This window comes from Pseudomonas sp. 24 E 13 (genome assembly GCF_900004715.1).
Taxonomy (GTDB): domain Bacteria; phylum Pseudomonadota; class Gammaproteobacteria; order Pseudomonadales; family Pseudomonadaceae; genus Aquipseudomonas; species Aquipseudomonas orientalis_A.
Genome location: NZ_CVTO01000112.1, coordinates 1 through 49,959, shown reverse-complemented (window position 1 = coordinate 49,959; position 49,959 = coordinate 1). Strand labels below are relative to the sequence as shown.

Annotated in this window: 39 protein-coding genes and 1 riboswitch; of the genes, 10 read left to right on the top strand and 29 right to left on the bottom strand. The window is 62.0% G+C overall.

All coding sequences use genetic code 11. The features are described 5' to 3' along the window. Positions 1-251: 251 nt before the first annotated feature. From BFP90_RS11390 to BFP90_RS11355, 8 genes are all read right to left on the bottom strand, one after another. On the bottom strand, positions 252-962 hold the full coding sequence (locus BFP90_RS11390; protein WP_065894482.1) for a PqiC family protein: 711 nt from the start codon (positions 960-962) through the stop codon (positions 252-254). A 173-nt stretch (positions 963-1,135) separates the two neighbouring features. After that, positions 1,136-3,400, bottom strand: a complete 2,265-nt coding sequence (parC, locus tag BFP90_RS11385; RefSeq protein ID WP_065886541.1) for a DNA topoisomerase IV subunit A — start codon at positions 3,398-3,400, stop codon at positions 1,136-1,138. Positions 3,401-3,470: 70 nt separating this feature from the next. Then, positions 3,471-4,466, bottom strand: a complete 996-nt coding sequence (locus BFP90_RS11380) for an esterase-like activity of phytase family protein (RefSeq protein ID WP_065886542.1) — start codon at positions 4,464-4,466, stop codon at positions 3,471-3,473. Beyond that, positions 4,466-6,370 (bottom strand): DNA topoisomerase IV subunit B, encoded by a 1,905-nt coding sequence (gene parE / locus BFP90_RS11375; RefSeq protein WP_065886543.1) that lies wholly within the window; start codon positions 6,368-6,370, stop codon positions 4,466-4,468. Before parE ends, BFP90_RS11380 begins: the two co-directional genes overlap by 1 nt. A 45-nt stretch (positions 6,371-6,415) precedes the next feature. Then, positions 6,416-7,024, bottom strand: a complete 609-nt coding sequence (locus BFP90_RS11370) for a YqiA/YcfP family alpha/beta fold hydrolase (protein ID WP_065894478.1) — start codon at positions 7,022-7,024, stop codon at positions 6,416-6,418. 180 nt (positions 7,025-7,204) lie between these two features. Further along, positions 7,205-8,017 carry a 3',5'-cyclic-AMP phosphodiesterase gene (gene cpdA / locus BFP90_RS11365; RefSeq protein ID WP_065896719.1) on the bottom strand — a complete coding sequence of 271 codons (813 nt, stop codon included), beginning with the start codon at positions 8,015-8,017 and terminating at the stop codon, positions 7,205-7,207. A 98-nt stretch (positions 8,018-8,115) separates the two neighbouring features. Then, a complete protein-coding gene (locus BFP90_RS11360; RefSeq protein ID WP_065886546.1) occupies positions 8,116-8,565 on the bottom strand; it encodes a DUF1249 domain-containing protein in 450 nt (149 codons plus the stop codon). Then, the gene (locus BFP90_RS11355; RefSeq protein ID WP_065886547.1) at positions 8,556-9,173 is read right to left on the bottom strand and encodes an NUDIX domain-containing protein; all 618 of its coding nucleotides are present in this window, start codon (positions 9,171-9,173) and stop codon (positions 8,556-8,558) included. The genes BFP90_RS11360 and BFP90_RS11355 overlap by 10 nt, the downstream gene beginning before the upstream one ends. A 194-nt stretch (positions 9,174-9,367) precedes the next feature. On the opposite strand from BFP90_RS11355, the gene BFP90_RS11350 reads away from it, so the two are divergent. Next, positions 9,368-10,114 (top strand): RsiV family protein, encoded by a 747-nt coding sequence (locus BFP90_RS11350; RefSeq protein ID WP_065894476.1) that lies wholly within the window; start codon positions 9,368-9,370, stop codon positions 10,112-10,114. Here BFP90_RS11350 and cytX read toward each other — a convergent pair. Together cytX and thiC are read right to left on the bottom strand one after the other, a co-directional pair. Beyond that, positions 10,083-11,372 carry a putative hydroxymethylpyrimidine transporter CytX gene (cytX, locus tag BFP90_RS11345; protein ID WP_065896718.1) on the bottom strand — a complete coding sequence of 430 codons (1,290 nt, stop codon included), beginning with the start codon at positions 11,370-11,372 and terminating at the stop codon, positions 10,083-10,085. The two genes, BFP90_RS11350 and cytX, sit on opposite strands and share 32 nt — an antisense overlap. A 135-nt stretch (positions 11,373-11,507) precedes the next feature. Then, positions 11,508-13,412, bottom strand: coding sequence for a phosphomethylpyrimidine synthase ThiC (gene thiC / locus BFP90_RS11340; protein WP_065886550.1), 1,905 nt, complete (start codon positions 13,410-13,412; stop codon positions 11,508-11,510). Positions 13,413-13,559: 147 nt separating this feature from the next. After that, positions 13,560-13,665, bottom strand: a riboswitch (TPP riboswitch). Between the two features lie 194 nt (positions 13,666-13,859). On the opposite strand from thiC, the gene BFP90_RS11335 reads away from it, so the two are divergent. Further along, complete coding sequence (locus tag BFP90_RS11335; protein WP_065886551.1) at positions 13,860-15,299, top strand: TolC family outer membrane protein; 1,440 nt, start codon at positions 13,860-13,862, stop codon at positions 15,297-15,299. 122 nt (positions 15,300-15,421) lie between these two features. Here BFP90_RS11335 and waaA read toward each other — a convergent pair whose 3' ends face one another. Then, complete coding sequence (waaA, locus tag BFP90_RS11330; RefSeq protein ID WP_065896717.1) at positions 15,422-16,699, bottom strand: lipid IV(A) 3-deoxy-D-manno-octulosonic acid transferase; 1,278 nt, start codon at positions 16,697-16,699, stop codon at positions 15,422-15,424. A gap of 23 nt (positions 16,700-16,722) precedes the next feature. Beyond that, a complete protein-coding gene (locus BFP90_RS11325; RefSeq protein ID WP_065896716.1) occupies positions 16,723-17,613 on the bottom strand; it encodes a LysR family transcriptional regulator in 891 nt (296 codons plus the stop codon). Positions 17,614-17,715: 102 nt separating this feature from the next. On the opposite strand from BFP90_RS11325, the gene BFP90_RS11320 reads away from it, so the two are divergent. Genes BFP90_RS11320 through BFP90_RS11305 form a run of 4 tightly spaced genes read left to right on the top strand, consistent with a single transcriptional unit; the run spans position 17,716 to position 21,101 of the window. After that, the gene (locus tag BFP90_RS11320) at positions 17,716-18,051 is read left to right on the top strand and encodes a DMT family transporter (RefSeq protein ID WP_057724331.1); all 336 of its coding nucleotides are present in this window, start codon (positions 17,716-17,718) and stop codon (positions 18,049-18,051) included. 55 nt (positions 18,052-18,106) lie between these two features. Then, entirely contained in the window at positions 18,107-19,282 is a 1,176-nt protein-coding gene (locus BFP90_RS11315; protein WP_065896715.1) for an NAD(P)/FAD-dependent oxidoreductase, read from the top strand. Next, on the top strand, positions 19,279-20,091 hold the full coding sequence (locus BFP90_RS11310) for an aldo/keto reductase (RefSeq protein ID WP_065894465.1): 813 nt from the start codon (positions 19,279-19,281) through the stop codon (positions 20,089-20,091). Before BFP90_RS11315 ends, BFP90_RS11310 begins: the two co-directional genes overlap by 4 nt. 41 nt (positions 20,092-20,132) lie before the next feature. Continuing rightward, the gene (locus tag BFP90_RS11305; RefSeq protein ID WP_065886556.1) at positions 20,133-21,101 is read left to right on the top strand and encodes a metal ABC transporter ATPase; all 969 of its coding nucleotides are present in this window, start codon (positions 20,133-20,135) and stop codon (positions 21,099-21,101) included. Positions 21,102-21,132: 31 nt separating this feature from the next. Here the strand turns inward: BFP90_RS11305 and BFP90_RS11300 are convergent, their stop codons facing one another. From BFP90_RS11300 to msbA, 3 genes are all read right to left on the bottom strand, one after another. Continuing rightward, positions 21,133-22,068 carry an NAD-dependent epimerase/dehydratase family protein gene (locus tag BFP90_RS11300; protein WP_065894463.1) on the bottom strand — a complete coding sequence of 312 codons (936 nt, stop codon included), beginning with the start codon at positions 22,066-22,068 and terminating at the stop codon, positions 21,133-21,135. Continuing rightward, a complete protein-coding gene (gene hldE / locus BFP90_RS11295; RefSeq protein ID WP_065886558.1) occupies positions 22,061-23,485 on the bottom strand; it encodes a bifunctional D-glycero-beta-D-manno-heptose-7-phosphate kinase/D-glycero-beta-D-manno-heptose 1-phosphate adenylyltransferase HldE in 1,425 nt (474 codons plus the stop codon). Before hldE ends, BFP90_RS11300 begins: the two co-directional genes overlap by 8 nt. A gap of 240 nt (positions 23,486-23,725) precedes the next feature. Beyond that, complete coding sequence (msbA, locus tag BFP90_RS11290; protein WP_065886559.1) at positions 23,726-25,531, bottom strand: lipid A export permease/ATP-binding protein MsbA; 1,806 nt, start codon at positions 25,529-25,531, stop codon at positions 23,726-23,728. Between the two features lie 158 nt (positions 25,532-25,689). Between msbA and BFP90_RS11285 the strand changes: the two genes are divergently transcribed. After that, positions 25,690-27,546 carry a bifunctional O-antigen ligase/aminoglycoside phosphotransferase family protein gene (locus BFP90_RS11285; protein WP_065896714.1) on the top strand — a complete coding sequence of 619 codons (1,857 nt, stop codon included), beginning with the start codon at positions 25,690-25,692 and terminating at the stop codon, positions 27,544-27,546. Between the two features lie 54 nt (positions 27,547-27,600). Here the strand turns inward: BFP90_RS11285 and BFP90_RS11280 are convergent, their stop codons facing one another. The 6 genes from BFP90_RS11280 to BFP90_RS11255 form a co-directional block, all read right to left on the bottom strand. Continuing rightward, complete coding sequence (locus tag BFP90_RS11280) at positions 27,601-28,482, bottom strand: glycosyltransferase (RefSeq protein ID WP_065896713.1); 882 nt, start codon at positions 28,480-28,482, stop codon at positions 27,601-27,603. Then, on the bottom strand, positions 28,479-29,627 hold the full coding sequence (locus tag BFP90_RS11275; protein WP_065896712.1) for a glycosyltransferase family 4 protein: 1,149 nt from the start codon (positions 29,625-29,627) through the stop codon (positions 28,479-28,481). The genes BFP90_RS11280 and BFP90_RS11275 overlap by 4 nt, the downstream gene beginning before the upstream one ends. Before the next feature lie 54 nt (positions 29,628-29,681). Then, positions 29,682-31,082, bottom strand: coding sequence for a PIG-L deacetylase family protein (locus BFP90_RS11270; RefSeq protein WP_065896711.1), 1,401 nt, complete (start codon positions 31,080-31,082; stop codon positions 29,682-29,684). Beyond that, positions 31,079-31,975 carry an antimicrobial resistance protein Mig-14 gene (locus BFP90_RS11265; protein ID WP_065896710.1) on the bottom strand — a complete coding sequence of 299 codons (897 nt, stop codon included), beginning with the start codon at positions 31,973-31,975 and terminating at the stop codon, positions 31,079-31,081. Before BFP90_RS11265 ends, BFP90_RS11270 begins: the two co-directional genes overlap by 4 nt. Further along, complete coding sequence (locus BFP90_RS11260; protein WP_065896709.1) at positions 31,976-33,733, bottom strand: carbamoyltransferase family protein; 1,758 nt, start codon at positions 33,731-33,733, stop codon at positions 31,976-31,978. A 133-nt stretch (positions 33,734-33,866) separates the two neighbouring features. Continuing rightward, on the bottom strand, positions 33,867-34,202 hold the full coding sequence (locus BFP90_RS11255; RefSeq protein ID WP_083203224.1) for a YceK/YidQ family lipoprotein: 336 nt from the start codon (positions 34,200-34,202) through the stop codon (positions 33,867-33,869). A 205-nt stretch (positions 34,203-34,407) separates the two neighbouring features. Here BFP90_RS11255 and BFP90_RS11250 point away from each other — a divergent pair, with 205 nt between their 5' ends. Then, complete coding sequence (locus tag BFP90_RS11250; protein ID WP_065896708.1) at positions 34,408-36,489, top strand: TonB-dependent receptor family protein; 2,082 nt, start codon at positions 34,408-34,410, stop codon at positions 36,487-36,489. A gap of 170 nt (positions 36,490-36,659) precedes the next feature. Here the strand turns inward: BFP90_RS11250 and BFP90_RS11245 are convergent, their stop codons facing one another. The 8 genes from BFP90_RS11245 to glnE are packed head-to-tail and all read right to left on the bottom strand — an operon-like array spanning position 36,660 to position 46,612. Continuing rightward, positions 36,660-38,111 (bottom strand): lipopolysaccharide kinase InaA family protein, encoded by a 1,452-nt coding sequence (locus tag BFP90_RS11245; protein WP_065896707.1) that lies wholly within the window; start codon positions 38,109-38,111, stop codon positions 36,660-36,662. Then, the gene (locus BFP90_RS11240) at positions 38,111-38,863 is read right to left on the bottom strand and encodes a lipopolysaccharide kinase InaA family protein (protein WP_065896706.1); all 753 of its coding nucleotides are present in this window, start codon (positions 38,861-38,863) and stop codon (positions 38,111-38,113) included. Before BFP90_RS11240 ends, BFP90_RS11245 begins: the two co-directional genes overlap by 1 nt. Next, positions 38,860-39,594 carry a lipopolysaccharide kinase InaA family protein gene (locus tag BFP90_RS11235; RefSeq protein WP_065886570.1) on the bottom strand — a complete coding sequence of 245 codons (735 nt, stop codon included), beginning with the start codon at positions 39,592-39,594 and terminating at the stop codon, positions 38,860-38,862. Before BFP90_RS11235 ends, BFP90_RS11240 begins: the two co-directional genes overlap by 4 nt. Then, positions 39,594-40,400, bottom strand: a complete 807-nt coding sequence (rfaP, locus tag BFP90_RS11230) for a lipopolysaccharide core heptose(I) kinase RfaP (protein WP_065896705.1) — start codon at positions 40,398-40,400, stop codon at positions 39,594-39,596. Before rfaP ends, BFP90_RS11235 begins: the two co-directional genes overlap by 1 nt. Next, positions 40,397-41,521: a glycosyltransferase family 4 protein gene (locus tag BFP90_RS11225; RefSeq protein ID WP_065896704.1), complete on the bottom strand. Its 1,125-nt coding sequence runs from the start codon at positions 41,519-41,521 to the stop codon at positions 40,397-40,399. Before BFP90_RS11225 ends, rfaP begins: the two co-directional genes overlap by 4 nt. Further along, positions 41,521-42,582 (bottom strand): lipopolysaccharide heptosyltransferase I, encoded by a 1,062-nt coding sequence (gene waaC / locus BFP90_RS11220; RefSeq protein WP_065896703.1) that lies wholly within the window; start codon positions 42,580-42,582, stop codon positions 41,521-41,523. Before waaC ends, BFP90_RS11225 begins: the two co-directional genes overlap by 1 nt. A 1-nt stretch (position 42,583) precedes the next feature. Continuing rightward, positions 42,584-43,618, bottom strand: coding sequence for a lipopolysaccharide heptosyltransferase II (gene waaF / locus BFP90_RS11215; protein WP_065894438.1), 1,035 nt, complete (start codon positions 43,616-43,618; stop codon positions 42,584-42,586). Between the two features lie 54 nt (positions 43,619-43,672). Further along, the gene (gene glnE / locus BFP90_RS11210) at positions 43,673-46,612 is read right to left on the bottom strand and encodes a bifunctional [glutamate--ammonia ligase]-adenylyl-L-tyrosine phosphorylase/[glutamate--ammonia-ligase] adenylyltransferase (protein ID WP_065896702.1); all 2,940 of its coding nucleotides are present in this window, start codon (positions 46,610-46,612) and stop codon (positions 43,673-43,675) included. Between the two features lie 383 nt (positions 46,613-46,995). On the opposite strand from glnE, the gene aceE reads away from it, so the two are divergent. Both aceE and BFP90_RS11200 read left to right on the top strand, forming a co-directional pair. Continuing rightward, the gene (gene aceE, locus BFP90_RS11205) at positions 46,996-49,641 is read left to right on the top strand and encodes a pyruvate dehydrogenase (acetyl-transferring), homodimeric type (protein ID WP_065894434.1); all 2,646 of its coding nucleotides are present in this window, start codon (positions 46,996-46,998) and stop codon (positions 49,639-49,641) included. An 11-nt stretch (positions 49,642-49,652) separates the two neighbouring features. Further along, positions 49,653-49,959: biotin/lipoyl-containing protein (locus BFP90_RS11200; protein ID WP_305118398.1), on the top strand; the 307-nt coding region annotated here is incomplete at its 3' end.

Below are 49,959 nucleotides of genomic sequence, written 5' to 3'. Positions count from 1 at the left end.
AACGGGGCGCCTGAGATCAAAAGCAGATCAAGATCAAGAGCGGCTCGCTTCGCATCGTGGTTACGGTGGGGGCTACAGAGTTGTGTAGATACTTATGCCCCGATAGCGCTAGTCCAGTCAGAGATGCATTAACTGACCCACCGCCATCGGGGGCAAGCCCCCTCCCACAGTTAATCGTGGTGCAGCTTAAATTGCAGCCCAAACAAAAGGCCCGCTTACTCAGCGGGCCTTTTGTTTGTCTGGCATTCAGATCAAAACCTGAACACTTCCAGGTCCGTACGAATCGGTGTTGCCATCGGCATCTTCGGTTTTTCCGGGGTTGCGGGCTTGGCTTGTGCCGGTGCCTGCTTGCGCGGTGCCTCGGCAATCGGCGGCTGGTTGGCCAGCGGCTTGAGCGCCACCGACAGCTGCTGCGCCAGGTGCTGCAACAATACGCCCTGGGCCTGGACCTGGGACGCGGTGGTGCCGGCATGTTCTTCCTGCAGGTGCACGATACGGTTGTCCCGTACTTGCCCGCGACGGTCGATCAAGCGCCACTGTGCATCCAGGATCGCCGGTTGCGACTTGCCGGAGTCAAGCCGTGTGATGGTCAGCAACACTTGCACATCCGGGGAAAACCCCGATGGGCCTGGCGCCAGGACCACGCGCTGACTGTCCAACTGACCGGCCACCTGACGCAACATCAACTGGTTGATATCGGAAGAAAGGCTACCCGCCCAACGACCATCCGTGGAACCTTGCAGGCTTCCGTCGTTCTGACGTTGGAGCAGGGTCTCGCGTTGCAGGTAATCAGCAACGATGACCGGACCCAGCAGGACCGCCATGCCGGCGGTTTGTGCTGGCTGAGCCGGACTTCCGCTGTCCAGCTGGTACAGCGACACCGGCTGGTGCGTGCTGCAACCCGCCAGCCCTAATAGGCCAGCGAGCATCAAAAATAGAGGAAGGCGTGGAGCAGTCATCATCCCATCCAGGTGGCTGCCACAAGGCGAACCACAATGTAATACTAAAAATAACCTAAACACGCTCGGCCACGCCGGCGCTGGAAAGGCCATATCATCCGTGAATATGCGCCATGACTCCAGCGCCAAAGCGTCGATCTACGCGTTAAATCGTAGATCGAGGCCTCTAGTACGCCTTAAGCAGGCGTTTCTACCAACAAAGCATCCACTCGCTGGAAGCCTCGAGGCAGTTTGTTGCCGCGTCGACCGCGCTCGCCCTTGTAGTGCTCAAGGTCGTCAGGGCGCAGCGACAGCGTGCGCTTGCCGGCCTGAAGCACCAGCGTAGCGCCTTCGGGGATGACGGCAATGTCGGTCACGTACTCTTCGCGACTGGCCACACGCTCTCCCGGGATACCAATGATCTTGTTGCCCTTGCCCTTGCCCAGCTGCGGCAGGTCGCTGATCTTGAACACCAGCAGACGCCCTTCGGTGGTCACCGAGGCCAGCCAGTTGTGCTCACGATCCTCCACCGGTCGCGGCAGGATCACCTTGGCATTGTTCGGCAAGCTCAGCAGCGCCTTGCCCGCCTTGTTCTTGGCCTGCAGGTCTTCACCCTTGACCACGAATCCGTAACCGGCGTCGGAGGCGATGACATACAACGAATCATCGTCCGGCAGCAGCACGCACTCGAAATTCGCCCCCGGTGGCGGTGTAAGGCGCCCGGTCAGCGGCTCGCCCTGCCCCCGTGCGGAAGGCAGCGTGTGGGCCGGCACCGAATAACTGCGCCCGGTCGAGTCGATAAACACCGCAAACTGGTTGGAACGTCCGGCGGCGGCGGTTTTGAAGCCATCACCGGCCTTGTACGAAAGCCCGGTGGCGTCAATATCATGCCCTTTGGCGGAGCGAACCCAACCCTTTTCCGACAGAACGACGGTAATTTTCTCGTTAGGCAGCAGCTCGGTTTCTGTCAGAGCTTTCGCTTCCGCACGCTCGACAATCGGCGACCGGCGGTCATCGCCGTAGGTTTCGGCGTCCTTGATCAGCTCGCTGCGCACCAGCTTCTTGAGCTTGGCTTCACTGCCCAGCAGCGCCTGCAGCTTGGCTTGTTCCTTGAGCAGTGCGTCCTGCTCGTCGCGCAGCTTCATTTCTTCCAGTCGCGCCAACTGGCGCAAGCGGGTGTCGAGGATGTAGTCAGCCTGGATCTCGCTCAATTCGAAACGCGCGATCAGCTCGGCTTTCGGGTGCTCGGCGGTACGGATGATATGGATCACTTCATCCAGGTTGAGGTAGGCGATCAACAAGCCGTCCAACAGGTGCAGGCGGCGCTCGACCTTATCCAGGCGAAATTGCAGGCGCCGGCGCACGGTCTGTACGCGAAACTCCAGCCATTCCACCAGCAGGTTGCGCAGGTTCTTGAGCTGCGGCTTGCCGTCCAGGCCGATGATGTTGACGTTGACCCGATAGCTGGACTCCAGGTCGGTGCTGGCAAACAGATGCTGCATCAGCACTGCATGATCCACCCGGCTGTTGGTCGGGATGATCACGATGCGGCAAGGGTTCTCGTGGTCGGACTCATCGCGCAAGTCGGCGACCTGCGGCAGTTTCGACGGCTTGGCCTGCATCAGCGCGGCGATCTGCTCCAGCACCTTGGCGCCGGACACCTGATGCGGCAACGCGGTCACGATAATGTCGCCGTCTTCGACGTGATACACCGCGCGCATGCGCACCGAGCCCTTGCCGGTTTCGTACATTTTCAGCAGGTCGGCGCGCGGCGTGATGATTTCCGCTTCGGTCGGGTAGTCCGGGCCCTGGATATGCTCGCAGAGCTGCTCGACCGTGGCTTTTGGCTCATCCAACAGGCGAACGCAGGCGGCGGCGACTTCGCGCAGGTTGTGCGGCGGCACATCGGTGGCCATGCCGACAGCGATGCCGGTGGTGCCATTGAGCAGAATATTCGGCAAACGTGCCGGCAACACCAGGGGTTCGTCGAGGGTGCCGTCAAAGTTGGGCCCCCAGTTCGCGGTGCCCTGGCCCAGCTCGCTGAGCAATACTTCCGAATAACGCGACAGACGCGCCTCGGTGTAACGCATGGCGGCGAAGGACTTGGGATCATCCGGCGCGCCCCAGTTACCCTGGCCGTCGACCAGGGTGTAGCGGTAGCTGAACGGCTGGGCCATCAGCACCATGGCTTCGTAGCAGGCCGAATCGCCGTGGGGGTGGAACTTGCCGAGCACGTCACCGACGGTACGCGCCGACTTCTTGTGCTTGGAATCGGCGTCCAGGCCCAACTCACTCATGGCGTAGATAATGCGCCGTTGTACCGGCTTCAGGCCGTCGCCGATATGCGGCAGGGCACGGTCCATGATCACGTACATGGAGTAGTTGAGGTAGGCATTTTCGGTGAAGTCAGCCAGCGATCGGCGTTCTACGCCATCTAAGCTGTCTGCGAGGATGTCACTCATGCGGGCCTCATCGTTGGGTAAGGCGCAGCGGAACTGCCGCTGCGCTGATTCAATTCAAAAAAGTCGCGGCTCATGGCTGGGCACTCCAGCCACCGGCCGGGGCGGCAAACCGATAGACCACCGGACGCTTTTCACCGTCGGCACGCGCGCCAAAATTATTGTCGATACCAATCCAGGCGCCGTCGGCGTCCACCACCAGGGCTTCGGCCAGGCCATAAGGTTGGGGGTAACGCCGTTCGGGCGTCAGGGTTTCGTCGGCAAACGACCAGCACAGCTCAACCTTGGCCGTCACCGTATCGCGTCGGCAAATCTGGAATGCATTGCGCTCCAGGGTGAACAGCTTGTCGTTGAACAGCGCCAGGTCGGCAAAATCCTTGGACACGGCCTTGGCGTTGGTGAACTGCGCCGGCTGCACTTCCAGCCCGGCCTCGCTCAACAATACGCAAGCCCCCTCGCAATCCCACACGCTCTGCCCGCGCTTGATCGAGATCAGGCCACGGCGCTCACGCTCGGCGGCGAGCCAGATCTGATTGCCTTGCGGGTTCACCGTCAGGCCTTCGAACAACGCATTGAAGTGCAGCAACATGCCGCTGGCCCGCGCCTCGCGCACCATGCCCGGGGCGATTTTCAACCACTCGGGCGCACCGGCTGCCGGTACCTGCAACACCGCCGCATGGGCTTCGCTGACGATGTAGCGGTTGCCTGCGGCATCACAGCTGATGCCTTCGAAATCCAGGTCTCCACCGCGAATGAACGAAGCCGCCTTGGTGCGCGAGCGCAACCCCCACGGCAGGCCCGATTCGGGCACCGGGGGTACATCGATCGTCAATGCCTCGGCGTTCCAGGTCGGCTCGCGGGTGTCCAGACGATAAATCCGGTCATCATCGCGGTCCGATACCGTCCACAGGTCCTTGCCGCACAGCGCCAGGCCCGACAGGTTGCCGCCGCGCATGCCGTCTACCGGATGTTCCGACACCAACTTGAGCTCAGCCACGGGCGCGGCCACCCCATCGGTGGCTGCCAACCCGCACACCATCAGGATCGCCAGGGCGACGCCTGTGCGCATCAGCCCAATACCTCGGCCAGGTTGCCTTTGGATTCGAGCCAGGCCTTGCGATCCGGCGCACGCTTTTTCGCCAGCAGCATGTCCATCATTTCCGAAGTGCCGGCGAAGTCTTCCAGGGTCAACTGCACCAGACGCCGGGTGTTCGGGTCCATGGTGGTTTCGCGCAGTTGCGGCGGGTTCATTTCACCCAGGCCCTTGAATCGCGTGACCTGTGGCTTGCCGCGCTTCTTCTCGGCCACCAGGCGATCGAGGATGCCATCGCGCTCGGCTTCGTCCAGGGCGTAGAAAATCTCCTTGCCCAGGTCGATGCGGTACAGCGGCGGCATGGCGACGTAGACGTGACCGGCATCCACCAACGGGCGGAAGTGCTGCACGAACAACGCGCACAGCAAGGTAGCAATGTGCAGGCCGTCGGAGTCGGCATCGGCGAGGATGCAGATCTTGCCGTAGCGCAGCTGGCTCATGTCCGCTGCGCCAGGGTCGACCCCAATGGCCACGGCGATGTTGTGCACTTCCTGGCTGGCCAGCACTTCGCTGCCATCGACTTCCCAGGTGTTGAGGATCTTGCCGCGCAACGGCAGGATCGCCTGGAATTCCTTGTCCCGCGCTTGCTTGGCGGAACCGCCGGCGGAATCACCTTCCACCAGGAACAGCTCGGAGCGCATCGGGTCCTGCCCGGCGCAATCGGCCAGCTTGCCGGGCAATGCCGGCCCCTGGGTGATGCGCTTGCGCTCGACTTTCTTGCTGGCCTTGAGGCGACGACCGGCGTTGTTGATCGCCAGCTCCGCCAGGGCCAGGCCCAGTTCCGGGTGCTCGTTGAGCCACAGACTGAAGGCATCCTTGACCACACCGGAGACAAACGCCGCCGCCTCGCGGGAGGACAGGCGCTCCTTGGTCTGGCCGGAGAACTGCGGCTCCTGCATTTTCATCGACAGCACGAACGCAATGCGCTCCCACACGTCTTCCGGCGCCAGCTTCACGCCGCGCGGCAGCAGGCTGCGGTATTCGCAGAATTCGCGCATGGCGTCCAGCAAGCCTTGGCGCAAGCCGTTGACGTGGGTGCCGCCCTGGGCGGTGGGGATCAGGTTGACGTAGCTTTCCTGCACGCTGTCGCCACCTTCGGGCAACCACAACAGCGCCCAGTCGACGGCTTCCTTGTTACCGGCCAGGCTGCCGCAGAACGGCGCGTTGGGCAGGCGTTCGAAGTCGCTGACCGAATCTTCCAGGTAGGAGCGCAGGCCGTCTTCGTAGTGCCACTCGACCTTTTCGCCGGTGCCTTTGTCTTCAAAGCTCACCAACAGGCCCGGGCACAGCACGGCCTTGGCCTTGAGCACATGCTTGAGACGGCTGATGGAGAATTTCGGCGAATCGAAGTATTTCGGGTCCGGCGCGAAGTACACGCTGGTCCCGGTGTTGCGCTTGCCGACAGTGCCGACCACTTCCAGCTCGGTGGCTTTGTAGCCATCGGCGAAGGTCATCTGGTATTCGTTGCCGTCACGCTTGACCTTGACCCTGACCTGCGTGGACAAGGCGTTGACCACGGAAATCCCCACGCCGTGCAAGCCGCCGGAGAACTGGTAGTTCTTGTTGGAGAACTTGCCGCCGGCATGCAGTTTGGTGAGGATCAGTTCGACGCCCGATACACCCTCTTCCGGGTGAATGTCCACCGGCATGCCGCGACCGTCGTCGGACACTTCCAGGGAGTGGTCGGCGTGGAGAATGACCTGCACCGACTTGGCGTGCCCGGCCAAGGCTTCGTCGACACTGTTGTCGATGACTTCCTGGGCAAGGTGGTTCGGCCGACTGGTGTCGGTGTACATGCCGGGGCGTTTGCGCACCGGGTCGAGGCCCGAGAGGACTTCGATGGCGTCGGCGTTATAAGAGCTAGCGCTGGGAGTGGCCATGGGGTCTCGTCGTGAGTCGTTCGATTAAAAAATGACCTGCGATTTTTACAGTGACGAAAAATCGAAGGATTGATACTGATCAGCGCCAATGCCGGCAAAGCTCAACAATGCCGGCAATTGCTGGGCAAACCCTTGGTAACCGTGGTCGCCACCGGCCTGGATGCGCAAGGCACAGGCCCGGTAATACTGTTGGGCCAGGCGATAATCCAGAGTTTCGTCCCCGGTCTGCAACCACACCTGATAACGCGCGGCGTCCTGAGGAGCCGGTACTTCCAGCTCGGCCAACGCCGTGACGTGGTCGAGGGTCAACTCCCAGCTTTCGTCGGTGTAGAGGTTCTTCTGGGTCCCCAGGTAGCCGTCAAACATCCGATGGGGGCTGACCGCCGGGTTGACCAGCAGCGCCTTGAGGCCATGGCGTTCGGCAAGATGGGTTGCATAGTAGCCGCCCAATGAACTGCCGACCAGCAGCGGCCTGCCCAGTTCTGCGATGGCCTCCTCCAATTGAGGAATCGCCTGACGCGGATGATGATGCAGCGCCGGAACACGCAGCTGCTCGGACAGGCCAAGCTTGCCCATTACGGTGATCAACTGGCTGGCCTTGTTGGAAGCCGGCGCACTGTTGAAACCGTGAATATAGAGGATCGAAGCGGACATGCCGGGCTCTCCGTGACTCAGCCAAAGAGGCGCAGTTTACAGGGATAAGGGGCCTGTGTGAGAACCCATGTGGGAGGGGGCTTGCCCCTGATGGCTGAGTGTCAGTCAGCACATGTGGCAGCTGACACACCGCCATCGGGGGCAAGCCCCCTCCCACCTTTTGATCAGCGTTTACAGCTATTAATAGCCGTTGCTGCCGTAGTCGACGGTGAAAGCGAAATCCCTGACCCGCTCCACCCCGGTCTCCAACCGCCCGTCGGCATGCAAACGCAGCCAGCGATAGCCTGGGGCCTGGTCGCTGACCTGGAAGTCCTCACTCCCGGGCGCGAACTGGATGCAGGTGGACGGCGAAGCCAGCAGGCGCACGCCGTTGCGCTCGCTGTCGATTTCCTGGTGCACATGCCCCCACAAAACCGCTTTCACTTGGGGGAAGCGGTCAAGCACGGCAAACAGCGCATCCGGATTGCGCAGGCCGATAGGCTCCATCCAGGCGCAGCCGATCGACACCGGGTGATGATGCAGGCACACCAGGTGATGCCGGTTCGGCGCTTCACTCAAGGCCTGGACGAGCAGTTGCAGCTGCTGGTCCTGCAGGTAGCCGGGCACGGAACCGGGGACGGCGGAGTCCAGCAAGGTCACGCGCCAGTTGCCGACGTCAACCACCGGCTCCAGCAGGTCGCTGTGCACGGCAGCGTGGGCCATGATCTGCGGCTCATCGTGGTTGCCGGGCAGCCAGCGCGCGGGAGCGCCCATCGGCGCGGTCATGTCGCGAAATTGCTGGTATGACGCCAGTGTGCCGTCCTGGGACAGATCCCCCGTGGCCAGCACCAGATCGACAGGCGGCTGCTGCTCGCGCACAAGATCAATCACCCGCTGCAGGCTGTCGCGGGTATTCATGCCCAGCAGCGTGACGTCTGCATCGGCAAACAAATGGCTGTCGGACAGTTGCACCAACAGCACAGCGTCAGGGTTCATGGCGGATACGCTCGGCAAGGCGCTCTCCCTAGCGGTCACAGGAATAGACAGGTGGGGCAATTATGCTGGGGCAGGACGCAAAGAGGAAACCCAGGGAAAACAAACGCAGTTCACATCTACCGCACGACTTCGAACTCATGGCCCAGGGCCAGGCAGTGACTCAGCCATTCGCCGAGGAACACATTGAGCTGGGCTTTCTCATCGGGCTGGTGCATGAACACATTCGGGTAAGGATAGATGCTGCGAAAGCGTCGCGCATGTTCGGCGCTGATCACTTCGGCCATGCGTGCATCGTGGTACACCTGCACTTCCAGCTGCGGCACCGGCAGCCAGGGCAGGCTGTGCTCCTGGCGCACGCGCAGGGTGGTGGTGTACGGGCAATTGACGATGACTTCCAGGGTCAGCACGCCCAGCATCTGGTCGCCGTGGGTCACGGCAATGCGCCGCGCCTGGGGCGTGTGGCGCATGTCGGGGAGCAGGCGCATCAGCCGCGCATAGTTGGCCTCGCACGCGGCCTGCAGCCCGATCAGGTCAACCCGGTAACGTTCCCGTGCCTTTACTGCCATAGCCCCCTCACTTCCGCGCGATTAAGCGCAAGCCATTGCAGGGCGATAATGCTGGCTGCATTGGAAATCCTGCCGTCGCGCACAGCCTGGAAGGCATCTTCGAATGCCCAGGTGGTCACGCGGATATCTTCGGCCTCTTCTTCCAATCCATGGATACCACCGGCCTGTGAGCTGTCGCAACGGCCCAGGTACAGGTGGACGAACTCGGTACTGCCGCCAGGCGACGGGAAATACTTGGTGATCGGCCACAGCGCGGAGAACGTCAGCCCAGCTTCCTCTTCGGCTTCGCGGTGTGCAACCTCCTCGGGTTGCTCGTCCTTGTCGATCAGGCCGGCGACCATTTCCACCAGCCACGGGTTGTCGGCACGCCCCATGGCGCCGACGCGGAACTGCTCGATCAGCACCACTTCATCGCGCTGCGGATCGTAGGGCAGTACGCACACCGCATCATGGCGCACAAACACTTCACGATTGATCACGCGGCTCATGCCGCCGTCGAACTTCTCGTGGCGCAGTTGCACCCGATCGAGCTGATAGAAGCCCTTGTAAGCAGAGTCGCGCTGAACAATCTCGATATTCTTCGGCGTCGACTTCGTAAAGTCCGTCATATTCTTCCTCGTCATAAGCCGTGCAGTGGGCGCCATCCTAACGCGCCCAAGTGGCTCGGCGCAGCCCCTTTCCGGTTGCCGGGATAGACGGCGGGCGTCAAACTCACACTAATCAGTCTAGTGGCGAACTGGCGGCCCTGTTGGCAGTCCAAGCGCTACTCTTTTCGCTTTCCATCGATTTACGAAGGACACACATGTCGCTTTTAAAAATCGCCTCCATGGCTTGTATTGCCTTGACCCTGGGTGCCTGCCAGAGCCTGTTCCAGCCCGGCCAGCTCAAACCGCTGGACGTCACCACCGACAAGTCGGAGCAGATCAAGCCCGGCTGCGGCAGCCCTGATTGTCCGCTGGTGAACATCGACACCGTGCATTTCCCCGCCGACCCGCAACTGGACAAACTGGTCGAGCAGCGCCTGCTGCAGATGACCCGCACCACGCCCGGCGCCGGCGTCCCTGCGACCCTGAATGCCTACCGGGACACATTCCTGCGCGAATCCCCCGACCGCCACAGCATGTACTTGCAGGCCAAGGTACGTGAGCAGCATGACGGACTGGTGATCGTTGAAGTGTCCAGCTACCTGGACACCGGCGTGGCCCACGGTGAACCTGGCCGCGGATTCATCAACTATTCACGGGTGCTGCACAAGGAATTGGGCCTGGCCGACATGCTGTTGCCCGGCCAGGAGCAGGCCTTCTGGAATACCGCAAAAGTTGCCCACAACAGCTGGTTGATCAACACCAAGATGGACCGCGACCCGGAGTTCGTGAAGAACTGGCCGTTCCAGAAAACCCCGAACGTGGCCTTGACCAGCGGCGGCGTGGTGCTCAAGTACAACGTCACCACCATCGCCCCCTACGCCCAGGGGCTGATCGAAATCACCATCCCCTATGCGCGCCTGACCGGTGTGATCAAGCCTGAGCTGATGCCCGCGCGCCACTGACCGCCCGCCCCAGGATAAACTGCAGCAACCCTGCCAGCAGCAATGCCGGCAGGGTTGCGCCGATATCCGGATAGAGGTGCGCCAGCAGGTGGTAGGTGCCGATGCCGCCCAGCCACGCCAGCAGCGCCGGCCAATGCAGTTGGGTCACCGTGCCCTGGCGCCGACGGCGCAGGATGAAGTGATCCACCAGTACCACGCCGAACAGTGGCGCAAACACTGAGCCGATCAGCAACAGGAAGTTCTGGTATTGCGCCAGGGGCGCCAGGCAGGCAATCACGGTGCAAATCACACCGATGGCCAACGCCAGGTGCTCGACTTTCAAACGCAGCAGCATCCCGCTCGACACCGCCGCCGAGTGAATATCGGCAAAGGCATTTTCCGACTCGTCCAGCAGGATCAGCAACAGCGGAATACCCAGGCCGGCGCCGGCCAGGGCCAGCAGCAGCGCATTGACTTCAGCGCTGGGCGCAAAGGCCAGGGTGTAGGCCACCCCCAGGCTCATCAGCCAGAAGTTACCGATAAAGAACCCCAGCGCGGTGCCGCCGAACACGCTTTTCGCGCGCTTGCCAAAGCGTGAGTAGTCGGCGATCAGCGGCAGCCACGACAGCGGCATGGCGATGGCAATGTCAAAGCCCACCGCAAACGGCATCGAACCGTCACCGGCCTGGGCCCACAGCGCGACGAGGTCGGCCTTGGCAAACAGGTTCCAGGTCAGCCAAAGACAGGCCGCGAGCAGCAGCCAGATGCCCCATTTGCGCAGGATTTGCCGCACGAAGGTCAGCGGGCCACTCACCGCCAGCACGGTGGCAAGGCCACCAAACAACACGGTCCACAACAAGGGGCTCGCCAACAGGTTGCCCTCGCTGAACGCACGCGTACCCAACAAGCTGGCGGCATCGCGCATGACGATAATTTCGAACGAACCCCAGCCAATCAATTGCAGCAGGTTCAACAGCGCCGGCAGGCTCGCACCGCGGCTACCGAGGCTGAGCTTGAGCGCGGCCATGGCGGACAGCCCGGTGTCGCTGCCGATCACGCCGACGGCGGCCAGCAACAGCACGCCGACCAGGGTGCCGAGCAAGATGGCCAGCAATGAACCCGACAACCCCAGGCCCGGCGCCAGTAAGGCGCCGGTTTGCAGGACCATCAGGCCGATGCCGAGGGAGAACCACAGGGAGAACAGGTCGCGGGCGCCGAAGACGCGCTTGTCCTGGGGGACTGCAATGTCCGGCGAATAGGTGCTCGGTTGAATGCTCAAGGGTGGAATCTCTGAGGGGCTGATCGTTCCCACGCTCTGCGTGGGAATGGCGCTTTGGACGCTCTGCGTCCGCCTTTGTGACGCAGAGCGTCACGGGATGCATTCCCACGCAGAGCCTGGGAACGATCATGGGTTTCAGACTTTCTTGTAGAGCTGACTGCCTTCCTGCCTGAACCGCTCCGCCTGCTCGGCCAAGCCCTTGGCTACGTCCACATCCACCGCTTCAATGCGCTGGTTGGCCGCGTACTCACGCACTTCGTGGGTGACTTTCATCGAGCAGAATTTCGGCCCGCACATCGAACAGAAATGCGCGACCTTGGCGGACTCTTTCGGCAGGGTCTCGTCGTGAAACGCCCGCGCGGTGTCCGGGTCCAGGCCCAGGTTGAACTGGTCTTCCCAACGGAATTCGAAGCGCGCCTTGCTCAGCGCGTTGTCGCGAATCTGCGCGCCCGGATGGCCTTTGGCGAGGTCGGCGGCGTGGGCGGCGATCTTGTAAGTGATGATCCCGGTCTTCACGTCATCCTTGTTCGGCAACCCCAGGTGTTCCTTGGGCGTGACGTAGCAGAGCATGGCGCAACCGAACCAGCCGATCATCGCCGCGCCGATGCCGGAGGTGATGTGGTCATAGCCCGGCGCGATGTCGGTAGTCAGCGGGCCGAGGGTGTAGAACGGCGCCTCGTCGCAGCATTCGAGCTGCTTGTCCATGTTCTCCTTGATCAACTGCATCGGCACGTGGCCGGGGCCTTCGATCATGGTTTGCACGTCGTGCTTCCAGGCGATCTTGGTCAGCTCGCCAAGGGTTTCCAGCTCACCGAATTGCGCGGCGTCGTTGGCGTCGGCCACCGAGCCCGGACGCAAGCCGTCACCCAGCGAAAAGCTGACGTCATAGGCTTTCATGATTTCGCAGATTTCTTCGAAATGCGTGTAGGCGAAGTTTTCCTTGTGGTGCGCCAGGCACCATTTGGCCATGATCGCGCCGCCACGGCTGACGATGCCGGTGACGCGGTTGGCGGTCAGCGGCACATAGCGCAGCAATACACCGGCATGGATCGTGAAGTAGTCGACGCCCTGTTCGGCTTGCTCGATCAGGGTGTCGCGAAACAGTTCCCAGGTCAGGTCTTCCGCCACACCGTCGACTTTCTCCAGTGCCTGGTAGATGGGTACGGTGCCGATCGGCACCGGCGAGTTGCGGATGATCCACTCGCGGGTTTCGTGGATGTGCTTGCCGGTGGACAGGTCCATGATGTTATCGGAGCCCCAGCGAATGCCCCAGGTCATCTTCGCCACTTCTTCTTCGATGGACGAGCCCAGCGCACTGTTACCGATATTGCCGTTGATCTTCACCAGGAAGTTACGGCCGATAATCATCGGTTCCAGTTCAGTGTGATTGATGTTGGCCGGGATGATGGCGCGGCCACGGGCGATTTCTTCACGAACAAATTCGGGCGTGATGATCTTTGGAATGCTGGCACCAAAGCTGTGTCCCGCATGCTGCTGCTTGAGCAGGCCGGCGGCGCGGGCTTCTTCAAGCTTCATGTTTTCGCGGATGGCCACATATTCCATTTCGGGCGTGATGATGCCTTTGCGCGCATAGTGCATCTGGCTGACGTTGGCGCCGGCCTTGGCCCGTCGTGGATTTTGCAGGTGGGCAAAGCGCAGGTAGGCCAGGTCCGGGTTATCCAGGCGTTCCTGGCCGTAGCGTGAGCTCAGGCAAGCCAGTCGCTCGGTATCGCCGCGCTCTTCGATCCAGGGCGAGCGCACGTCGGCCAGGCCTTTGCGCACGTCGATGATCACGTTGGGATCGGTATACGGACCCGATGTGTCGTAGACCACCACCGGTGCATTGATTTCACCGCCGAACTCGGTGGGCGTCACATCCAGGCTGATTTCGCGCATGGGCACGCGAATATCGGGACGCGAGCCCTGTACATAGATCTTCTGTGAGCGGGTAAACGGCTGCACGGAACCGGAGTCGACCTTGGCCGATTCACTCAAGTGCACGGTGTTTTTTGATTTTTGGCTTTTTAATTCGGTGCTCATCAGGGCTCTCCAACTTATCCGGGCGGTGGATTGTTGTCGGAGCGAACCTGTGACGGACGGACGCACTGAAACCAGTGCTGTGCTTGCGCACGAGGGCTGTTCGATTGTCGAACAACTTCCCGGACGAAGCACAAGAGGACTCGCCGGGTGACGAGAAATCTTGTTCCCTACGCAGGCGCTAACCTGATCAGGTTCAACGGGATCCGGTATTTACCGATCTCAGCCTTCCAACAAGGCACCCCGACAAGAACCTGGCCAGTCTAGACCATGGCGTGGGCAAATTGCCAATGACACTGTCGTCAGGATGATAAATGGCGTAATTACAGGATTGTTGTGCCGAGGCCCGCCCACTACACTCCTGAGCTGCCTTAGGCTTGACGCTCCCTCTTTGCCACCGTAGCCTTGGGCAATAAATTATCATCGTAATATTTACTCAGGGATCGCCTCATGCTGCGCAAACTTTCACTGGCAATTGCCGTGTCTTGTGCGACCAATGGAATGGTCTGGGCAGCTGAAGCGCCCTTGTCCGCCAACACCGACCTGGTCAGCGTCTATCAGGAAGCGGCGAGCAACAACGCCGACCTGGCCGCTGCCCGCGCTCAATATGGCGCGCAGAAAGAAGTGGTGCCCCAGGCGCGCGCAGGCTTGCTGCCGAACCTGTCGGCCGGCGCCGACAGTAACAACGTGCGCACCCAGATCGACCAGCCCGCCGCCACTGCCAGCCGCGACGCGCACTCCTGGCGCGCCACCCTGAGCCAGCCGCTGTTTCGCGCCGATCGCTGGTTCCAGCTGCAAGCCGCCGAAGCCGTCAGCGAGCAAGCCTCGCTGCAACTGTCGGCCAGTGAACAGAACCTGATTTTGCAAAGTGCCGAGAGCTACTTTGCAGTCCTGCGCGCGCAAGACAACCTGGCCTCGACCAAGGCCGAAGAAAATGCCTTCAAACGCCAGCTCGACCAGTCCAATGAGCGCTTCGATGTGGGCCTGTCGGACAAGACCGATGTGCTGCAATCCCAGGCCAGCTACGACACCGCTCGCGCCAACCGCATCGTGGCCCAGCGCCAGGTGGACGACGCCTTCGAGGCGCTGATCACCCTGACCAACCGCCAGTACAACTCGATCCAGGGCATCGTCCATACGCTGCCGGTGCTGCCGCCGGCGCCGAACGACGCCAAGGCCTGGGTCGAAACCGCCGGGCGCCAGAACCTCAACCTGCTGGCCAGCAATTACGCAGTGACAGCCGCCGAGGAAACCCTCAGGCAGCGCAAGGCCGGCCACTTGCCGACGCTCGATGCGGTTGCGCAATACGAAAAAGGTGACAACGATGCCCTGGGGTTCAGCAACCCGAACCAGTTGCCCATCCCGTATGGTGGCGATGTGTCGCAACGCACCATCGGCTTGCGGTTGAACATCCCGATCTACAGCGGCGGCCTCACCAGCTCGCAAGTGCGTGAATCCTATTCACGTCTCGATCAGTCCGAGCAGCAACGCGAAGGCCTGCGCCGCCAGGTGGTGGAAAACACCCGTAACCTGCACCGCGCCGTCAACACCGATGTGGAACAGGTGCAAGCACGCCGCCAGTCGATCATCTCCAACCAAAGCGCGGTGGAAGCCACGGAAATCGGCTATCAGGTGGGCACGCGCAATATCGTCGACGTGCTGGACGCACAGCGCCAGCTCTACTCGTCGGTGCGCAACTACAACAACAGCCGCTACGACTACATCCTCGACAACCTGCGCTTGAAGCAGGCAGCGGGCACGCTGAACCCGGGGGATCTGCAGGACCTGACGCGCTACTTGAAAGCCGACTACAACCCGGATAAAGACTTCCTGCCACCGGACCTGGCCAAGGCCGCCGCCGAGCAGCTCAAGGCCCGCCCGGGTTCTTGAAAACACCATAAACCAATGTGGGAGGGGGCTTGCCCCCGATGGCAGTGGGTCAGCCAACCTGTTGGGTGACTGACACACCGCTATCGGGGGCAAGCCCCCTCCCACATTTGAATTGTGTTGAATCAGTGAGTCATCAACCTGTCCAGTCCGTCCAGCAAACGCTCAAGCGCTCCCTGATTGGCCTGCATCACTTTCAATCCCGCCTCTGCCATCCTGCGCGCATCCCGCGGCAGCTCGAACAATTGGCGCACCGCTTCGGCCAAACCTTCTGCGTCATCCACTTCGCGCAACGCCCCGGCCTCGCGCATCATCGCGCTGATTTCCAGGAAGTTGAACAGGTGCGGCCCCATGATCACCGGCTTGCCCAGCGCCGCCGGCTCCAGCGGATTGTGCCCGCCGGTCGGTACCAGGCTGCCGCCGACAAAGGCGCTGTCGGCCAACGCGTAGAGAAACAGCAACTCGCCCATGGTGTCGCCCAGCAGCACTGAAGTATCGGCATTGACCGCTTCGCCACTGGAGCGCCGCACGGTAGCAAAGCCTTGCTGCACGCACCGATCGAACGTTGGCCCGAAGCGTTCCTGATGACGGGGCACCAGAATCAGCAGCGCATTGGGATAGCTGGCCAGCAACTGACGATGGGCGTCGAGCACGACTTCGTCTTCGCCCTCGTGGGTGCTGGCGGCGATCCACACCGGGCGTTCGCCGGCGCCCCATTGTTCGCGCAAGGCGGCGGCGCGTTCCGGCAGTTGGGGGTCGATGGTCAGGTCAAACTTGATCGAGCCGGTGACTTCAACGGTTTCAGGTCGCGCGCCCAGGCTGCGGAAACGCTCGGCCTCGGTTTCGGTCTGCACGGCGAACCAGCTCATTTCGGCCAGCATCGGCGCGGTCAGTCTGGCGAAACGCGCATAGCCCTTGGCCGAGCGTGCCGACAATCGCGCGTTGGCCAGGGCCACCGGAATACCGCGTTGGGCGCAGGCGTGAATATGGTTAGGCCACAATTCGGTTTCCATGATCACTGCGAGCCTTGGCTGTACTCGGTCAAGAAAACGCCGGGCAGCGCAGGGCAAATCGTACGGCAGATAACAATGCTGGACGCGCGGTTCATCGGCAAACAGCGCCTGGATTCGCTCGGAACCGGTGGGCGTCATGCAGGTGACGGTCATCGGCAACTGCGGGTAACGCGCCAGGAGGGCCCGGATCATCGGCGCGGCGGCAATGCTTTCGCCCACCGACACCGCATGCACCCAGATCCCACCCGGCTGCATCACAGGCAAGCCATAGGAAAATCGCTCGCCCACGCGCTTGGCATAGGCCGGCGCCTTGCGCGCGCGCAGCCACAGACGTAAAGCCACCAACGGCAGCACCAGGTAAAACAGACAGGTGTAGAGAGTTCTATTCATGGCGGCGGAGTTTATCGGCTTTTTCAGTCGATCGCCTGCAAGCACTCGGCAAAACGTTCAGCCACAAAGCGTGCCGCAGGCCCGAGGTGCTCATCGCGACGCCACACCAACTCCACCACCAGCGCCGGCGGGGTCCATTCGCTGCGCAGTTCAACCATCTGCTGTTGATAGGTGGGATATTGCACGATGTGCCGTGGCAACCAGGCCCAACCCAGGCCGCTCATCACCCATTCGGCCAACACATAGAAGCTGTCGGCCCGCCATACCTGCGGGCTGGCGGCTTCACTGCCGGGGTAGACGCTGGTCTGGGTCGACATCAGCAACTGGCGATACTGCGCCAACCGTTGGCAGTCCACGTACTGCTCCCTGGCCATGGGGTGATTGACACCGCACACCGTGACCATCTCCACACTGCCCACCACCCGCCGCTCAAGGGCTTCGGGAATCTGGTCGTGATAGAACAACAGACCCAGGTCGGCCTGGCGTTCCACCAGCTTGCGCGCCACATCGCCTTGCGCTGCGCTGGAAAACTGCACTTCCAGCAATGGATAGCGCACCGCCAGCGCCGCAAGGCTGTCGAGCACCGGTTGGAACAACATCGCCTCGTCCTGAGCCAGGCGCAGACATGCTTCCTCGCCACGGGTCAGCGACAGCGCCCGCCCCGTCAGGCGCTCGCACTGGCGCAGCACTTCACGCGCTTCCTCCAGCAACACACTGCCGGCTTCGGTCAGGCGCGGCTGACGGCCACTGCTACGCGCGAACAGGCTGACGCCCAGGTCCGCCTCCAACATCGCGATCGCGGTGCTGACGGCCGACTGCGCCTTGCGCTGCCCACGCGCCACGGCGGAAAACGAGCGCTGTTCGGCGACGCTGACAAACAGGCGCATCTGTTCCAGATCCCACTGCACGCTCATGGCTTAACCTATCTTCAATTCGGATAGGTAATGACTTTACCCCATCTGTTGAACCTCTAGAATGCCGACCTATCAAACCCGCTCCACCTTGAGGATTGCACCATGAACGCCGCCTACTGTTACCTGGCCATCGCCATCTGCTCGGAGGTGATCGCGACCGTTTCCATGAAAGCCATCAAGGGGTGGAGCACACCGATTCCGCTGTTGCTGGTGATCGTCGGTTACGGCATCGCGTTCTGGATGCTGACGCTGGTTGTGCGCACCGTGCCGGTCGGCGTGGCGTATGCCGTCTGGGCCGGCATGGGCATCGTGATGGTCAGCATTGCCGCGCTGTTCATCTACGGGCAGAAGCTGGATATCCCGGCCATGCTGGGGATGGGACTGATTGTGCTGGGCGTGGTGGTGATTCAGCTGTTCTCGAAAACCGCGGGTCACTGACCGCCCCTCAACAGCCTGTATACTGCGCCCCTTGTCTTGAACATTGAGGTCGCCGATGCCATCCGTTATTTCCACCGACGTTCTGATTGTCGGCGCCGGGGTTGCCGGCCTCTGGCTCAATGCGCGCCTGCGCCGCCAGGGGTTTTCCACGGTACTGGTGGAAAGCGCGACCCTGGGTGGCGGGCAAAGCGTTAAGTCCCAGGGAATCATTCACGGCGGTGCGAAATACGCCCTGCACGGCGCCCTCACCGGCGCCTCCGAAGCGATTGCCGACATGCCGCGTCGCTGGCGTGAAGCCCTGGCCGGCAATGGCGAGTTGGACCTGTCCGGCGTGCGCCTGCTCTCTGAAGCCCACTACCTGTGGTCCCCCGGCACCCTCGCCGGCAATCTCACCAGTTTTTTTGCCAGCAAGGCCGTGCGCGGCCGTGTCGATCAGGTCAAGGGCGACGAACTGCCGGTCGCGCTGCAGGATCGTCGCTTCAAGGGCAAGGTCTACCGCCTGGCAGAATTGGTGGTGGATGTGCCCAGCCTGATTGAACGCCTGGCGCACCTGGCCGGTGACGGTCTGCTCGCGGGCCAGCACATCGAACCGCTGCGCGAAGGCGACACGCTGGTGGGCTTGACGGTCGATGGCCGCGAAATCCGCGCTCAGCGCATCGTATTGAGTGCCGGCGCGGGCACCGCCGATCTGCTGGCGGCCCTGGGCTTGAGCCAGCCGGCGATGCAAACCCGCCCGTTGCACATGATCCTCGCCAAAGGCCCGGGCCTGAAGCCGTTGTATGCCCATTGCCTGGGCGGCGGTACCAAGCCGCGCCTGACCGTGACCACGCACCCGGCCGCAGACGGCAACTGGGTGTGGTACATCGGCGGCGATATCGCCGAGGCCGATGGCGTGGCCCGCACGCCGCAAGAGCAAATTGCCACCGCGCAGAAAGAACTCGCTCAGCTGTTGCCATGGATCGACATGAGCCAGACCCAGTGGGCCACCTTGCGCGTCGAACGCGCCGAGCCAATGCAATCAGGCCTGAGCCGTCCCGACAATGCCTTCCTGGCCGAACAGGGCCGCCTGTTGGTGGGCTGGCCGACCAAGCTGGCCCTGGCGCCGGACTTTGCCGACCGGGTCATCGACAGCCTGGAACGCGCCGGCATCCGCCCAGGCGCCAGCGACCCCCTGCCCGACCTGCCCAAACCCGCGATCGGCCAACCCGCCTGGGAGCACCTGTTGCCATGAGCCTGCCAACCCTGCACGAACTGTATCGCCCCCTCGGCAGCACCGGCCTGCTGGTGTCGCCCCTGGGCCTGGGCACCGTCAAGCTGGGTCGCGACCAAGGGGTCAAATACCCCAACGGCTTTCAGATTCCAAATGACGACGAGGCGCGAATGTTGCTGCGCCAGGCGCGCCAGTTGGGCATCAACCTGATCGATACCGCACCCGCCTACGGCCGCAGCGAAGAGCGCCTGGGGCCACTGCTGCGTGACCAGCGCAAGGATTGGGTGATCGTCAGCAAGGTCGGCGAAGAATTCGAGGACGGCATGTCCCGCCACGATTTCAGCGCCGCCCATACGCGGATGTCGATCGAGCGCAGTCTGAAACGACTTGAAACGGATTTTATCGATCTGGTGCTGGTGCACTCCGATGGCAACGACCTGCACATCCTCAACGACTGCGAGGTTTACCAGACCCTGGCGGAGTTGAAAAAAGAGGGCAAGATCCGCGGTTTCGGCTTCTCCGGCAAGACCGTTGAAGGCGGCGTGAAGGCGCTGGAGCAGGGTGATTGCGCCATGGTGACTTACAATCTGAACGAACAGGCCGAAAAAGCCGTCATTGATTACGCGGCGGCCCATGGCAAGGGCATCCTGGTGAAAAAAGCCCTGGCCAGCGGCCACGTATGCCTGGCGCCTGGAATGGATCCAATTCAGGCGAGTTTCACGTTGTTGTTTGCGCAAACGGGCGTCGCCAGTGCTATTGTCGGGACCATCAATCCGCTGCACCTGGCCCATAACGTGGCAACCGCTGCCCGAGTCATCCGTCAACTCTGATGCCGCCCACGCGGCCGACCCCGTCGCACAAAGGAGCCGACATGCCGCGTACGCTCATAAGAAAGAACCCCAGCAACTTCAAGACACTGCCGCTGCACGTGGAAGCCACCCCCGAAGGCCTGAGCTACCAGAGCGTCGGCATGCCGCTCAACTTCGCCCAGACCCTGCAACGGCGCAAGCCGGTCGAGGTGCCGGACGCCGAACGCTTCGCCCTGGAACTGGCGAACCTCGGCGTCTCGGTGCGCCTGACCCTGCACTGGCAAAACAAGGATTACTGGGTGCTGGTACGCCAGCGTCGCCAGGATCGCGGCGACGTGGTGCTCAAGCTGATCTCCGGCTACGTCCCCGCCCATGAACTGAACCTGCCGCTGCACACGGCTATTCAGGAAATTGCAGAGGAATGCCTGCTGGAAACCCCTGAAGGCTGGCTCGGCGGGCGCTTCAACGATACCTGGCTGCCGGCGCCCTACTCCGCCGCGCTGCATTACCGTGAAGCCCTGCCGTTTCGCCTGAGCCCGCTGTCCGGCGCCGCGCGTCCGGTGCGCTGCGCCACCACCCAGTTGATCGAGCGTCCACGGGCCTATGTGCACCTGCCGACGGCGTCACTGCAGCTGATTTACGACCTGCGCCTGGAAGTGCCGAAGGAAGCCAAGTCCCTGAGCCTGTTCCATGTGGATGAGCGCCTGGAAGGTGACCAACTGGTCGCACGCCTGGATCGCAAGCGTCCGGACCTGTACCTGATGCCGCTCAAGGACGGCGAGCCCCTTGCCGAGTTGTACACCGTCAAGAAGGACCAACTGTATCCAGCGAGCACACGGGGTTTGTACCTGGCCGAAAGCTTCGCCCGGCAGGACGGCTGGCTGGTGCGTGATGAGCGGATTCGCTGGAAGGACTGGCTCAGGCAGCAAGGCCTGGCACAGCCGGAAAAAGAGTCAAAGCTCAAGCGCTTGACCGGCAAGGCGCAGCAGATGCTGCGCAAGATCGTGCCGAAGAAAAAAGCCAGGGGCTGACGCACACCCGATATCGCTATCGGCGTGCGGCTCAGCCTTTGAGCAAGCGCTCCAAGCCGACCTTCAACGGGGTAGGTTCAGGCAGGGTGAAGCTTGCCAGCAGGCGCCGATTGTCGGCCCGCGAATGGCGAATATCCCCCAGGCGCGCCGGTCCATAAGTAATGACCGGCAATGCGCCCACCACTTGCTCCAGTGCCTGCAGCACCTGCTTAAGCGTAGTGGCGTGGTTCCAACCGACGTTGATTGCCCCTGCGGGAATAGTCGGCAACTCGATGGCCTGCACCAGCACATCCACCAGGTCTTCCACATACATGAAGTCACGGGTTTGTTCGCCATCGCCAAACACGGCAATGGGCAGGCCCTGCTGCACACGCTCGCTGAAAATGCTGATCACACCGGAATACGGCGATGACGGGTCCTGGCGCGGACCGAAGATATTGAAGAAGCGGAAAATGACCGGCTCCAGGCCATGCTCACGACGGTAGAAGTCGAAGTAGTGCTCGCTGGCCAATTTGTCCGAGGCATAGGGTGTCAGCGGCGCCTTGGTCGTCTCTTCGTCGATGGAGGCACCCTCGCCGTTGTTGCCGTAGACCGCTGCGCTGGAAGCGTACACCACACGCTTCACGCCGGCCTTGCGCATGGCTTCGCAGATATTCAAGGTACCGATGAAATTGCTCTGGTGCGTGCTGACCGGATCGTCCACGGATGCCTGGACCGACGCCACGGCCGCCAGGTGGACCACCGCCGACGCGCCAACGACCACTTGAGCCAAAAGCTCGGCGTCGGCCACATCACCTTCCACCAGTTGCACGCGCGGGTCATCCAGGGGCAGGTTGCTGCGCTTGCCGGTAGACAGGTTATCCAGCACCCGCACCGAATAGCCCTTGGCGAGCAACGCGTCAACCAAATGCGAACCGATAAAGCCTGCGCCTCCGGTGATCAACACCCATTTATCAGCGTTATTCATTGTTACGTATTTTCTCGACGATGGCCGTGGTCGAACTGTTTTCTACCAACCCCAGCACTTTGACGGTGCCGCCGTAGGCGCTGACGATGTCCGCACCGACCACCTGGTCGACGGAATAGTCACCGCCCTTGACCAGCACATCAGGCTTGACCTGGGCCAACAGGTTTTCCGGGGTGCCTTCAGAAAAGCTGATCACCCAGTCCACCGCACCCAACCCGGCCAGGACCGCCATGCGCCGGTCGACGCTGTTGATCGGTCGGCCCGGGCCTTTCAAGCGGCTGACGGAAGCATCATCGTTGACCGCGACGATCAGGCGATCGCCCTGGGCGCTCGCCTGCTCAAGGTAGGTCACGTGACCGGCGTGCAGGATGTCGAAACAGCCGTTGGTGAACACGATGCTTTCGTTGTGGGCGCGTGCGTCGTCAATCGCCAGCAGCAATTGCTCGAGCCCCAGCACACCGCGCTCCGAACCTTCGGAACGCTGGATGGCGCGACGCAACTCGGGGGCGCTGATGGCCGCGGTGCCCAATTTGCCGACCACAATGCCCGCCGCCAGATTGGCCAGGGCCACGGCATGGGGCAGTTCCTCGCCGGCGGCGATGGACGCGGCCAGGGTGGAAATCACCGTATCACCGGCGCCGGTGACGTCGAACACTTCCCGCGCACGCGCCGGCAGGTGCATCGCCGGGTGGCCGGGACGCAGCAGCGTCATGCCATGTTCGCCACGGGTCACCAGCAGGGCGCCGAGTTCAAGGTCGGCCATCAGCGCCGCGCCCTTGCTGACCAGTTCGTGCTCATCGGCGCAACCACCGACGACCGCTTCGAACTCGCTGAGGTTGGGCGTGATCAGGCTGGCGCCCCGATAAATCGAGAAGTCCTTGCCCTTGGGATCGGCCAGCACCGGAATGTTGCGGGCCTTGGCGGCCTGGATCAGCACCTGGTGATTCTTCAGGGCGCCTTTGCCGTAGTCGGACAACACCAGCACCTTGATGCCTTCGAGCAACGCGTTGACCTGGTCACCCAGGGCCAGGGCGTCGGTGGCGAAGGGTTCTTCGAAATCGATACGCAGCAATTGCTGGTGACGGCTCATGACCCGCAGCTTGACGATGGTCGGCTGATGGGCGATGCGCTGGAACAACGCGCGCACGCCGGCACCGCGCAGGCTATTGGCCAGGCTGTCGGCGGCTTCGTCGTCACCGGTCACACCCACCAGGGAAGCCGGGGCGCCGAGCGCGGCAATATTGAGGGCAACGTTGGCAGCGCCACCTGGACGGTCTTCGATTTGCTCGACCTTGACCACCGGTACCGGCGCCTCAGGGGAAATCCGTGAGGTACCACCATGCCAGTAACGGTCGAGCATGACATCGCCGACCACCAAGACAGGGGCTTGATTGAATCGCGGCATGGACAACTTCATGGAGCAACCCACATACAAAATGAACAGGGGCGCGATATTAGCACAGGGTTTGCGATGGCTTGCGCCCACCGCAGGGCAAATGTGGGAGGGGGCTTGCTCCCGATAGCGGCGGGCCAGCCAGCACTTGTGCAAGCTGACACTGAGCTATCGGGGGCAAGCCCCCTCCCACAGGGGATCTGCGCTAACGGATCAGCATCAGGGCAAGCCCCCTCCCACATTCGAGCCGTGGCGCCTGTTGGATCAGGTGATGTCGGCCGCTACCGGCGCATCAAGGCCCATGGCATGCAGGCGCGCGTAGTAGCCGTTCTGCGCCAGCAGCTCACCGTGGGTGCCGCGCTCGACGATGCGCCCGTCGTCCATCACCAGAATCAGGTCGGCCTTCTCGATGGTAGACAAGCGGTGTGCAATCACCAGCGTGGTGCGCCCCTGCATGACCTTGTCCAGCGCGGCCTGGATATGCCGCTCGGACTCGGTGTCGAGGGCCGAGGTGGCCTCGTCGAGAATCAACACCGGTGCGTTCTTGAGCAGCGCACGGGCAATCGCCAGGCGCTGACGCTGGCCACCGGAAAGCAGCACGCCGTTCTCGCCGACCTGGGTATCGAAGCCCTTGGGCAACTGGTCGATGAAGTCCTTGGCGTTGGCATCCGTCGCCGCCGCTTCAACGTCTTCGCGTGGCGCGCCGGCCAGGTCGCCATAGGCGATATTGTTGGTCACGGTGTCGCTGAACAGGGTCACATGCTGGGTAACCTGGGCAATGTGCTTGCGCAGGTTGAGCAGCTTGTAGTCTTCGATCTCGATGCCATCAAGCAGGATTTCACCGCTCTCATGGTGATAGAACCGCGGGATCAGGCTGGCCAGGGTCGACTTGCCACTGCCCGAACGCCCCACCAGGGCGATCATCTGCCCGGGTTCGGCGGTAAAGCAGATGTCCTTGAGCACATGGCGTTCGGTGCCGGGGTAGGTGAAGTTCAGGTTGCGCACTTCCAGGCGACCGCTGACCTTGTCGCGTTCGAGGGTGCCGTGGTCGACCTCCACCTCTTCGTCCAGCTGTTCGAAAATGCTTTCGGCACCGGCCACGCCCTTCTGAATGGTCGAGCTGACCTCCGACAGTTGGCGGATCGGCTTGGGCAACAGACCGGCCAGGGTGATGTAGGCCACCATGTCGCCGGCCGACGCATCGCCGCGCAGATACAGCACCAGGAACATCAGCACCGCCATCGCGGAGTAGATCACCAGTTGCAGCGCCGGGGTGTAGATCGCCCCGGTGCGGGTCATGCGCAGTTGCTTGTTGGTATTGCTCTGGCTGGCCTTGAGGAAACGCTTCTCTTCATAGACCTCGCCACCGAAGCTGCGTACCACGCGGTAACCCTGGATGGTTTCCGAGGCGACGTGGGTCACGTCACCCATGGCCACCTGGATCTTCTTGCTCTGCTTGCGGAATTTCTTGCTGGCCGTGCTGACCATGACGGCAATCAACGGCAGGATGGCAATCATGACCAGCGTCAGGCGCCAGTTCATGAACAGCAGCGAGGCAAACAGGAAGATCACCGTCATGCCTTCGCGGATCACCACCTTGATCGCATCGGTCGCCGCCCCCGTGACCATGGTCACGTTGAAGGTGATGCGGGAAATCAGGTGCCCGGAATTGTGGTTGTCAAAGTAACGGTTAGGCAGCGTCAGCAGGTTGTTGAACAACTGCACGCGCAAATCGTGGACCAGGCCCAGGGAGACCTTGGCCAGCAGGTAGTTGCCCAGGAATGAGCCCAGGCCCTGCCAGGCCGCGATCAGAATGATCAGCAGCGGCACCGCCTGCAGCAACTGCAGGTCGCGCAGGAACGGCACGGTCGGAAACAGCACGGCTTCGGGATTGGAAAGGCCGTCGACGAAGTATTTGAGGATGTAACCCAGCATCGGTTGGGTCGACGCGAAAATCAGAAATCCAAGGATACTCAGCGCGAACAAGCCCATATAAGGCTTAACGTAACTGAGCAGGCGGAAGTATATTTTCAAGCTCGAAGGGCTTGCGCTCGGACTGGAGTCGGTCATATCACGCGGCGTTTTGAAAAAGGAGGCTGACTTTAGCACAGCTTCTCTGTTGTACTTGCACCCGGCGTACGCCACGACCCGGCAGGATCACGCGGGCGACATTACATGGCCACCTCCTCGGGAGGGTCGGCTTTCTCTTTCCGGAATGGCTCTATCGTATGCACTCCAAGCGCCTTATCTATGGCTCGAATCGCGTTTTTGACTTCCTGGTCCTGTGGATTTTGCCTGTTGGCTTGCTGTTGCTCTTGAGTGCACTGTTCTTCGTCGGCAACCGCAATGTACTGCACCGGATCGTCTACCTCCTGTTTAGCGTGCCCACTCTGCTCCTGTTGTGCATGCGCCCCTGGGAACTCAAGGACCTCTTGCGCGAACCGATCGCCCTGGCGTTCCTGGTTTTCTCCGCGTGGGCACTGACCAGTCTGCTCTGGAGCCCCGAGCCCAGCGCCGACACCGACCTGTTCAAACGCCCGCTGAACACCTTTATGCTGTTTGGCGGCTGTGGGCTGCTGTTGCACTACCGCAACGAGTTGTTCAAGCCGATCTTCTTCGGTGCCGCAGTGATTGCACTGGTGGTGTGCCTGGGCAACCTGGTGGCCTTCGCGAAGGCGTACGAGCCTGGCATGCGCATGATCGGCGGCCTCGGCGCCCTCGATAATCCGCTGCTCAGCTCCCATCTGTTCGGTTTCTTCACGGTGTACTGGCTGTTTATATGCCTGACCACCCAGCGCCTGAAGGTGTTGTGGTTCAGCGTACCGGCACTGGCGATCATGGGTATCACGGTGTTGGCGACGGGCTCTCGCACGCCTCTGGTGGCACTGATGATGGTGATCGTGTGGATGGCCCTGGTCAGTCGCAACCGCCGCTCGGCGCTGCTGCTCGGTGCAATGGTGCTGGCCAGCGCCGGACTGCTGCTTTTGTACCCGGAACTGATCACGGACCGTGGCAATTCGTTGCGTGTCGAGCTGTGGAAAATGTCGTTGAAACTCATCGCCGACCACCCCTGGATCGGCCATAGCTACGACTCCGAGCTGTACCTGACATTCGACAACGGCTACCAGCTGCGCGAGCCCCATAGCTTTGCCCTTGGCGTGCTCTATTACGTCGGCATCATCGGCTTCATCCCCTGGATCTTCATGCTCGGCTATGCCCTGTATAAGGGCATGCAACGACGCGCACAACCGCTGTTCATCCTGGCATCGTCCCTGCTGGTCTACGGCATCGGTGCGGGCCTGACCGAAGGCGGCGGCATCCTGTCGCGACCCAAGGAGCATTGGTTCCTGCTGTGGATCCCGTTGGCGATCATTACCGGCCTGAGCATCGCCCAGCGCCACCGCAGCCTGCTGCGCATGTCGGTGCAATCGATCAAGCGCCCGGCATTTGACCAGCTGTGCAGCAATGCCCAGGTGATTGAAGCCGATGGCCTGGGGCCAAAAGTCCTGCGCCTGGAAGACGGCAGCTTTCTCAAGCTGTTCCGCCCGCGCCGTTGGTACACCTCCGGCAGCTTCAACCCGTATTCCGAGCGTTTTGCCAGCAACAGCGAACAGTTGCGCAGCCTGGGCATTCCCACCCCGCACATCCTTGGCCTCTACCACTTGCCCGACGCCAGCGGCGCCGTGGCCTATACCCCGCTGCCCGGCCTGACCCTGCGCCAGGCCATGCAAAGCCTGGACAGCAGCCTGCGCGAATCGCTGGTCGAGCGTTTCGGCCGGTTCATGGCGCAATTGCACGAACGCGGTGTGTACTTCCGCTCGCTGCACCTGGGCAACGTGCTGCTGATGGACGACGGCGAGTTCGGCCTGATTGACGTCGCTGACCTGCGCATCTACCCCTCGTCCCTGCGCTACGCCTTGCGCCAGCGTAACTTGCGTCACATGCAGCGCTATCCGCAGGACCGCAACTGGTTGTTCGAAACGCACTTCGAGCAGTTGGTTAAGGGCTATGCGACGGTTGCCAGCCCGACGGCCACGGCGAAACTCCGCGAACAGGTACATAGCCTGGCCAGCCCGGCCAGCTGATAAAAAAGGCGACTATCACTGCCGTGATAGTCGCCTTTTTTACATCCCTCGTCTTCAGCTCCTCAGCGGCGTCAGATACAGCCGCACCAAGCCACGCAAGGTCTTGCGCCCCCAGAATTTCAGCGGGATCTGCTTGAGAATCTCCCGTGCCAACGGCCGGTCACGGTCGGCGGTCTTGAGGAACATCGAGTTCAGGAAGTTGTAGCGCACCGCATCGTAGGCCGGGTGATCGCTGAACTTGGCGTAGGTCTTGAGGATGTTCTGGATCATGTAGCGGTGGTTTTTGTAGGTATTGCTGGCGTGCTGTCGGTACTGCGCCATGACTACGTCAAGCGCATCGATGGTGTAGCCCGCCGCGGTTATCTTCAATTGAATCAGCAGGTCCTCCAGGGGAATCAGCGGATCGAAACCACCGACTTCCTCCAGGGCTTCGCGGCGGATCAACATGGTCGGCGCGGGTGGAAACGGCTTGCGGTCCATGAACATGTCGTCGAAGTCGAGACTGCGAAACGGCACATCACGGCGTTGTTTTTTCTCCGGATGCAGGTTGCCGTCACCGTCGATCAGCTCGATGTTGCCGGCGCAGATCCCCACCCTGGGCTTGCCCTCCATGTAGGCCACCTGGGTCGCGATACGGTCGGGCAGCATGATGTCGTCTGAGCCGAATGGCGCGATCAGGCTGCCTTTGGCGCGGGCAAGCGCGTTGTTCAGCGTGGCGGTCAGCCCCTGGTTCTGTTGCACCTGGAAATCAAACCCGTGCTCGGCCTGAAGCCGCCGGATGCATTCGACGCTGTCATCCTTGGAGCCGTCGTCGATCACCAGCAATTCGATATTCGGGTAAGTCTGGCCGAGCACACTCAGGATGCTCTGCTCGATGTACCGAGCGTGGTTGTAGGACGCGATAATCACCGAGACCAACGGTTGTTGCGCTGTCATGCTCTACCTGCTTCTTTCAAACCGGTTTCGATCAAATCCAGATACTTGCCCTGGAACTCAGCCAAGGCGTGGTTTGCCTCCAGGTAACGGAAGACCTGCTCACCCTTGGCGCGTAACTGTTCATCACTCATGGCCAGGTAAGTGTCGAGCGCCGCAGTCAGTTGCTCCACGTTGCCGGGCTCATGGGACAAGCCGCCCGCCCCTTCAACCAGCGGCAACATGGCCGGCCCGTTGGAGGCGATCACCGGCAGGCGCCCGCTCATGCCTTCCAGCAACGCCAGGCCCAAGCCTTCAAGCAGGGACGGCATGGTCCAGATATCGAACGCACGTACGTACTGCAGACCGTCCTCACGAAAGCCCAGCAAGTGCGCACGGCCAGTGAGGCCGAGACGCTCGATGTCCGCCCGCAGGTCAGCTTCGGCGCGGCCGGAACCGATGATACCCACCTGAGCCTCAGGATATTTGTCCTTGAGCCGTGCAAACGCCTGCAACAGATGCGTGTGCCCCTTGATCGGGACCAGGCGCCCCAGAGCACCAATCATCCGTGCCTCCAGAGGCAAGCCAAGGGCCTGCCGCGCTTGCTCGCGCGGCAACTGCAAGGCCTCGGCCTGGGGGATGTCGATCGCGTTGGTGACGAAGGTGGTGTTCTCGTGGGTAAAGCCACAGTTCAAGCCCACCAGGTAATCCCTCACCGCCGCCGACACCCCGACAAACCGCCAGGCCGGGCTGACCATGCGGCGCATCTGGCGTCGACGATAGGCCCGCTCATATTCGCCGAAACCGTGGGAGATGCCGATGCACAGGGGAATCTTCAACCAGCGGTTGAGCGCCAGCATCATGTTCACCGACTTGAAGCGGTTACAGATGACCACGTCGAACTTCTGCTCACGGCAATACTTGTAGATTTCCCACATTGCCCGCAGACGAATGCCCTTCAGGGCTTTCTCGGGAAATTCGAAATATTTGGAGTGGTCGGCCACGCTCAGCGGCTGGCCCGGCTGGGGGCGTCCACTGAGGAAGGCCGATGTGACCTCGAACCGTTCAACCGGCAACGACTTGACGATCTGCTCACCAAGGTCAGCAAAATCATGGAGTTTGACGTTGTAGTCCGGCTGTAGCTGCAAAACCTTGAAACGAGGCTTCATATTGCTCCATGAGGCAACCGGGCTACTGCGCGCAGCCCGACGTAAAAATCAACTTCAGTCCTGCTTGAGCACCCAAAGCAGTTCGTGACGGCGCACGGCCTTGCGAAAAAACTCATTCTCGCCGTAAGGCGATGGACAACGACCCGCGAGCAATTGTTGCAGCAGACGGCGCACGCGCCGCTTGAAGGGCGGCCGGGGTTGCAGGTCATGCATCATGCCCAGCGCCATGGCCTTGTCCTGCTGCTGGCTCAGGCTCAGCACACGGCAATAGGGTTCGAATGCCTGGCCGGCCTCGAACTGCGGCGGCAACGCCACGCCGGCGCCCGAATTGCCCATGGGCCAGCGGTCGTTATCATGCAGGTGGTTGGCGTACCCGAGCAATGTGCTGGGTTGCCACTCCAGCCCTTGCAACGCTTCAATAACGGCGTTGTAGGCGCAGATATGATCCGGGTGAGGGTCAAGGAGCGGTGTCGGCAACACGATCACCTCGGGCCGCGCCTTGAGCAGCACCGCACGTAGATCGGCAATCAGATTGACCCACGTCGGTGCACCGTCCAGATCGCCGGGCAGCGCCAGGCTGTTGAACCGGCGGAACAGCCGCGTATCTTCCAATTGCGCCTCGCGGGACGCCTGGGGCTGATCCGGCGCGGCCTGCATGGCCGGCAGTTGCAGGCAGAAGTAGCCCAATTGCACGCACTGTGCTTCGGGAACACCGGCCCAGCGCGGCACGCAAATGCTGTCCCAGGCACGCAGGCGTCCCTTGAGTCGAGCGGCATCGGCCTGCGCCAGGCCCATCTGCTGATAGTGCTCGGCTTCGATTTCACCTGCGGTGAGGGTCACAATCCAGCTCTCATCCGCCTGGGCATAGAGGCCAAAGGCGGCCAGTTCGGCGTCGTCGGCGTGGGGGGCGATCACCATGACCCGCTGACGGGCGTGATCCGGCTGACGGAAAATCCACAGGCTGGGCTGGCCGACCACGCGGCACAAGAGGCCGCGCAACGTCAATTCACCCGCCGCCAGCGTTGCGGCAGAACCGGTCAGATTCAGGTAGCGCTTGCCCGCCACGCCGCGCTCGAACGCCTGACAATCCCCGGCCAGCTCGACCGCCGGGTCAAGGAAACGCCCGAGCCAACCGCTCTTGAGCTGCACTTCAAGGATCAGCGTTTCGTCACCTGCCAGATCCAGCGGCGTCTGCGGCACCCATCGCCCGTTATCCAGGCGCAGGCCAACCTGCTGGCCGCTCGGGGCGAAGTGGTATTGATAGTCGTCATTGGGCGAATAAAACAGATGATCGGCGAACCAGGCTTCGTGAGCCACCCACAGCAGCAGCGCAAGGATCAGCGGCAGCCACCAGGCCACCAGCACACCCGTCGCAACCAGTATCAGCAGGCAGATCAATAGCGCGACACGCTTGTTGCGCCGATGGCGCTTGAGCAATTGCTGTTTGCGGCTCATACGCTGAACACCGGCACCGGGTTGCACCAGCGCTCTTTATATTCACGGTCGGCACGCCCGAACGAGAAGCGCAACGGCAAATCCTGCGCGCGCGCATGTTCCCAGGCACTTTGTGTATTGAGGAAACTCAGCACGCTCCCCGGGCTGAACGCACGGGTCTCAGGGTCGACGCCACCGTTGACGTACTCAACGCTTATCCATTCGGGCGCTTGAACGCAGTACACCACCTGCACGGCAATCGGCGCGTCATTGAGAAACAGCACCGAACCGATCAGGAACGCCTTGAGCAATTCCAGCACCTCGGCCAGTCGCTCGGCACCGGTGGCGGGAAAGCCCCAGCGCCGCTGGAACAGATCGCAGTAAATCGCCGCCAGCTCCACGCCGGAAAACTCGCTGACCGGTCGCACCACGCCACCCGCTTCCTCGAGCAAACGCAATTCACGGCGCTGGTTGTAGCGAAATTTTTTCGACAGGTCTTCGGGAGTGCGCGCCATGGCCAATTGCTCGGCCTGGGGCTTGAGGGTACTCACGCGCCCCTGGTTCAGCGCCGACAAATAACGGCCACGGTGACGCAGCGGCACCTGCGCATCAGCGGCTATCGGCAGGATGATCTCGGCATTGCCCAGGTCAAACAGGCCCTTCTTGCCGGTGCGCTTGAGCACGTCCTTGGACAGGGCCAGATCGCGTCCCCAGGTGGCGATTGCCCCCTTGAGTTCACCTCCTTGCTCCCAGCCCAGGTAACGCACCGGAATCTGCGCCAACCCCGCCAGGCGTTCGATCACCTGGGGATGGGTCGCCACGCTGCCGCCGTAACGCTGCCAGGCCTGGGCGTAAACGTCGGCGTCGACAGGCGTCCAGCCACGTTCACGCCAACCCTGGAAGCGGTTCAGCATTTAAACCACAGCGTCATAAGGGTCCACGCCATCCTTGACCACCAGGATGTCTTCCATGATCAGGTACTGCAGGTCGGAGCCGAAGAACATGTTCAGCGCGTCGGTCGGCGAGCAGATCATCGCTTCGCCACGACGGTTGAGCGAGGTGTTCAGGGACACGCCGTTGCCGGTCAATACTTCCAGCTCTTTCATCATGTCGTAGTAACGCGGGTTGTACTCGCGCTTGAGCACCTGGGCGCGGGAGGTGCCGTCTTCATGCACCACTTCCGGCACGCGGCTCTTCCACTCTTCCGACACTTCAAAGGTGAAGGTCATGAACGGCGCCGGGTGGTCGACCTTGATCATGTGCGGGGCCACGGTGTCGAGCATCGACGGGCAGAAAGGCCTCCAGCGCTCGCGGAACTTGATCTGGTGGTTGATACGGTCGGCCACGCCGGTGGCGCTCGGGCAACCGATGATCGAGCGACCGCCCAGGGCACGCGGGCCAAACTCCATGCGGCCCTGGAACCAGGCCACCGGGTTGCCGTCGACCATGATCTTGGCGATGCGCTTGGGCATGTTTTCGATCTTGCGCCAGTTCGGCTTGCTTTCATGTTTGGCGCAGGCGGCGATCACGTCTTCGTTGCTGTAGGACGGGCCGAGGTAGACGTGTTCCATCTTCTCCACCGGCACACCACGCGCGTGGGACACATAGGCGGCCGCACCCACGGCAGTGCCGGCATCGCCGGACGCCGGCTGCACGAACAGCTCCTTGACGTCATCGCGGGCAATGATCTTCTGGTTCAGCTTGACGTTCAGCGCGCAGCCGCCGGCAAAGGCCAGCTTGCCGGTGTCCTTGAGGATGTCGCCCAGGTAATGGTCGATCATCTGCAAGGCCAGTTTCTCGAACAGTGCCTGCATGCTGGCCGCGTAGTGAATGTACGGCTCGTCGGCGATATCGCCTTCGCGCTTGGGGCCCAGCCACTCGATCAGTTTTGGCGAGAAGTAGAACCCCTTGCCCTTCTCTTTATAACGGCGCAGGCCGATGACGTTGGCGTAGTCGGTGTTGATCACCAGCTCGCCGTTCTCGAAGGAGGCCAGGCGCGAGAAATCGTACTTGCTGGCATCGCCATACGGCGCCATACCCATGACTTTGAACTCACCGTCGAGCATCTCGAAACCGAGGAACTCGGTGATTGCGCCATACAGGCCGCCCAGGGAGTCCGGATCGTAGAATTCCTTGATCTTGTGGATCTTGCCGTTTTCGCCATAGCCGAAGAACGTGGTGGCGTACTCGCCCTTGCCGTCGATGCCCAGGATCGCGGTTTTCTCCTGGAAGCCCGAGCAGTGGTAGGCGCTGGAAGCGTGGGCCAGGTGGTGTTCGACCGGTTCGATCTTGATTTTCTTCGGATCGAAGCCCAGTTGCTCCAGGCACCAGACAATCTTGTTGCGATAGCGCTTGTAACGGCGATTGCCCATCAGGATCGCGTCGAGCGCGCGGTCCGGGGCGTACCAGTAGCGTTTGGCGTAGTGCCAGCGCGCCTCGCCGAACAGGCTGATCGGGGCGAACGGGATCGCCACCACATCAACGTCGGACGGTTTGATGCCGGCCTGTTCCAGGCAGAACTTCGCCGACTCGTAGGGCATGCGGTTCTTTGCATGTTTGTCGCGTACGAAGCGCTCTTCTTCGGCGGCCGCAATCAGCTTGCCGTCGATATACAGGGCCGCGGAAGGATCATGGCTAAGGGCGCCGGACAGGCCAAGAATCGTCAATGCCACTGGGGTCTAGCCTCTTTTAGTCTGCATGCAGGCGCAGCGCGCCTGAAAAAAGTGTGCCTCCCGCCCGGGCGGGAAACAGCTAAAGGGCGGGATTATAACTTAAAAGCAGCAGGAAGCTGTTAGCGGCAAGGGGCTAGCGCAGGTCGATGCTGCCGTCGGCGCTTTGCCGGTAGACGGTGTAGGGCAGCAAGAGCGTGTCCATGACGCCGGAGAGCGGCACATCAATGAAGGTCCAGGGCACGCTGTTCAGCGCCAGGCTGCTCCCCGTATTCGGCGGCCCGTGTAGGACACACAGGTTATACGTCACCCCACTGTAGATACGCGGCACGGACTGGCAATAGGTTTTATCCGCCTTGAGCGCGCGAACGGTAACCGCATCTTCACGCATCACCGTGGTGACGGTCCCGCAGCCAACCATCATCGACGCACTCCACGCCAGCACCAGCAACTTCATATTGGTTGTGCACATGCCCAGCTCTTCTTTTTTGAATGAGGTCGAAAATCTAGCATCGCCCATCCAATGGTCCAGACGCCTGGCGCCGTCGCTTTGCGTGGGAAACTTCCTGTTCAGCCCAACGGCAATCAGGTTCGGCAAAATCGAGGGGAATCGTTAAACTTGCGACATTTGCGCCTACGCCACTCAACATGCGTTGCGCCACGGACTCGGCCTCTTCATGACCCTACCCGCTCCCACTCCCCTCGCCCTGCTCCTGCTGGGCCTGTGCAGCACCGTCCAGGCCGAAGAAACGCCGTTGCTGCTGGACCCCAGCGTGGTCACCGGCTCGCGCAGCGCCAGCCCGACCTTCGACCTGCCGTACTCGGTGGACGCCATCAGCCGCGAACAGATCAGTGACGGCCAACTTGGCATCAACGCCTCCGAAGCCCTGTCCCGCGTGCCTGGCCTGGTGGTGCAGAACCGCCAGAACTATGCGCAGGACCTGCAGATTTCTTCCCGTGGCTTCGGTGCCCGCTCGGCGTTCGGGGTGCGCGGCATCAAGCTGGTTGCCGACGGCATCCCCGCCAGCACCCCGGATGGCCAGGGCCAGGCGGCAACGTTCAACCTCGACACCGCCGAGCGCATCGAAGTCCTGCGCGGCCCGGCAGCCACCCTGTATGGCAGCAACGCCGGCGGGGTGATCCAGATGTTCTCCCGCAACGGCGAAGGCCCGCCACGCATCGGCGCCGAAACCCTGGTGGGCAGCGACGGGCTGAGCAAAAACCACCTCACCGCCGAAGGCGCAGCCGAGGGTGCAGGCTTTGTGCTGGACGCCTCGCGCATGGACACCAATGGCTACCGCGATCACAGCAGCGCACGCCGTGACCAGACGTTCGCCAAGCTCAACTTCCAGCCCGATGACGACAGCAAGCTGGCGTTGATCTACAGCAGCCTGGAGCAGAACGGTACGCAGGACCCGCTGGGGCAGACCTGGGCAGCGTACAAGGCTGACCCGCGCTCGGTGAGCACCAATGCGCTGACCTACAACACGCGTAAAAGCATCGACCATCAGCAACTGGGCATGAACTACGAGCGCTACATCGGCGATGCGACGCTGCAGGTGAATGCGTATACGGGGCGGCGCAGTGTGATTCAGTACCTGTCGATCCCCAGGGGCACCCCCGCCAACGAGCGCGGCGGTGGCGTGGTGCAGTTTGACCGCACGTTCTACGGTGGCAGCGCGCGCTGGATGCAGCCTATCCAGAGCGCGCCGGGGGAGTTGACGATCATCGCGGGCCTGGACTTCGACCAGAGCGAAGACAGCCGCCACGGCTATCAGAACTACAGCGGCGCCACCCTGGGCGTGAAAGGCCAGCTGCGCCGCGATGAAATCGACACCGCGCGCAGCCTCGACCCTTACCTCCAGGCCAACTGGGCCCTTGGCCGCTGGACCCTGCAGGCCGGCATTCGCCACAGCACCATGGAACTGGAGGTGGACGATCAATTCCTCGGCAACGGCGACGCCAGCGGCAGCAAGACCTACCAGAAGAACACTCCGTCGATGAGCGTGATGTACGCCTTCACGCCCGACCTGCACGGTTACGTCAGTGCCGGCAAAGGCTTCGAAACGCCCACCCAGGCCGAGCTGGCCTATGCGCCGGGTAACATCGAGGGTTTCAACTTTGGCTTGAAGCCGTCGCAAAGCACGCAATATGAAATAGGGTTGAAGGCACAACTGAACAGCACCCGCATCAACGCTGCGCTGTTTCAGATCACCACTGATGACGAACTGGTGGTGCAGCAATCCATCGGCGGTCGCACCAGCTATCAAAATGCCGGTCGCACGCTGCGCCGTGGATTCGAACTTGGGGTCGAGAGCCAACTCAGCGAGCAGTGGAGCGCCAACCTCGCCTACACCCGCCTGCAAGCCACCTACGACAGCGACTTTGCCAGCGGCGCGAACACCATCGACAAAGGCAACTACCTGCCCGGCGTGCCGCAAACCACGCTGTTCACCGAGCTGAACTGGAAACCACGGGACTGGGTCAGCACCGCCATCGAAGGCATGTACCGCAGCAAAGTCTATGTCGAAGACACCAACCGCCAACACGCCGCACCGGGCTACAGCGTATTCAACTGGCGCGCACGGTTTGAGCAGAAGATCGAGCACTGGACATTCCACCAGACCTTGCGCCTGGATAACCTGCTGGATCGCCAGTATGTGGGCTCGGTGATCGTGGGGGACGGCAATGGGCGCTACTATGAAGCGGCGCCGGGGCGGTCGTGGTATGCAGGCGCTGGGGCTGAATACCAATTCTAATGTGGGAGGGAGCTTGCGCCCGATAGCGGTGGGTCAGTTACACAGGCATTCACTGACACACCGCATCGGGGGCAAGCCCCCTCCCACACTGACCGCGCTCACACCTTCAGATGTGTAAATACAGTCAAATGTGGGAGGGGGCTTGCCCCCGATAGGGCCGAAGGCCCGCTTCACCCGGCGACGCTGACCTCTTTGGGCAACCGCTGATCAATCACCCGATACAACGCACTGTCCTGCGGCCAGTTGCGCATGAACCGCGCACGGTCTTTGGCATACGCCGCAGCAAAGCTGGCAACCGAGCTGTGTTGGCACATGGCGTCCAGGTCGATCATCGCCCAGCGCCCTTCGCTCCAGAACAGGTTATGCCCCTTGAAATCCCCATGGCTGATGCGCGCCTCGATCAACTCGGCGAACAGCCGGTCCAGCGCCAGCAGTTCATCTTCCGGCGCGTCGCCGCGTTCGACATAGGGCGCAAAGCGCTCGATGATGTCCGGCCCCGGCAGGTATTCGGTGACCAGATAGGCACGGCTGCGCAACCAGAAAAAGCGCTTCTCCAGGACCGCCAGCGGCTTGGGCGTAGCAAAGCCGAGGAACGCCAGGCGATTGCCTTCGCGCCAGGAATGCCAGGCACGGCTCGGGCGCCAGAAGCGTTTGAGCCAGTGGGTGAAACCCTTGATGTTGTAGCGCTTGATCACCAGAGGCCGGCCGGCCACTTCGACCCTGGCCACGCTCGCGGCGCCGCCGGTCTTGTACAGATGGCCCTGGTCGAGCAGCGCATCGGCCTTTTCAAGCACTGGCAGCATGGCCGCCTCTTCCTCACGGCGAATCGCGCGCAGACCAAAGGCGCCACGTACCACACTGAACAGGGTGCACTCGCGGCCGACCTTGTTCAGGTAGTCGCGCAAGCGCCAGGCGCTGACTTTGCGCACCTGCTTTTCCAGAGCCTCCAGCGGCAAGGCATGTTCGCCGTTGGCCAGCAGGTAATACACCAGCAATTCTTCGGTAAACGGCGCGAGGTTTTTCGGCAACTGGGCAAAGAACACCCCGAGGTTTTCCAGCACGCGATTGCGCGACAGCGGCTTGCCCGCCTCTTCGACACGAATCCCCGCGCCATCAATCAGATACAGCTTACCGCCCTGGCGCAGCAGGTTGTCCAGGTGCAGGTCTTCCTGCCACAAGCCCTTGGCATGCATCTGCGCAATCGCGCCCAGCGCGTCGGCGAGCACGGCGGTTTGTTCGTCGGCCAATGGCGGCAAGCTTTCGACAGCGCGCCAGGCGTCGGCCAGGCTGAGGGCGCCTTCAAGAAACTCGAACAGCAGCCAGCCACCCTCGCCTTCCTGCAAACCGTCGGCCAGCAACAGCGGCGTGGTCAGGCCTTGTTCGGCCAGCAAACGCACCCCGCTGCGCTCACGCTGGAAATGCCGCGCCGCCGAGTTGCCAACCAGCAGCTTGGCCAGCACCGGGCGACCGCGCCATATTGCGGCGCCGACGTAGCGCTGCCCCGGCAAAACCCGCAGCAGGCTGAGCAGTTGCAGTTGGCCCGGGCCTGCCGCATCGACCAGGTCTAGGGTCAGCGGCAGGCTGGGAGTACGGCCGGCGTTTTTCAGCTCGGACAAACGCATCAGCGGTTTTCCTTGTGACTGCGGCGCGCGGTAAGACGCTGATACCAGGTGGCGACCAGCGCACTGTCTTCAGGCTGCTCAAGATACGCCGCCAGCAGCTGTCGCACCTGCGCATCCGACCATTGCGGCGCGCGGCGCAGCAGGGGTTCGAGGTCCTTGACCCGGTCACGCCAGCCGAACAACAAAGGGCGGGTTTTCTCAAGGTCGATCAACTGCGCGGCGTAACCGTCAGCGGTGGCCTGCAGGAAAATATGCTTGGGATAAAAACAGCCATGCACCTGCCCCACGCTGTGCAACCGACGCGCAAGCCTGCCGCAGGCCAGCAGGATGGCGCGCTGCTGTGCGTCGCTCGACTGCGACCAGTGTTCCAGCAACGAGTCCAAATCGTTCCAACCGTCCAGGGCGCGGGTAAGCAACATCGCACGGCGCTCGCCCTTGACCTTGCGCTCGCCGAAGAACACCGCCTGCAAGGCAGGAATGCCCAGCTTGCGGTACAGGCTGATATTACGAAACTCACGGGCAAAACTTGGCTCGCCGAACGGCCGGTACAAGGTACGCGTCAGGTAGTTGCTCTGGCGCTTGAGGTAGTAACCCTGACCCTCAAGTTCCAGGCGATACACGCTGCTCCATCCGTCGCCGCTGGTGTTGGGCTCATCCACCGCATCCAGTTGCTTGGCCCACAACGTATCGAAGCTGGCCAGGCCGTTGCGCTCAAGCAAAGCGCGGTCTTCGACCGCGAGGAAGTCACTCATTCACGCCCCTCGAAAAACTTCACCACATGGCGAATCCGTTGTTTGTCTGACGTCGTCAGGTGCGTGCGTTGGCGGTATTGCATGTAGAAACGCAGGCGCTGGGTGGCCGACAGATGATACTTGGCGACCTTGTCCAGGCAGGCCAGGTCTTTGGTAATGCGGTATTTGAGCCAGAAGCCGCGCCAGAAATCGCCGTTGGGACAGTCGATCATGTACAGGGTGCGCTGATCGTCCACCAGCAGGTTGCGCCACTTCAAGTCGTTATGGGTGAAGCGATGGTCGTGCATGGTCCGCGTGTACTCGGCGAGCTGACGGCTGATACCGTCGACCCAGCGAGGGTCTTTCAGACGCGGGTCATTACGTTCGGCCAATACCGATAAATCCTCGGTCCTGGGCAATTCCCGGGTAATCATTGCACCCCGGTCATAGGCCAGGCCCTTGCGATCCAGGCCCCAGGCCACCACATCGGCGGTCGGAATCCCCCATTTGGCGAAGCGCTTGAGGTTCTGCCATTCGGATTTCACCCGCGGCTTGCCCAGGTAGCGGCGCAGGCCTTTGCCGGCGCCGACGTACCGCTTGACGTAATAATTGATCCCGCCGCGCTCCACCCGGATGACTTCCGACAGCGGGTCGCGGGTCAGGCGCTCGCCTTGCAGGGCGAACACGGCTTCCAGGCTGCCAAAGTCGTCCGCGAGCGCAGCGTAAGCGGGTTCCAGATTCCAACCCGCCATCAGAGTGCATCCCCGTAACGCTGTTTGCGCGCGTAGAGCTTGTCGGCCTTGCCTTGCAGCCACAGCAACAGAGCGCTTTCCTCGGCGAGGATCTGGCGCAGCGGCTGCTGGAAATAGCCCTTGAGAAAGCGCAGTTTGTCGCGGCGGGTCAGGCCGATGTCCAGCGCCGAGAAGTACAGCGCGGCCAGGTCCTTGTCACGCCAGCGATGGCTGATTTTGTCGCGCGTCTGGGCGCGGTGCAGGTCGATGATCGAGAGCTTGAAGTTATCGGCCGTCACCGGCGTATCGGTGTGCAGCAGGAAGTGGCAGATGTAGCAATCACGGTGGTTGACGCCGCCGCGATGCATCATGCCGGTCATGCGCGCCACTTCAGCGATCAGCGCGCGCTTGAGACGCGGCTGCGGCGGCTGCTTGAGCCAGTCGATGCTGAAATCTTCGAGGCTGACAGTCGGCGCCAGTTCTTCGGTAATGATGAAGGAGTGCTGATCGGCCGGGTTGCTGCCGCGCTCGCCATAGGCCACGGCGGTCATGGTCGGCACGCCCAGTGCCTGCAGGCGCTGGATCGCCAGCCATTCCTGACCGGCGCCCAGCACCGGCAGCTTGGCGGTCACAAGGTTCTTGACGATCTCGCCCCAGCCGATCCCACGATGGATCTTCACAAAGTAGCCGCGGCCATCCACCTCGGTACGCAGCGTGCGACGCGCCTCCAGTTCACGGTAAACCTCGCCTTGCAGGCACTCGACAGCGGCGAACACATCCTGCCCGGCCCAGAGGGTTTTGAACGGTTCGGCAAGCATCAATTTCATCGTTTTGGCTCCGCCAGAATCACATCCGCAGCGTGCTGCGGCATGCTATAGAGGTCGGCCGTCTCGGCGAAGGCCAACCCATTGCGGCCCCAGGCCGCGCGCTGTGCAGAATCAGACAACATCCGCGCCAGGTACCCGTTGAGCTGCGTCTGTTCGAACGGCTCATCCAGGACCAGGCCACTGTCGGCTTCGGCGATGTAATGGGCATAACCACATACCGCCGAGACCAGCACCGGCAACCCGGCCACCAGGGCTTCGAGCAAGACCGTGCCGGTGTTTTCGTTATACGCCGGGTGGATCAACAGGTCGGCGCCCAGCAGGAAACGCGGGATATCGCTGCGCCCCTTGAGGAACTGCACGTTATCGCCCAAACCCAATGTGGCGCTCTGCAATTGGAATACTTTGGGGTCGTCCTGGCCGATTACAAACAGACGGGTGCGTTTCTTCAATTGCGACGGTAACGCCGCCAGCGCCTTGAGGCTGCGGTCGACGCCCTTGGTCTTGAAGCCCGAACCGATCTGCACCAGCAGCAAGTCGTCCTCGTCCAGGCCGAATTCCTCGCGGAACCCTTCGCGTATCATGGCCGCATCCGGCGGCGCACGGCGATCCTGGGCAATGCCCGGCGGCAGCAGGTGGAAGCGTTCCAGCGGTGTGGCGTAATGTTTGATGAACAGCGGCTGCTGCACCTCGGAAATCATCAGGATTTCGGTCTTGGCGTCCTTGGCAAACACGGCGCGCTCGTAGTCGGCAAAGTGTTTGTAACGACCAAAATAACGGTACAGCGAATGACGCAGGTTTTGCGCCTTGTCTTCAAAGCAGCCGTCGGCGGCGTAGTACACATCAAGGTCGGGCATCTTGTTGAAGCCGATCAGGCGATCCACCGGGCGTTTGGCAAGGTCGGCTTTCATCCACGCGCTGAGCTTCTCGTTGCGCCGATGGTTGAAGAATGCCTTGACCGGCGCCACCAGCACTTCGAAGCCCGGCGGGATATCGCCCTCCCAGATCAAGGTGTACACGCGGATTTTATGCCCGCGTTGCTGGCACTCCAGGGCGATGCGCATGAAGTCGCGCTGCAGGCCACCGAAGGGAAAATATTTGTACAGTACGAAAGCCAGTTGCATCAGTGCAGCTCCTCAGCCAGTAACAACGTGCTCAGCCGGCTCGCTACACGCTCAGGATTGAGGCGCGTGAAGCACAGGGGCGACTCGCGCTTGATGTCGAACCGCCGCAGGTCATCGGCGGTGGGTTGATAAGTGCATTGCTTTTGCAGGCACGGCGCACACGGCCAGTCGCTGGCCAGGTGGATCTGGCCTTTGCCGTAGGCGCCGGTGAGGCCCGGATTGGTAGGCCCGAACAGCGAAATGGTCGGCACATCCAGCGCAGCCGCCAGATGGCCCAGACCGGTGTCCACCGCCACACAGGCACGGGCACCGGCCAACACACGGGCCACGCCCGCCAGGTTCAGTTTTGGCAGCACTTCGGCGTTGGCCAGGCCTTGAGCCAGGCGCTCGGCGCGGGCCTTTTCGATGGCGCTGCCCCACGGCAATTTCACGTCCACGCCCAGGCGGCCCATGCGTTCGGCCAGTTCGCGCCAGTAGGCCTCGGGCCAGTGCTTGGTGTCCCAGGTCGTACCGTGCAGCAGCAGCACGAAAGGTTTCTTCGGCGGCAGACCCAGCAGTTTCTCGACGCTCAGGCCATAGTCGCCCAGGCCCTTGGGCAGGTCGTAACCCAACGCCACGCCAAACAGTTGGCGCAGGCGCTCCACCGCATGTTGCCCGCGGGCCACGGCCAGGCGGCGGGAATAAAAGCGCGCCGCCAGGGGTTCGCGTGCCGAGCTTTTATCGAACCCGGCTACCGGCGCCCGCACGTAGCGGGTCAGCCAGGCACTTTTCAACAGGCCCTGGGCGTCGATCACCAGGTCATACCGGGTCGACTGCAGCGCCTGTTTGAACCGCCGCCATTCGCCGCTCTTGAGGGTTTGCCAGAGGTTCTTGCGCCAGCGACGAATCGCCACCGGGATCACCTTGTCTACCGCCGGGTGCCAGGTCGGGATTTCAGCGAAGCCTTCTTCCACCACCCAGTCGAAACGGATGCCGGGGATCGCCCGCGCCGCATCGGTCAGTGCCGGCAAGGCGTGGATCACGTCGCCCAGGGATGAGGTCTTGATTACCAGTACCCGCAACTCAGTGAACCTCGACCACGTCGCCCTGCAACCGCTGCAACGCGTCGGTCACCGGCTGCGGCAGCAATTGGCGCAGGCAATTGTAGTGGCCGAAACGGCAGGTGCGCTCAAAACAGGGGCTGCAATCCAGGCCCAGGCGCACCACTTCGACCTTGTCCGCCAGGGGCGGGGTGAAGCCGGGTGACGTCGAGCCGTACACCGCCACCAAGGGACGGTTCAGCGCGGCGGCAACGTGCATCAGGCCGGAATCATTGGACACCACCGCGTCGGCGCACGACAGCAAGTCGATGGCCTCGGCCAGGGACGTTTCGCCACTGAGGTTCACCGCCTCTTCGCGCAGGCCCGGAATCAGGCGCTGGCGAATATCCTCACCCACCGAATGATCGTTCTTCGAGCCAAACAGCCACACCTGCCAGCCTTCGCGAATCCTGGTCTCGGCGACCTTGGCGTAATGCTCCGACGGCCAGCGCTTGGACTCGCCAAACTCGGCGCCCGGGCACAGCGCCAATACCGGGCGATCCAGCGTCAGGCCGAACTTGGCCAGCGCCGCAGCGCGGGTCACCGGGTCAATCTGCAAGCTGGGGCGCGGGTACGGCTTGGGCAGTTCGGCGCCCGGCTCGTAGGCCAGGGCCATGAAACGTTCGATCATCAGCGGATAGCGGGCTTTATCCAGGGTGCGTACGTCATTGAGCAGCACGTAGCGAAACTCGCCGCGCCAGCCGGTACGCTTGGGGATGCCGGCAAAAAACGGCACCAGCGCCGACTTCAGCGAGTTGGGCAACAGGATGGCCTGGTCGTACTGGCCGGCCATGGCTTTGCCGATGCGACGGCGGGTCGCCAATTCCAGCGCGCCATGGCCGAGCGGAAAGCTCAAGGCCTTGCGCACTTGCGGCATGCGCTCAAGGATCGGCCGGCTCCACTCAGGGGCGAGCACGTCGATCTGGCAGTCCGGATAGCGCAGCCGCAGGCACTGGAACAGTGTCTGCGCCATCACCATGTCTCCGACCCAGCTGGGCCCAACGATCAGAATATTCATGTCATTTCCACAAACGATGCGGGGAGGCTTATGCCTCCCCGCCCTAATAGTGTTTCAGCTCAAGCCCAGCGTTTGCCAGATTCGCATCACCTGTCGCCGTTCGTCGGCGAACTGGTCGCCGGCCACCGTACCGGCCTCGTTCTGCAAGGCTTGGCGGTGCGCGGCTGAGCGGTAGGCCTTATACACTTCACGCAGCAAGTGAGCATCGGCGGCGGGCATCAGCCCGACCTGCTCCAGGCCCTCGAGGATGCGGATATTGTCGGTGTAGCGCAGCAACGATGGATGTTGCGCAGACCACGCCAAAGCGGCGTATTGCACCATAAATTCAATATCGACGATACCTCCGGCGTCCTGCTTGAGGTCGAACAGCGCCGTGGCTTCGAAGGCATTGGCGCCCCTGCCGGCCGTTGTGCTCTTGGTTCCCAGGTTATCGCGCATCTTGGCGCGCATCTCGCTGACCTCCTGGCGCAGCTTGGCCAGATCCCGCTCACGCCCCAACACGTTAGCGCGTACCTGCTCGAATGCATGGCCCACATCCTGGCTGCCGACCAGGACGCGTGCGCGAATCAGCGCCTGATGCTCCCAGGTCCAGGCTTCATTTTGTTGATAGCGGTCGAATGCGCCCAGCGAACTGACCAGCAAGCCGGACGCCCCTGAAGGTCGCAGACGCATATCCACTTCGTACAACTGGCCGGAGTTGGTCTGGGTGGTCAGCAGGTGAATGATGCGCTGGCCCAGGCGCGTGAAGAACTGCGCGCCGTCGATCGGCTTGGCGCCGTCGGTCTCGGCCTGCGGGTCGCCGTCATGGATAAACACCAGGTCCAGGTCCGAACCATGCCCCAGTTCGATACCGCCGACCTTTCCATAACCGACAATGATGAACCCGGGATCGCACAGGCTGCCGTCCAGCCGTTGCGGCGAGCCGTGACGGGCGACGGTCTGGCGCCAGGCCAGGGCCAGCACTTGCTCGAGAATGGCTTCGGCGAGCCAGGTGAGGTAGTCGCTGACTTTCATCAACGGCAGGCTGCCGGCGATTTCCGACGCCGCCACGCGCAGACGGTGCGCCAGCTTGAAATGGCGCAGCGCTTCCATCTGCTGCTCGAGGTCGTCTTCGGGGATACGCGTGAGGCGCTCGCGCAACTCGGCGGCCAGTTCCGGCGCCAGCGGTGGCTTGAACAAGCGTCCTTCGTTGAGCAATTCATCCAGCAACAGCGGAAAGCGCGTGATCTGCTCGGCGATCCACGGGCTCGCGGCGCACAGGGTCAATAGACGGCGCAGGGCGTCGGGATTCTCGGTGAGCAGCACCAGGTAAGCGGAACGCCGCGCGACGGCCTCCACCAGGGGCAGTACGCGCTCCAGTACCAGGTCCGGATTGGCGTGTTCGACAGCCTGGGCCAGCAAGCGCGGGATAAACGCATCCAGGCGCTCGCGACCGAGGCGCTGCATGGCGCGCAGTTGGGGGCTACCGCGCAGGCCGGCCAGGGCTTTGAGCGCCTTGGGCGCGTCAGTAAAGCCGCCTTCGCCCAATTGGCGGCAGGCCGCGTCGTCGTCCTGGGACTCTTCCCACAGCGGAAGCCACTCCCCACCGACAACCAACTCGCTTTCTTCACCCTCTTCTTCATCAGGGTCGGCAATCACTTGGCGGAAATGCCAATCCACTCGCCCACGCCAATACATCAAGCGCTCGTGGAACGCGGCCCAATCGGCAAAGCCCAGCATGAAGGCAATACGCGCCTGGTCTTCGGGGCTGTCCGGGAGCATTTGGGTCTGGCGGTCGGCAATCGCCTGGATCGCGTGCTCGGTGTAACGCAGGAATTCGTAGCCATTGCGCAGCTCGGCAATCACCGCAGGCGGCAGGTAGCCCTGGCCTTCCAGGGTGCCGAGCACGTTCAACAGCGGGCGTTGCTGCAGGCTGAGGTCGCGACCACCGTGGATCAGTTGAAACGCCTGGGCGATAAATTCCACCTCGCGAATACCGCCCGAACCCAGCTTGATATTGTCGGCCATGCCCTTGCGCCGCACTTCCTGCTGGATCAACTGCTTCATGGTGCGCAGCGCTTCGATGGCCGAGAAGTCCAGGTAACGGCGATAGACGAACGGGCGCAGCATGTCGAGCAGTTGCGCGCCGGCCACCTGGTCTCCGGCGACGACGCGGGCCTTGATCATGGCGTAACGTTCCCAGTCGCGGCCCTGGTCCTGGTAGTACTGCTCCAGCGCGTTGAAGCTGAGTACCAGCGCACCCGCCGAACCGTAGGGGCGCAGGCGCATGTCGACGCGAAAGACGAAACCGTCGACGGTCATCGGGTCGAGGGCCTTGATCAATTTTTGACCAAGACGGATGAAAAACTCCTGGTTATCCAGGGCGCGCTTGACCCCTACTGTCTCGCCGCCTTCGGGGTAGGCGAAGATCAGGTCGATATCCGACGACAGGTTCAGCTCCACGGCCCCGAGCTTGCCCATGCCGAGGATGACCATGTGCTGCGCCTCGCCGCTGCGCCGCCCGGTTGGCGTGCCGAACTGCACGCAATGGCGCTGGTACAGCCACTGGTAGGCCTGGTCGATACAGGCGTCGGCCATGTCGGAGAGGTCGCGACAGGTTTGCACCAGGTCAGCCTGGCGGGTCAGGTCGCGCCAGATGATGCGCACCTGCTGGCGCGTGCGCTGGCGGCGCAGCACACGGCCCATCTGCTCTTCTGTATCGGCCTGTTGCACGGCACCGGCAATCTGCCCGCACAGTTCACCCGGCGCAAAACCCCGGTCCAGCTCGCCCCAGGCCACCAGCTCGAGCAACATCAAAGGGTCACGAACACTCTGTTCAATCACGAAATCACTGGCGGCGCACACCCGCGCGAAGTCGGCCCAGCGTTGCGGCGTCCAGCCAGAAAGGCCATGATCGTCATCCAGCGCGGCCACGGCGTCACGAAATGACTGCTCGGCCCGACTGGCGTAAGGCAACAGAATGGCCGGCAGTTCGGCCAGCGTAGGAAGGCTCATGGTCTATCCTTGATCGGCGGGTAAATGGCGTGTAGTTGTGAACGCAGGAGCCCTGCTCGATGAAGGACTGTCGAACAAAAGTTACAAATAGCTGAAATTAAATTAATCTTGGCAGGCAACATCAAACTTTCACCTTTTCTTGTTCGCAATAGACCAACAATAACGATTATGCTCACCAGCCAGACCGAGCCATACGCTCGGTCTTGTGTAGTTTTACTACTCGTATATACATTCGAAAGGCTGAAATGGCCGACGATTTGTAGTAAAACTACAGGACGCCGAAGCAACCTTCGGCCATCCAAGAATTTATGTCGTCTGCCCACAAGGCCAGTCGCAAACTTCAGGCAACCGATTCTGGTAGCCTTTCCGCCCTGGAGCAAGCCATGCAAGACCTCGATCCCGTCGAAACCCAGGAATGGCTGGACGCCCTGGAATCGGTTCTCGACAAAGAAGGCGAAGACCGTGCTCATTACCTGATGACCCGTATGGGCGAACTCGCGACCCGCAGCGGCTCGCAGTTGCCTTACGCCATCACTACGCCATACCGCAACACCATCCCCGTTACCCACGAAGCACGCATGCCTGGCGACCTGTTCATGGAACGCCGCATTCGCTCGCTGGTACGTTGGAACGCCATGGCGATGGTAATGCGCACGAACTTGAAAGATTCGGACCTGGGCGGTCACATCTCCAGCTTCGCTTCCAGCGCAACCCTGTATGACATCGGCTTCAACTACTTCTTCCAGGCCCCGACCGACGAACACGGCGGCGACCTGATCTACTTCCAGGGCCACACCTCGCCAGGCGTCTACGCCCGTGCGTTCATGGAAGGTCGCATCAGCGAAGAACAAATGAACAACTTCCGCCAGGAAGTCGACGGTCAGGGCCTGTCGTCCTACCCGCACCCTTGGCTGATGCCTGATTTCTGGCAGTTCCCGACGGTATCCATGGGCCTGGGCCCGATCCAGGCGATCTACCAGGCACGCTTCATGAAGTACCTGGAAGCCCGTGGCTTCATCCCCGAAGGCAAGCAGAAAGTCTGGTGCTTCCTGGGCGACGGCGAGTGCGACGAGCCGGAATCCCTGGGCGCCATCTCCCTGGCCGGCCGCGAGAAGCTGGACAACCTGATCTTCGTCATCAACTGCAACCTGCAGCGCCTCGACGGCCCGGTTCGCGGCAACGGCAAGATCATCCAGGAACTCGAAGGCGTGTTCCGCGGCGCTCACTGGAACGTGACCAAAGTCATCTGGGGCCGTTTCTGGGACCCACTGCTGGCCAAGGACGTCGACGGTATCCTGCAACGTCGCATGGACGAAGTCATCGACGGCGAGTACCAGAACTACAAGGCCAAAGACGGCGCGTTCGTTCGCGAGCACTTCTTCAACACGCCTGAACTCAAGGCGATGGTTGCCGACCTGTCCGACGACGAGATCTGGAAACTCAACCGTGGCGGCCACGACCCGTACAAGGTCTACGCGGCGTACCACGAAGCGGTCAACCACAAGGAACAACCGACCGTCATCCTGGCCAAGACCATCAAGGGTTATGGCACCGGTGCCGGCGAAGCGAAGAACACCGCGCACAACACCAAGAAAGTCGACGTCGACAGCCTGAAGCTGTTCCGCGACCGCTTCGACATCCCGGTCAAGGACGAAGAGCTGGAGAACCTGCCGTTCTTCAAGCCGGAGCCGAACAGCGCCGAAGCCCGTTACCTCAGCGAGCGTCGTAGCGCCCTGGGCGGTTTCGTGCCGCAACGCCGCGCCAAGAGCATGAGCATCCCGACGCCGCCACTCGATACCCTCAAGGCTATCCTGGACGGCTCGGGCGACCGTGAAATCTCCACCACCATGGCCTTCGTGCGCATCCTTGCGCAACTGGTCAAGGACAAGGAAATCGGTTCGCGCATCGTCCCGATCATCCCGGACGAAGCCCGTACCTTCGGTATGGAAGGCATGTTCCGCCAGTTGGGCATCTACTCCTCCGTCGGCCAGCTCTACGAGCCAGTCGATAAAGACCAGGTGATGTTCTACAAGGAAGACAAGAAGGGCCAGATCCTCGAAGAAGGCATCAACGAAGCGGGCGCCATGAGCTCCTTCATCGCTGCCGGTACTTCGTACTCCAGCCACAACCAGCCGATGCTGCCGTTCTACATCTTCTACTCGATGTTCGGCTTCCAACGTATTGGCGACCTGGCCTGGGCAGCCGGCGACAGCCGTACCCGTGGTTTCCTGATCGGCGGCACTGCCGGCCGCACCACGCTGAACGGCGAAGGCCTGCAACACGAAGACGGTCACAGCCACATCCTGGCTGCCACCATCCCGAACTGCCGCACCTTTGATCCAACCTACGGCTACGAGCTGGCGGTGATCATCCAGGACGGCATGAAGAAGATGACCGAAGAGCAGCAGGACGTTTTCTACTACATCACCGTGATGAACGAGTCCTACCAGCAGCCAGCCATGCCGGCCGGTGTGGAAGAAGGCATCATCAAGGGCATGTACCTGCTCGAGGAAGACACCAAGGAAGCGGCTCACCACGTACAACTGATGGGCTCCGGCACCATCCTGCGCGAAGTGCGTGAAGCGGCGAAGATCCTGCGTGACGAATTCAACGTCGGCGCCGACGTGTGGAGCGTGACCAGCTTCAACGAACTGCGTCGCGACGGCCTGGCCGTAGAGCGCAGCAACCGCCTGCACCCTGGCCAGAAACCAGCCAAGAGCTACGTCGAAGAATGCCTGGCCGGCCGTAAGGGTCCGGTCATCGCCTCTACCGACTACATGAAACTGTTTGCTGAACAAATTCGCCAGTGGGTCCCGTCCAAGGAATTCAAAGTCCTGGGCACCGACGGTTTCGGTCGCAGTGACAGCCGCAAGAAGCTGCGTCACTTCTTCGAAGTCGACCGTCACTTCGTGGTGTTGGCAGCCCTGGAAGCCTTGGCTGACCGTGGTGAGATCGAACCCAAGGTGGTGGCTGACGCCATCGTCAAGTTCGGGATCAACCCGGAAAAACGCAACCCACTGGACTGCTGAGGAGATTTTTTGTGAGCGAACTCATTCGCGTACCTGACATCGGCAGCGGTGAAGGTGAAGTAATCGAGCTGTTTGTGAAGGTCGGCGACACCGTCGAAGCCGACCAGAGCATCCTGACCCTGGAATCGGACAAGGCGAGCATGGAAATCCCTGCTCCCAAGGCCGGCGTGGTCAAGAGCCTGAAAGTGAAGCTGGGCGACCGCCTGAAAGAAGGCGACGAACTGCTGGAGTTGGAAATCGAAGGTGCTGCCGATGCAGCGCCTGCGGCTGCCGCTCCGGCCGCCGCTGCACCTGCACCTGCTGCTGAACAGCCTGTCG

Excerpts from the sequence above, each read along its gene's own strand:
- waaF (WP_065894438.1), bottom strand. The coding sequence starts at position 43,618 with ATGAATATTCTGATCGTTGGGCCCAGCTGGGTCGGAGACATGGTGATG.
- BFP90_RS11350 (WP_065894476.1), top strand. The coding sequence starts at position 9,368 with ATGTCGCTTTTAAAAATCGCCTCCATGGCTTGTATTGCCTTGACCCTG.
- BFP90_RS11370 (WP_065894478.1), bottom strand. The coding sequence starts at position 7,024 with ATGTCCGCTTCGATCCTCTATATTCACGGTTTCAACAGTGCGCCGGCT.
- BFP90_RS11250 (WP_065896708.1), top strand. The coding sequence starts at position 34,408 with ATGACCCTACCCGCTCCCACTCCCCTCGCCCTGCTCCTGCTGGGCCTG.
- BFP90_RS11285 (WP_065896714.1), top strand. The coding sequence starts at position 25,690 with ATGCACTCCAAGCGCCTTATCTATGGCTCGAATCGCGTTTTTGACTTC.
- BFP90_RS11360 (WP_065886546.1), bottom strand. The coding sequence starts at position 8,565 with ATGGCAGTAAAGGCACGGGAACGTTACCGGGTTGACCTGATCGGGCTG.
- BFP90_RS11235 (WP_065886570.1), bottom strand. The coding sequence starts at position 39,594 with ATGGCGGGTTGGAATCTGGAACCCGCTTACGCTGCGCTCGCGGACGAC.
- glnE (WP_065896702.1), bottom strand. The coding sequence starts at position 46,612 with ATGAGCCTTCCTACGCTGGCCGAACTGCCGGCCATTCTGTTGCCTTAC.
- BFP90_RS11245 (WP_065896707.1), bottom strand. The coding sequence starts at position 38,111 with ATGCGTTTGTCCGAGCTGAAAAACGCCGGCCGTACTCCCAGCCTGCCG.
- BFP90_RS11240 (WP_065896706.1), bottom strand. The coding sequence starts at position 38,863 with ATGAGTGACTTCCTCGCGGTCGAAGACCGCGCTTTGCTTGAGCGCAAC.
- BFP90_RS11325 (WP_065896716.1), bottom strand. The coding sequence starts at position 17,613 with ATGAGCGTGCAGTGGGATCTGGAACAGATGCGCCTGTTTGTCAGCGTC.
- BFP90_RS11305 (WP_065886556.1), top strand. The coding sequence starts at position 20,133 with ATGCCGCGTACGCTCATAAGAAAGAACCCCAGCAACTTCAAGACACTG.
- BFP90_RS11380 (WP_065886542.1), bottom strand. The coding sequence starts at position 4,466 with ATGCGCACAGGCGTCGCCCTGGCGATCCTGATGGTGTGCGGGTTGGCA.
- BFP90_RS11355 (WP_065886547.1), bottom strand. The coding sequence starts at position 9,173 with ATGACGGACTTTACGAAGTCGACGCCGAAGAATATCGAGATTGTTCAG.
- msbA (WP_065886559.1), bottom strand. The coding sequence starts at position 25,531 with ATGACCGACTCCAGTCCGAGCGCAAGCCCTTCGAGCTTGAAAATATAC.
- aceE (WP_065894434.1), top strand. The coding sequence starts at position 46,996 with ATGCAAGACCTCGATCCCGTCGAAACCCAGGAATGGCTGGACGCCCTG.
- BFP90_RS11280 (WP_065896713.1), bottom strand. The coding sequence starts at position 28,482 with ATGACAGCGCAACAACCGTTGGTCTCGGTGATTATCGCGTCCTACAAC.
- BFP90_RS11315 (WP_065896715.1), top strand. The coding sequence starts at position 18,107 with ATGCCATCCGTTATTTCCACCGACGTTCTGATTGTCGGCGCCGGGGTT.
- hldE (WP_065886558.1), bottom strand. The coding sequence starts at position 23,485 with ATGAAGTTGTCCATGCCGCGATTCAATCAAGCCCCTGTCTTGGTGGTC.
- parE (WP_065886543.1), bottom strand. The coding sequence starts at position 6,370 with ATGGCCACTCCCAGCGCTAGCTCTTATAACGCCGACGCCATCGAAGTC.
- BFP90_RS11255 (WP_083203224.1), bottom strand. The coding sequence starts at position 34,202 with ATGTGCACAACCAATATGAAGTTGCTGGTGCTGGCGTGGAGTGCGTCG.
- BFP90_RS11225 (WP_065896704.1), bottom strand. The coding sequence starts at position 41,521 with ATGCAACTGGCTTTCGTACTGTACAAATATTTTCCCTTCGGTGGCCTG.
- waaA (WP_065896717.1), bottom strand. The coding sequence starts at position 16,699 with ATGAATAGAACTCTCTACACCTGTCTGTTTTACCTGGTGCTGCCGTTG.
- BFP90_RS11390 (WP_065894482.1), bottom strand. The coding sequence starts at position 962 with ATGATGACTGCTCCACGCCTTCCTCTATTTTTGATGCTCGCTGGCCTA.
- thiC (WP_065886550.1), bottom strand. The coding sequence starts at position 13,412 with ATGAGCACCGAATTAAAAAGCCAAAAATCAAAAAACACCGTGCACTTG.
- BFP90_RS11310 (WP_065894465.1), top strand. The coding sequence starts at position 19,279 with ATGAGCCTGCCAACCCTGCACGAACTGTATCGCCCCCTCGGCAGCACC.
- BFP90_RS11275 (WP_065896712.1), bottom strand. The coding sequence starts at position 29,627 with ATGAAGCCTCGTTTCAAGGTTTTGCAGCTACAGCCGGACTACAACGTC.
- BFP90_RS11265 (WP_065896710.1), bottom strand. The coding sequence starts at position 31,975 with ATGCTGAACCGCTTCCAGGGTTGGCGTGAACGTGGCTGGACGCCTGTC.
- BFP90_RS11270 (WP_065896711.1), bottom strand. The coding sequence starts at position 31,082 with ATGAGCCGCAAACAGCAATTGCTCAAGCGCCATCGGCGCAACAAGCGT.
- rfaP (WP_065896705.1), bottom strand. The coding sequence starts at position 40,400 with ATGAAATTGATGCTTGCCGAACCGTTCAAAACCCTCTGGGCCGGGCAG.
- BFP90_RS11300 (WP_065894463.1), bottom strand. The coding sequence starts at position 22,068 with ATGAATAACGCTGATAAATGGGTGTTGATCACCGGAGGCGCAGGCTTT.
- BFP90_RS11335 (WP_065886551.1), top strand. The coding sequence starts at position 13,860 with ATGCTGCGCAAACTTTCACTGGCAATTGCCGTGTCTTGTGCGACCAAT.
- parC (WP_065886541.1), bottom strand. The coding sequence starts at position 3,400 with ATGAGTGACATCCTCGCAGACAGCTTAGATGGCGTAGAACGCCGATCG.
- BFP90_RS11320 (WP_057724331.1), top strand. The coding sequence starts at position 17,716 with ATGAACGCCGCCTACTGTTACCTGGCCATCGCCATCTGCTCGGAGGTG.